This window comes from Micromonospora sp. NPDC049903 (genome assembly GCF_044460945.1).
Lineage (GTDB): Bacteria > Actinomycetota > Actinomycetes > Mycobacteriales > Micromonosporaceae > Micromonospora.
This window is the reverse complement of the sequence record NZ_JBITKL010000001.1, coordinates 107,099-163,161: the sequence shown is the minus strand read 5'-3', so window position 1 is coordinate 163,161 and position 56,063 is coordinate 107,099. Positions and strand designations below refer to the sequence as shown.

Genomic DNA, 56,063 nt, shown 5'->3' with positions numbered 1-56,063 from the left:
CCGGCCGGTCTGTGGGAGTTCCTGGACGAGTTCCGGCACGGCGAGCCGGCGGCAGCCTGCTCGGTGCTCGGCTTTCCGGTCGACGACCGGCAGGTCGGGCCGACGCCGACGCACTGGGACGCCGAGCGTCGGGGCAGCCACGTCACCGAGGTCGAGGTGTTCATGGCGCTGTGCGGCATGGCGCTGGGAGACCCGTTCACCTGGACCACGCTCCAGGGCGGACGGCTCGTCCAGAACATCGTGCCGATCGCCGGTGACGAGGCGCGGCAGAACGGTCACGGCAGCGAGGCGTTGCTGGAGTTCCACACCGAGGACGCCTTCCACCCGAGCCGCTGCGACTACCTGCTGCTGTTCGGCGTCCGCAACGAGGACAAGGTGGCCACCACGGTGGCGTCGGTGCGGGAACTGGACCTGGACCCGGCCGACGTCGAGGTGCTGCGGCAGCCGCGCTACCACATCCTTCCCGACGACGAGCACATCCGTCAGCTCACCCTGAGTCAGCCGGACCATCCGGCCCTCAAGCTGGTGGAGCGGATGCGGGACGACCCGGAGCCGGTCGCCGTGCTGTTCGGCGATCCGTCCCGGCCGTACCTGCGGATCGACCTGCCCTTCATGCGGTGTGTGGGCGGTGACGACGACGTGGCCGCCCGGCGGGCGCTGGACGCCCTGCACTCGCAGTTGCTCGCGCACCAGCACGACGTGGTGGTGGAGCGCGGCACGCTGCTGATCGTCGACAACTACCAGGCGGTGCACGGCCGCAAGTCGTTCCGGGCCCGTTACGACGGGACCGATCGGTGGCTCAAGAAGCTGACGGTCAGCCGCAACCTGCGGTCGGGCAGCGGGTCGCCGGCGGGCGGCCGGGTGCTGGTCTGACCGGAACACCGGTGGTGGGGGGGGGGGGCGCCCCCCCCCCCCCCCCCCCCCCCACCGGGGGGGGGGGGGGGGGGCGCGGCGCGGGCGCGGCGCGGGGGGGGGGGGGGGGGGGGGGGGGGGGGGGGGGGGGCGGGGGCCCCCCCCCCCCCGGGGGGCGCCCCCCCCCCCCCCCCCCCCCCCCACGACCCACACGAGAACTGGGAGAGTTCGATGCGGACGGTAATCATCTCCGGTGCCTCCAGCGGCATCGGCTGGGCCACGGCCCAACGGTTCGCCGCAGGCGGGGACCGGGTGTTCAACCTGGACGTGCAGGCCCCCGCCGATCCGCAGAACCCGGCGGTGCAGTGGATCGAGACCGACGTCGCGGACTGGTCGGCGGTCCGCGACGCGGTCACGCAGGTCGCCGAGACCGCCCCGATCGACGTGGTGATCGCCAACGCTGGCATCAGCGTGCGACACGGGGTGCTGGAGCTGACCGAGGCCGACGCGCGCCGCGTCGTCGACGTCAACCTGCTGGGCGTACTCGGGCTGTGGCAGGCGGCGGCCCGGGTGATGGTGCGGCAACGGGCCGGCGTGCTGCTGGCCACCGCCTCGGTCAACGGCGCGCGGGGTTACCCGCTCTACGCCGACTACAACGCGACCAAGGCCGGCATCGTGGCGCTGTGCCGCACGTTCGCCCTGGAGTTGAGCCCGTGGATCCGGGTGGCCTGTGTCAGCCCGGGTGCGGTGCTGACGCCGATGCAACTGGCCGAGTACACGCCGGCCATGCTCGACGAGGTGAACGCGAAGATCCCCGCCGGACGGCACGCGTCTCCGGACGAGATCGCGGCGGCCTTCCACTACCTCGCCTCCCCGGAGGCGAGCTTCCTCACCGGGCAGGAACTGGTCATCGACGGCGCGGAGACCGCCGGAGCGACCACCGCCGTGTTCGGTGCCGACACGAGCGAACGGAGTGAGCAGATCATCGAGGCAGACGCGCCCCAGGGCGGCCCGGAGCGGAGCGGGGTGCCGGCATGAGGAAGCAGGGGACGACGCGGAGCGGAGTGCCGGCATGAGGAAGCAGGAGTCGGAGCAGACCAGGAAGACGGTGTTGCTGGTGGTGATCGGTGCGGTCGTGTTGCTGGTGCTCGCCGGGGCGGGTTCGGCCGTCTTCCTGACGGCGCGCAGCGGTGGTGTCGCCAAGGACGTGGTGGACGACTACTACCGCGCGTTGGAGGAGCGGCGTTTCGACGACGCGTACGGGTCGCTCTGCGCCGAGGTACGCGCCGACCAGTCCCGGGAGGCGTTCACCTCGGCGGCCGAGGCGCGGCTGCCCAGTTCCCACGAGATGACCGGTGAGCTGAGGGTCAACGGCCTGCCGTGGAAGACCACCGGCACGGTCGGGGTCAGCGTCAGCTACGCCGACGGCACCACGCAGGCGCGGATGGTGTCGATGCTCCGCGAGGACGGCGACTGGCTCATCTGCGAGCCGTCGGTGTGACCTGCCGCGCCCTCGCCCCGGTGCACCGCGCCGCGGGACTTCCCGGGGCGAGGCGCGGACCGGGTCACAGCCAGCGTTGCCGTACGGCGTTGGCGCCGGCCTGGAAGCGGCTCTCCGCGCCCAGCCGGGTGGTCAGGTCGGACATCATCCGCTGCACGGTGCGGACCGACAGACCGAGTTTGCGGGCGGTGGCCTCGTCGGTGTAGCCGTCGCCGAGCAGTTGGAGCAACTGCCGCTCGGTCGGTTCCAGCCCGTTCTCGTCCGCGCTGGCCGCGGAGCCGAACGGTGTCGCGGTGGACCAGGCGTGGTCGAACAGCGAGCTGAGGGCGGCGGTGATCCCCGGGTTGTGGATCTCGACGGCGCCCTTGCGGGCGTCGGTGGGGTCGACCGGCAACAGCGCGATGCGGCGGTCCACGATGATCATCTGGAACAGCACCACCGGCAGGCAGCGGGTCTCGCCGCCGAGGCTGTTGAACCACCGGGCGTAGGCGAGCGTGTCCGGGTCGTTGCGGAAGCTCTCCTGATAGATCGACTTGATGGTCACGCCCCGCTCCAGGGCCTCCTGGTTGACCGGCTTGCTGGCGGCCATCGCGTCCGGCCGGTGTGCTCCGCCCGGGTTGAACGAGAGGCACTCCACCTGCGTCAGCCGGGCGAGTTCCTGGAGGCGTTGGCGTACCGAGTCGAGCTTCACTATCTGGATCAGTTGGTGCTGCTGGTCCGGCTGGTCGACGTGGTGCGCCTCGGAGAGCGCGTCGATCGCCGCCTGGGTCGCCTCGATCTCGTACTGCTGTTGGGCGATGTCCGCCTTGGCGCGGGCGAGCAGCGCCGCGAGGCCGACCTTGGGACTGGTCGGCGTGATCTTGCCGGGGCTGACCGGCGACTCGCGGACCAGGGCGAGTTCGATCAGCTCGTCGAGTGCGTCGTGCACCTGCCGCGCGTCGATCCGCAGGGACTCGGCGATTTCGGCGACCCCCCAGGTCGACTGGCGCAACATGGTCATGTAAACGGCCTCTGCGGTGGTCGATATGCCCAGGGTGCTGAACACTCTGCTCCCTCCCACTCGTACTCCGTGCCCGACCGGTGGCCTGCCGGGAAAGAGATTGTCAGATGGCAAAGACGGCTGGCAAGATCCTGCCACCCTGACGTGAACCCGCCTGGCGCGATCCCGTCACTTGGATCTTGTTGACCGTATCCGGGCGTCGCAAGAGACTGGCTTCGCCGACGCGGTAATCGGGGAAACCGTTAGGCAGGTTGCCTGATTCGGGAAGGAAAGTGGCTGTATGTCTCGTCGCCTGAAGTTCGCCCTTGCCGCCCTGGCTCTTGTGGTCAGCGCCTCCGCTCCGCTGCTCGGCGAGCGTGTTCCCCTCAACAAGACCGAAGGGCCGACCGCCGGGTACTCCTGGGGAATGCCGCTGCGCTAGGTCGCGGATGCCGTTCGCTGAACGTGGGGGCGTGTTGGCGGGGGGATGTCTACGACACATTGGATGGAAACGTGCAGCTGTCAGCCGTAACGCTCATTCCGGTGACGACGGCACGGACGCCGCTGACGCCCGAACGGCTAAGGGACCTGATTCTCGGCTGTCGTGTGGATGGCGACCGAGTCGAACACGTCAAGGTAATAGAACGAGCGGGGTTGATGTGGATAGGGGCCTATGTCGCTATCTGTGACATGAGATCCGCCGAACTGAGTCTGGCTGATCTCTGTGTGCGGGCCGCCGCGCGACTGGACGGCTGGGAAGTGATCCGACAGTGGGAGCTGTGATCATCGTCCGGCCGCGCGGCGACCGACACCCGCTCTGAATGGGCACGGAGAGTCTGTCGCTGACTCTCCGTGGTCCGGTGGAAATGCAGTAGGACCGTGCCGGCCTATGGCTGGTCGGTGACGCGCGCCGTTATCGATGGGCATATAAGGTGATATACGATAGCCCAAGCTCAATACCCGTCCGTTCCACCATCACTGACAGAAACCTCGTACAGCGGGCCGCCTATCAGGACCGGCGTGTACTCAGCGCCGACATCAGCGCCCTGCTGCTCAGCGCCGAACTGACCGATCTGACCCGGACCGAGCTTCTGGTCGTGGCGCCGATACCCGGTCAGATGCCGCTGCCGGCGGAGGTGTTCGCCGAGCTACGGGCCCGCAACCTGACGGTCCGCCTGCTCTTCACGCCCGGCCGGGAGCCGCTGGCCGAGCCGGTGGCCGCTCTCGCCCGGGACGGGATCGCGCTGCCGGCCCCGGTGGACCTGCCCTACTTCCTCGTGGTGCGGGACCGGGCCGTGGTCTATCTGCCCCACCAGGATCCGGTGCATCCGGGCAACGGTCGGCTGACCCGGATCCGCAGCGTCGTGATGGGTGACTCGCTGGCCACGGTGTTCGGCCTGATGTGGGACACCGCAGTGCAGCGCACCCGGGCCGCCCGGACGACGACCGCCCGGGTCGACGAGGGCGAGGAGCTGATCCGCGCGCTCGGCGAGGGGCTGACCGACGACCAGGCCGCGGCGACCCTGCACATGAGCCGGCGGACCTTCGCGCGGCGGGTGTCCGACATGATGCACCGGCTCGACGCCAACACCCGATTCCAGGCCGGTGTCCATGCCGCGCGACGCGGCCTGGTCTGATCAGACCGCCAGGTATGGCACCGGCCAGTGCCGCATCCGGAACGGGAGTACGAGCGTGCGGCCGTCGGCTTCGACGGCCAGACCTGCCTCGACCGCGTCAGCGACCAGCTCCGCGTCGTCGGCCTCCGGGCGGCCGTCCGCCGACTCGGCGAGATGTTCGAACCGGTCGGCACCGTCCTCGATGACCATTCGCGAGGCCGGCTGGCCGGGCCGGACGTCCTTGATCGTGACGATCCCCGGCCCCCGGCGGTAATAGAACGACCCGTAGCGGTAGTCCCGCGCCCAGGCAACGGTGTGGGTGACGTCGTCCAGCTCCACGCCCAGGCACGGCGGCAGCAGGTGCGAATAGGTGTGCAGCGGGAACGCCGGGCGACCGCGCAGCGTCCACCGCAGCCGTACCGCGTGGCTGGTGACCGCGCGGAGCATCCGCAGCAGGTCGAGGTCCTCCGCCGGGGACTGCCCGAACCGCAGCGGCTCGGGCAGCTCGACCGCGAGCAGGCTGTACGCCGCCGGGTCGGCCCGCAGCGCGTCGAAGTCGATCACCGCGCTCGTCGCCGTCGTCATGGGAATCAGCTCACCTTCAACGGTTCGGTGGGGGTGGCCAGCGTGATCCAGTGGCCCTGCTCGGTGAAGAGCAACCCGTCACCGGCCAGCTTGTCCAACCAGTCCTGCAACTCCTGGGCGGTCAGGCCGTACTCGGCGACCCGCGCGGCCAGGGCCTTCGCGGTCCGTCCGTTCTCCAACTCGCGGTACGCGGCCACGAACCCGGCTCCGGTGATGCGGTGGTCCTGCTCCGGCCAGCCGACCCGCCGGTCCTCGATCACGATCTCCTCGTCGTCGGCGCTCAGGATCCGCAGCGAGCTGGACGGGTAGGCGTCGATCCAGATCCCGATGAGCTTGTGCAGCCCCTCGGCGTCGGTCTCGGAGAGCCCGGCCGGATCGGTGTCGAACAGATAGACCATGTCGGTCAGCCGTTCCGGCGCGAGCGCGTAGACGTGGTCGTACATCTTGGCGGGCCGGCGGTTGGGGAAGCCCAACAGCGGGTTCTCGAAGTACGGGCTGAAGCGTTCCAGCAGGATCCGGGCCGCACCGGCCGGCGGTTGCAGGTGCACCAGGGCCGGCAGTTGCCGCAGGACCGCCTCGTAGTCGGCGGTGGACTCGGTCGGGAAGCCGTAGAGCCAGCTCCAGGAGACGGTCAGCGAGGCGGCCTCGCAGTCGCGCAGCGTCCGTACGTTGCGTACCCCGGTGACGCCCTTGTCCATCAGCTTGAGCACCGGGCTGACCAGCGACTCGATGCCCGGTTGTACGTGGGTCACACCGGCCTGCCGCAGCACCGTGATCTCGTCCGGGCGCAGGTTGGACTTGACCTCGTAGTGGATGCGCAGGTCCCAGTCGAGGGCGGCGACGCTGGGCAGCAGGTCCCGGTAGTAGCGGTTGTCGATGATGTTGTCGACCATGATGGCGTCCAGCGTCTGGTGCCGCCGGACCAGCGAGGTCAGCTCCTCGATGACCGTCTCCGGCGCCTTGGCACGGAACTGCATGCCGGTGCCGTTGAGGCCGCAGAAGGTGCAGTGGTGCTTCTCGCCCCACCAGCAGCCCCGCGCGCTCTCCAGCACCAGCTTCGGCTCCACGTACTCGCCGACCGGCGACTCCGCGATCAGCGCGAACCAGTCGTCGTAGTCCGGCACCGGCATCAGGGCCGGCGGGATCAGCTTGCCCTGCGGGTTGTCGTGCCGCCCGTCCTGGTCACGCCAGCACAGCCCGGGTACGGCGGCCAGCTCGATCCGGCCGTCCAGCGCGTCGAGCAGGGCGGGGAAGGCGATCTCGCCCTCGCCGCGTACCACGTAGTCGATGAACGGGAAGTTCTCGTGGATCGCGGCGCCCATCATCCCGTCGCAGTTGCCGCCACCGAGCACGATGGGCACATGCGGGGCCAGCTCCTTGATCCGTTTGGCGGTGGCGAGGCTCGGCGCGTTCTGCATGAACGTCGTGGTGAAACCGACGAGGCTGGGCTCGGTGGCGAGGATCTCGCGGGCCGCGGCGTCGACGAAACCGGCGGCGTACTCGCGCATCCGGGTGACCCGGTCGATGTCGAGACCATGCTTCTCGGCGTACCGGCGCAGCTCCGCGACGCCGAACGAGTCGTCGCCGCGCAGGACCCCGGCGAACACCCAGTCGCCGAGCCCGTGGAACAACCCCTCCTCCGCGACCTCGGTGTACTCCGGCGGCCCCAGCTCACCGTCGGTGGCATCGAGGAGGTACTCGGCCCAGCGGATGCCGCCGTGGTAGCTCAGTGGTTCCGGTCGGCCGGCGGCGACGGTGACGGCCTTGAGTAGTCCGATGGGCAGCGACGGGCAGTCCAGGGACTGCCACGGCATGGCCGCGAGGCAGATGGTCATCGTCTCGTCTTTCGCAGATCCGGCGCGGGTGGCACGAACTGGTGGGGCACCGCAGGCTGCCGGTGGTCCGGGTGGGTCACCCCCACCCGGACCACCGGGATCACTCACCTGCTGGTCACAGGATGACGGCGTACTTGCAGGAGCCGTGCGTGACCTTCTTGATCGCCACCTTCTTGATCTTCATTTCCGTTCACCTCCTCCGAGGTCGAGAGAGGACAGACCGGCGGCCCGCAGTCGGGCCCGGTGCCGCCGGACGAACCAGGACCGCACCTTCTCGGGGTCGCGGCCGGTCAATCTGGCACAGGACGTCGCGATGCTGTTCAGCGCCGTGACGTCGAAGCCGATGTCGTGCCATTCCTGGCCGTGTTCGCGCCAGAGTTCGGCGCCGGCCGGGGTGGCGGAGACCCGGGAGAGATAGTTCAGACCGATGGCGATGTGCTGGATCTCGTCGGTCCGCACCGCCTCGTACAGCCGGGCGAGCGGATCACCGGCGAAGATCTCGCCGAACAGGATGAACTCGTCCGAGGCGAGTCCTTCGAGAATGGTGTGCACGAGTGCCCGGCCCATGTGCGGCAGGCTCAGCAGCATCTCGTCGAGTGGCTCCATCGCCTCCTGCGCGTCCGGTTCGACGTCGCCGCCGATCGCGCGGGCGTACTGGTAGAAGGCGTCCGCGTGGCGGGCCTCGTCCGCGGTGGCCAGGGCCAGGCTGAAGCGGAACGGCGCGTCCTCGGTGTTCGCCGCCAGCGTGGCGGCGGCGACCAGGCCGGCCTGCTCGGCGTAGTACCCGCGCGAGGCGGCCCGCCAGGCGATCTCGGTGCGGTCCCAGTCCTTGCGGCGCAGTCCGTCGCCGATGATGTCGCTCGCCCGCCACGCCTTCTTGTCCCGGGTCACCCCGAAGACGCGGTACGCGACGGCGTCGTTGTCGAGTTCATCGTGACGAATGAGGACCATGGCCAGCTCCACTACCGACAGGGGAAGGGATCCCGGCGTCACGTCCGGCAGGGCGGTCCGGCGGCGAACCCGTGGGTTCGGTCGGGGACCGGCCAGGTGCCTCGTGTCCTACCTGCGGCCGGTGCTACCAGCCACTTCTCCGCCCGGAGCTTGGCGAAACGGTAACGGCGGTGTGCACCATGGTCAAGGTGTCCGTCGGGCGCTGGCACGGACGTGCCACCGCCGACGGCATACCCTGCGCTGATGTTTGCTGGACTGGGGCGGCTGCGGCGCCGGGTGGAGGGTCTGGGCCCGTTGGTCGCGGCGCACGGGACCGGTGTGATCGGCACCGAGATCACCGCGCTGGCGCTGCCCACGCTGGCGATCCTCCACCTGGGAGCGTCACCGTTCGTCGCCAGCGCGTTGTTCGCGATCGAGTTCGGTACGCACGCCCTCGCGTCGCCGATGCTCGGAGTGGTGGTCGACCGGACCCGATCGCCGCGCCGCCTGCTCGTCGGCGGGAGTCTCGGCTACGCGGCCGTGGTCGCCACGGTGCCGGTCGCCGGCCTGCTCGGCGTGCTCTCCATCCCGATGCTGGCCGTGGTCGCGGTCGTCGCCGGTGGACTCGGTGCCCTGGTCACGATCGGCCTCCAGGCCGCGATACCGCGCCTGGTGCCGGCCGAGCGGCTGGTGCAGGCGAACTCGGCGATGGCCGGGGCCCGGTCGGTCGGGCAGGTGGCCGGTCCCGCGCTCGCCGGCTGGCTGATCCAGGTGGCCGGTGCCGCCGCCGCGATGGGCGTCGACGCGCTGGCCCGGCTGCTCAGCGTGGTCGCGTACGCCCGGCTGCGGATCGGTGCCCGCACCGGTCCCGCCGCCACCTCCGACGGTACGGCGGGCAGCATGCTCGACCAGCTGCGTGAGGGAGTGGCGGCGATGCGCCAGCGCCCCGTGCTGGTCCGGGTGGCGGTGACGGCGGCGGCCCTCAACTTCGGTGGGTCGGCGCTCGGCGCCCTCTATCTCGTCTACGCCTACCAGCACCTGCACCTGTCACCCGGGCTGATCGGCATCACCTACGTGGTCAGCAGCGTGGTGTCCCTGCTGGCCGTCACGGTGGCGGGCCGGGTGATCCGCCGGCTCGGCATGACCCGGGTGGTGCCGGTCTTCGCCCCGCTGGCCGGTGCCGCGCTGTTCCTGATCCCGGCCGCCACCGTCGCACCGCCCTTCGTCACCCTCGTGGTCTACGAGGCGATCTTCGCGTTCTGCGCCACCGTCTGGTTCATCGCGACCACCACCCTCCAGCAGTCGCTCGTACCCGCCCACCAACTGGGCCGGGTGATCGCGCTCGGGCGAGCCGCGACGACCTTCGCGATCCCGGTCGGCGCGCTGCTCGGCGGAGCCCTGGCGCAGTGGTGGGGGCTGGTGCCCACACTGATCCTGTTCGCCTCCGCCGCGTTGCTCGGCGGCTGCGTGAGCAGCCTGCGCGGCGGCGGTACCGAACTGCCCGGCCCGGAAGATGGCACGATCTCGCCAATCGACGGATCCGACGGTGACGACCAGGTTGGCAGCATCGCGCCATCCTCGGGGCCAGCCGTTGACGCCGCACCTCGTCGACCCGAAAGTTGAACCGGCATCACGTTTGGCGCACCGCGTTCTGCGATCTCCGCCCGGGACCGCACTCGCTGAGAAGCCAACGACGGGAAGCACCATGGACCTGTTGTCCGCCTACCGTGACATGCTCACCATCCGACTCTTCGAGGAAAGTCTGCTGCGGTGCGCGGAGCAGGGCCTGGTGCCCGGCGCGATCCACCCGTACACCGGCCAGGAGGCGGTCGCCGTCGGTGTGCTGGGCGCCCGGGACCCCGCCGAGTGGGTGGTCAGCTTCTACCGCTGCCACGGTCACGCCCTCGCCGCCGGTTGCCCGCCCGAACGGGTGATGCGCGAGGTCCTCGGTCGTCGTGGTGGCCTCTGCGGCGGCAAGTCCGGCTCGATGCACCTCGCCGACCGCACCCACCGTCTGCTCGGCTCGACGTCGATCGTCGCCGCCCAGATCCCGATCGCCGCCGGTGCCGCGATGGCCGCCCGGCTCGACGGGGACGGGCGGGCCGTACTGGTCTTCTGCGGTGACGGCGCGCTCGGTGCCGGGGGCGCGTACGAGACGCTCACCATCGCCGCCGCCCAGCGGCTGCCGCTGCTGGTGGTCTGCGAGGACAACGGTTGGCAGGACCAGACGGCCAGCGCCCTGGTACGCCACCTGAGCCCCGTCGAACTCGTCGCCGGGCTGAAGCTGCCCTACGTCGAGGTCGACGGCAACGACGTCGAGGCGGTGCACGACGCGGCCGACACCGCGTTGGCGGCCTGCCGCGCCGGCACCGGACCCCAGGTGATCGTCGCGCACACCTACCTGCGTGACTTCCACACCCAGCTCGGGCAGCACCCGCCGGCGCAGTACCGGCCCGAGGAGGAGCGGCGACGGTGGGCGGAACGCGATCCGCTGACCATGGCCGCTGGACGACTCACGGCCGACCTGAACGCGCTGCACGCCGAGGTGGCCGCCGAGGTCGACGCGGTGTTGCGGGCGGCGCTCGCCGCCGAGGACCCGGATCCGGCCACCGCGACCACCGGCGTGACCGTCACCGCGGACCTGATCGGGGCGGGCCGATGAGCCGCCGCCACCCGATCGGCGAGGCGGTCCGCGAGGCGTTCACCGAGCAGCCGACCCTGAGTCACTTCAGCACCTTCCAGCAGGAGGACCTGGTCGCGCAGTTCGGCCCCGAGCGGATGGTCCGGATGCCGATTGCGGAGAACGCGATGCTCGGCATGGCCCTGGGCATGGCCCTGGTGGGCCGGCGGGTGCTGTTCAGCGTCAACCGGGTGGCGTTCCTGTTCAGCGCGTTCGACCAGCTGGTCAACCAGGTCACCACGTGGCGGTACATGAGCGACGGCCAGTTCTCGGTGCCGCTGGTGATCCGGGGCGTCACCCAGGGCGGCGAGCACCTCGGCGCGCAGCACGAACACGTGCCCTACGGCATGCTCAGCCAGATCCCCGGCCTGGTCGTCGCCGTACCCGGCTCGCCGAACGCGGTCGGCGGCCTGCTGCGGACCGCGTTGCGTCACCCAGACCCGGTCGTCCTGCTGGAGTCACCGCGCCTGTTCACCCCCACCTGGACCGACCTGCCCGAGCCCGAGCCGTCCGCGGACCCGCTGCCGTTCGGCGTCGCCGGTCTGGCCCGGCCCGGTGACGACCTGACCCTGGTCGGGATCGGCAACACGCTCATCGAGAGCATGGTCGCCGCGCGGCGGCTGGCGGAGCACGGCCTCCAGGCCCGGGTGGTCGACCTGCGGACGGCGGCGCCACTGGACCGGGACGGGGTCGCCGCGATGGTGGTAGAAGACCGGCCGGTGATCCTGGTCGACGAACAGCCCCGCGCCGGGTCCGTGCTGACCGACCTGGCCTATCACCTGGTACGCACCGGCGCCGCCCGCCCCGAGCACGTCGAGCTGCTCACCGGCGTCGCGGTTCCCGCGCCGGTGAGCCCGGCGCTGCTCGACGGCCTGCTACCCGACGCGGACCGCATCGTCCGCGCGGCACTCGACACCTCGGCCCCCCTCACCCCGCGGAGATGACCATGACGAACAGCGAGTACGCGGTCTGGCACGGCCTCACGCCGATGGGCCCCCACCTGCGGGAGAACGGCCCCGACCTGTTCCTGGTCAGCGGTGCCGGCAGTCACCTGGAGGACGCCGCCGGGCGGCGCTACCTGGACGCCCGCTCGTCGATGTGGAACGTCACGCTGGGCTACTCGTGCGAGTCGGTGAAGCAGGCGATGACCCGTCAGCTCGACGTGCTGCCCAGCGGCACCGTGATGCGCTACGAGCATCCGCCGCAGGTCACCGTCGACTACGCCGCCGCGCTCGTGGCGCTGCTGCCGCAGCCGCTGCGACACGTACGCTTCGGCAACACCGGCAGCCAGATGACCGAGGCGGCGGCGATGCTGTCCCGGTTCTACCGCCGGATGACCGGCGAGACGGACCGGCACACCGTGATCGCCCTGCACGACGCGTACCACGGGACCGGACCGCTGGCCACGGCGCTGACCGACGAGCCGATCCTGCACGACTACTCCGCCCCGATCGACGGGCACGTGGTGCACGTGACGACGCCGCCGCCGGTGACCTGCGACCCGGACGCGTGCACCGGCGAGTGCGTACGCCCGGTCCTCGACGCCATCGAGTCGGTCGGCGTCGAGCGGGTGACGGCGGTGATGTTCGAGCCGGTCTCCGGCACCTCGTTCCTGCCCGCGCCGGAGCACTACCTGGAGACGCTGATCGTCGAGTGTCGCCGCCGGGGCATCCACACCATCGCCGACGAGGTGACCACCGGCGCCGGCCGGGTCGCCGCGATGACCTACATCGAGCGGCTCGCCGAGGTCCCCGACATGCTGGTGCTCGGCAAGGGCCTGAGCGCCGGCTACTTCCCGCTCGCCGCGCTGGTCGTGGCGACCGACATCTACGACGCCCTCGCCGACCCGCCCGTGCGGCTCGGCTTCCCCAACGGCTCCACCACCGACGGCCACCCGATCGGCGCGGCGGCCGGCCTGGCGGTGCTCGACATCCTCACCGCCGACGGCTTCCTCCCCGCGGTACGCCGACGCGGCGCCGAACTGGTCGAGATGCTCGACGCCGCGTCGCAGGCGGATCCCCGCATCGGCGCGGTCCGCGGCATCGGCATGATGCTCGGCGTCGAGCTGCGCGACGCCGACGGCGAACTCTGGTCGTTGCGCGACGTCCACAACCTGCGCGGGGTGTGCCGCGAGTACGGGCTGCTGACCAGCTACGCGAGCGGCGTGATGCCGTTGCTGCCGCACCTGACCGTCTCCACCGACGACTGCCGCGAACTGGTGGAGAGGTTCGCCAAGGCGGTGGCCGCGTACCGCTCCTGACGCCGGCCGTCCGGCCGACCCGCCAGATCCGGGCCGCAGAGATCGAACTGTCGACGCCTGTGGCCCGTACTGGTGCGTGGGAGGTCCGAGAACATGGCCGTACGTCGAGTTTTCGTCGTCGCGTTGGTCGCCCTCGTCGGGACGACGGCCGGTGCGCTGCCCGCCGCCGCGCAGGGTGCCCCGACGTACCCGGTCAGCCGCTCGGCCGCGTGCGCGCCGGACGGTCCGCACGTGGGCACGGCGGCCTGCCTGGCGGCGGTGCAGGAGGGCGCCGCGCTGCGCGAGTGGGACAACGTCCGGGTGTACGGCGTCGACGGCCGGGACCGGGACGTGATCCCCGACGGGGAGCTGTGCAGCGGCGGCCTGTCCGCGTACCGGGGGCTGGACCTGCCGCGCACCGACTGGCCGGCGACGCCGCTGACCGCCGGCGCGGAGTTCGCCTTCCAGTACCGTGCCACCGCCGCGCAGAAGGGCACGTTCCGGCTCTACCTGACCCGCGAGGGCTACACCCCGTCGAGGAAGCTGACCTGGGCGGACCTGGACCGGCTGCCCTTCCTGCGGATCACCGACCCGCCGCTGCGGGACGGGACGTACCTGATGTCCGGCCGGTTGCCGGCGGACCGCAGCGGCCGGCACGTGATCTACACGATCTGGCAGCACTCGGATACCGCCGACACCTACTACTCCTGCTCGGACGTGGACGTCGTGGCGGTCGACGCGTTGCGGCCGGGCGGCATCACGCCGGCAGGCTCCGCCGGTGGCACCCCGGAGGCCGAGAACGGGCTGCCGGGCGTCGGTGCCGACGCGACCACCGAGGTCGCCGAGAACGTACCCGTCGCCGCGGTCACCTACCTGGACGGCCGCCGCTGGCCGCTGGTCGCGGGCGGCCTGCTGGTCATGTTGCTGCTCGTGTCGATCGCCCTGCGGCTGCGCGGCTCGCGTGGCGGGCCACCGAAGGGACCCGCCTGCACCGTCCGCAACCACCGGGCCAACCCGCGCCCCTGGTGACCGTCCGGCGCGGCCTCGCCCGCCGGACCGGCGGTCGGGGAACGACGCGGCGGGTACGGTCGACGTCATGCGCTACGTGCAGCTCGACACCCCGAAGCCCCTGTCCAAGATCGGTCTCGGCACCTGGCAGTTCGGCTCGCGGGAGTGGGGCTACGGCCCCGACTACGAGCGGTTGGCGGCGGACATCGTCCGGCGCGCCGTCGAGCTGGGGGTGACCGTCTTCGACACCGCCGAGATCTACGGGTTCGGTCGCAGCGAACGGATCCTCGGCGCCGCGCTGGCCGCCGACCGGGACAAGGTCACCGTGGCCACCAAGATCTTCCCGGTGCTGCCGGTGGCGGCGGTGGTGCAGCAGCGGGCGGTCGCCTCGGCGGCCCGGCTCGGCGTCAGCAGCATCGACCTCTACCAGGTGCACTCGCCCAACCCGCTCGTCGCCGACGGCACCACCATGCGGGGCATGCGCGCGTTGCAGGACGTCGGCCTGGTCGGCGAGGTCGGGGTGAGCAACTACAGCCTGCGCCGCTGGCAGGTCGCCGAGACCGTGCTGGGTCGGCGGGTGCTGATGCAACCAGGTCCGCTACAGCATGGTGGACCGCAAGCCGGAGCAGGACCTGCTGCCGTACGCGGAGCAGGCGGGTCGGGTCGTCATCGCGTACAGCCCGCTGGCCCAGGGATTCCTCTCCGGCCGGTACGACGTGCGGCACCCACCGGTCGGCGCCATCCGCCGGGCCAACCCGTACTTCCTGCCGGAGAACCTGGCCCGGGGCACCGCCCTGATCGAGACGCTGCGTCAGGTGGCCGCCGCCCACGACGCCACGCCGAGCCAGATCGCCCTGGCGTACGTGCTGCGGCACCCGAACGTGGTGGCCATCCCCGGGGCGTCCAGCGTGGAGCAGATGGAGCGCAACGCCGCCGCCGCCGAGATCGACCTCACCGAGGACGAGTACGCCGCCCTGGTCAACGCGGCCCGGGCGTTCCGTCCACTGACCGGCCTGGCCGCCGTACCACGCATGATCAAGGCCCGCGCCGGCCGCTGACCTCGGTGCCCGCCGCTGGCGCGGCGGCGGTTCCTCAGGGCAGGTCGCGGGCGTAGCAGACGGAGAGCGGCGCGCCCCGGTACGGGCCGAAGTTGTCGATGGGCCGGTAGCCCTCGCGTTCGTAGAAGCGCTGCGCGTCGGGCTGGGCGGTGCCGGTCTCCAGCAGCAGGGTGCGTACGCCGGCCTGGCGGGCCGCCTCCTCCAGGGCGCACAGGACGGCGACGGCCACGCCCGTGCCCCGGGCGGGCGGGACCACGTACATCCGCTTGATCTCGGCCGAGTCGGGCCCGAGCAGGCGCAGGCCGCCGCAGCCCACGGCGGCGCCGTTCGCGTCGCGGGCGATTAGGAAGACGCTGATCGTCTCGGCGCTCGGCGGCGTCCCCGGCTCGTGGTCGTCGCAGCCGTAGCGGGCGTCGAGTTCGGCGCGCTGCGCGGCGCGCAGGCGGGTGGCGTCGATCGAGTCCCACGGCTCGTGGTCGATGGAGACCATGGTCGTCCCCTCTCCGGTGATCCGTAACAAGCGTTACCGTAACGTACGCTACGGTATGGGGCCACGGCCAGGGGAGGGGACGGATGCCCAGACGGCGCGACCTCGCCGACCAGCAGCGTCGCCTCTCGGCGGCCACCTGGTCGGTGCTGGCCGAGCGGGGGCTGCCCGGCCTCACCCTGCGCGCGGTCGCGGAACGGGCCGGCTGCACCACCGGCATGGTGTTGCACACCTTCGCCGACAAACAGGCGCTGCTGGTGCACGCCCGGGAGCTGTTGCATCGGCGTACCGGCCAGCGTGCCGACGCCGCCCAGGCCGACGCCGACTCGCCCCGGGCGGCGCTGCGTGCCGTGCTGTGGCAGGCCGCCTCGCCCACCGAGGAGAAGCGCGAGGAGGCACGGGTGTGGGTCGGCTTCCTCGCCGCCGCGTTGGCCGACCCGGTCCTCGCCGACCTGCACCGCGCCTACAACCGGCGGTTCCTGGACCGCATCGGCGGCCTGGTCGCCGAGGTCCGCCCGGACTGGCCGCCGGCCGCCTGCGCGGACACCGCGATCAGCCTGGTCGCGGTGGTCGAAGGGCTCAACGCGCTGGCGGCGGTCGATCCGCAGACCTACTCGGAGGAGTCGCAGCGGGTCGCCGTCGACGCCGCGCTCACCTGGCTGAGCCGGGGATCCGACGGGGAGAGCTGAAAGCCGTCCGAGCGCGCTAGCGTTGGGCGGGTGACTGCACCGACCTCGATGACCCCGGTCCCGCCGGCCGACCTGCCCGGCACGCTCGGCGCGCTGCGCGCCGCCGGCCACCGGTACCGCAGCGTCAAGCAGGAACTGCGGGACAACCTGCTGGCCCAGATGCGCAGCGGCGCGCCACGCTTCCCCGGCATCGTCGGGTACGACGACACGGTGCTGCCGGAGGTGGAGCGGGCGCTGCTGGCCGGGCACGACATGGTGCTCCTCGGCGAACGGGGCCAGGGCAAGACCCGGCTCATCCGGTCACTGGTGAGCCTGCTGGACGAGTGGACCCCGGTGATCCCCGGGTCGGTGCTCAACGAGCACCCGCTGCACCCGGTCACCCCGGCGTCGCGGACGCTGGCCGCCGAGTCCGGCGACGACCTGCCGATCGGCTGGCTGCACCGCTCGATGCGGTACGGCGAGAAGCTCGCCACCCCGGACACCAGCGTCGGCGACCTGATCGGCGACGTCGACCCGATCCGGCTCGCCCAGGGCCGTACGCTCGGCGACCCCGAGACGATCCACTTCGGGCTGGTGCCGCGTACCAACCGGGGCATCTTCGCCGTCAACGAGCTGCCGGACCTGGCCGAACGCATCCAGGTGGCGATGCTCAACGTGCTGGAGGAGCGGGACATCCAGGTCCGTGGCTACCAGCTCCGGCTTCCCCTGGACCTGCTGCTGGTGGCCAGCGCCAACCCGGAGGACTACACCAACCGGGGTCGGATCATCACCCCGCTCAAGGACCGGTTCGGCGCCGAGGTCCGTACCCACTACCCGACCGACCTGGAGCGGGAACTGGAGCTGATCCGGCAGGAGGCCGACCTGGTCGCCGAGGTGCCGGAGCACGTGCTGGAGGTGCTCGCCCGGTTCGCCCGCGCGGTCCGCGAGTCGCCCTCGGTCGACCCGCGTTCCGGTGTCTCCGCCCGGTTCGCCGTCGCCGCCGCCGAGACGGTCGCCGCCGCCGCGCTGCGCCGAGCCGGCCTGCTGGCCGCCGCCCCGGACGCGTCTGCCGTGCCGGGCGCGTCTGCCGCGTCTGCCGTGCCGGGCGCGTCGGCGGCTGGGGGTGAGGTGTTAGCAGGGGACCCCTCCTCTACCGCAGACGTTAATAGGGAGCCCTTCCTTGCACTCGACGCGGTAGCACGGGTGGGCGACGCGGTGTCGGTGACCTCCACCCTGCGCGGCAAGGTGGAGTTCGAGAGCGGCGAGGAGGGGCGCGAGATCGAGATTCTCGGCCACCTGCTCCGGACCGCCACCGCCGACACGTTCCGGGCCCGGCTCGCCGGGCTGGACCTGTCCGGGTTCACCACACTTGTCGAGGAGGGCGAGACCGTCGAGACCGGGGAACTGGTGTCGGCGGCCGACCTGCTGCGCCAGGTGGGCACCGTGCCGGGTCTGGCCAAGGTGCTCGACCGGCTCGGCGTCGGTGACGCGCCCAGCCCCGGGCAGGCCGCCGCGGCGGTCGAGTTCGTGCTGGAGGGGCTGCACCTGAGCCGTCGACTGGGCAAGGACGTGACCGACTCGGGGCGGAGCCGCTACGGCGGCCGGGACTGACCATGGCCGGCAACCGGTTCCGGTACGGGCAGTGGCGGGGCGGCCCCGATCCGCTGGCGCCGCCGTACGACATGCAGGCCGCGGTGGACCAGGTCGGCCAGGAGGTGCTGGCCGGCGGCAGCCTGCGGGACGCGCTGCGGGAGTTGCTGCGCCGGGGGCCGCAGGAGCGGGGCGGGCTGGACGCGTTGACCGCCCGCGCCCGGCGGCTCCGGCGGGAGGCCCTGCGTCGGGGTGACCTGGACGGCGCGGTGACCCGGGCACAGGCCCTGCTGGACCAGGCGCTGGCCTCCGAGCGCGACGAGTTGTCCGGCCGCTCGGACGAGGCGGCCCGGTTCGCCGAGGCGACGCTGGACAATTTGCCCCGGTCCACCGCACGAGCGGTGCGGGAACTGTCCGACTACCGGTGGGCCAGCGAGGAGGCCCGGCAGACCTACCAGCGGATCCTCGACGGGTTGCGGGACGACGTACTCGGCCAGCGTTTCGCCGGGCTGCGGTCCTCGGCCCAGATGGCCGCCGACCCGGCCGTGCAGGAGCGGCTGGCCGAGATGATGCGGGACCTGAACGCCCTGCTGGCCAAGCACGCCCGCGCCGAGGACACCACCGACGCGTTCGCCGAGTTCATGCGCCGGCACGGCGACTTCTTCCCGGAACGGCCGACCGACGTCGACGAGCTGATCGACCTGCTGGCCCGGCGGGCGGCGGCCGGGCAACGGCTGATGAACTCGCTCTCCGACCGGCAGCGGGAGGAACTCGCCGGCCTGATGCGCCAGTCGCTCGGCGACCGGCTGGCCGGTGAACTGGCCGACCTGGAGGGCAACCTGCGGGCGCTCCGTCCCGACCTGCGCTGGGGCCGGGGCGAACGGATGCGGGGCGAGCAGCCACTCGGCTACGGCGAGGCGACCGGGGCGCTGGACGAGATCGCCGAGCTGGACGACCTGCTGGACCAGTTGGGGCAGGAGTACCCGGGGGCGAGCCTGGACGATATCGACGTCGAGTCGGTGGCCCGTACGCTCGGCCGGGACGCCGCCGACGACGTACGCCGACTGCGGGAGCTGGAGCGGGAGCTGCGCCGGCAGGGCTGGGTGACCCGGGACGCCGACGGCCTGACCCTGAGCCCGAAGGCGCTCCGCCGCCTCGGTGGCACCGCGCTGCGCCAGGTCTTCGCCGAGTTGACCGCCGGCCCGCGGGGACAGCATGACCTGCGGTCGGCCGGCGCGGCCGGCGAGGTGACCGGCGCGTCCCGCCCCTGGGCGTACGGCGACGAGCAGCCCATCGACGTGGTGCGGACGCTGACCCGGGCGGTACGCCGGGCCGGCCCCGGAGTGCCGGTGCAACTGGCGGTCGAGGACTTCGAGGTGGTGGAGACCGAGCGACGCGCCTCGGCGGCGGTGGCGCTCTGCGTGGACCTGTCGTACTCGATGATCTCGCAGGGCCGGTGGGGTCCGATGAAGCAGACCGGCCTGGCCCTGGCCCACCTGATGGCGACCCGGTTCCCGCAGGACGCGCTCCAGATCATCGGGTTCGGTCGGCGGGCGGCGACACTGACCCAGCAGGAGCTGGCGGCGGTCGAGCCGGACATGACCCAGGGCACCAACCTGCAACACGCCCTGCGGCTCGCCGGCCGGCACCTGCGCCGCCACCCGGACGCCGAACCGGTGGTGCTGGTGGTGACCGACGGCGAGCCGACCGCCCACCTGGACCCGGCCGACGGCGAGGCGGTGTTCCACTGGCCGTCGTTGCCGGAGACCGTCGAGGCGACCATCCGCGAGGTGGACCGGCTCGGCCGGTACGGCGCGACGCTGAACCTGTTCATGCTCGGTGACGACCCGGGGCTGCGCCGCTTCGTCGACGCGGTGGCCCGGCGCAGCGGCGGCCGGGTCTTCACCCCGGACACCGAGGACCTCGGCGAGTACGTGGTCAGCGACTACCTGCGGTCACGGCGCGGTCGCCGCTAGGCTCGGCCGGGTGGAGGTCGACGGGTTGCGGCAGGCGTACGACGCGCTGCTGACCGAGGTCGACGCGGGCGGGTTCGGGCCGCCGCCGACCGGAGGCTACCGCGCCGAACAGATCGTGGCGCACCTGGTCACCAGCGACGAGCTGATGAGCGAGGCGACCGAGGCGGTGCTCGCCGGCTCCCCGTACGCCTTCTACGAGCTGGACGAGATCCACCGCCCGGAACTGGACGCGTTGGTCGTCGAGGCCGGCGGCCTGGACGGTCTGGCCGTCCGGCTCCGACTCAGCAGCGACCGTCTGGTCGCACTGGTCGCCCGGCTCGGCGCGGGGGCCGACACGCCGGTGGAGACGCACCTGCGCGAGGGCTTCGACCTCGTCGTCGACGAGCCGCTGCCCTGGGGCCGCGTCATCGACCTGCACACCCGCGTCCACCTGCCCCGGCACCTGACCGAGCTGCAAGCCCTGCGCCCCTGACACCCCGCCCTCGCGCGCCGCCCGGCACTCGCTGTCCCGGGAACTGTTAGCAGGGGACCCCTGCTATACCGCAGGCGTTAACAGGGGGCCCTTCCTTTAAAAGTTCGGCGGTACGCGGACGGGGCGACGCCGATGCGGAGGTGCAGTTGCTGGCGCAGGGCGGCGGTGGTGCCGAAGCCGCTGCGGTGGGCGATCTGGTCGACGGTCAGGTCGGTGCTCTCCAGCAGCAGCCGCGCGTGGTCGGTGCGTTCGTGCAGCAGCCACTGGGTCGGGCTGAGCCCGGTCTCGGCGCGGAACCGGCGGGTGAAGGTGCGTACGCTCATCCGCGCCTGCTCGGCCAGCTCGCGCAGGCTCACCGGCTCGTGCAGGCGTTGCCGGGCCCACTCGCGCGCGGCGGCGGTGCTGGTGTCGGTGGCCGGCGGCACCGGACGTTCGATGTACTGGGCCTGCCCGCCGTCGCGCCACGGCGGCATCACGCAGCGCCGCGCGGACCGGTTGGCCACCGCGCTGCCGTGGTCGGTGCGGACCACGTGCAGGCACAGGTCGATCCCGGCGGCGACCCCGGCCGAGGTGAGCAGCCGGTCGTCGGCGACGAAGAGCACCTCGGGGTCGAGGTCGACCCGGGGGTGCAGCCGACGGAAGCGGTCGGCGTACGCCCAGTGGGTGGTGGCCCGGCGACCGTCGAGCAGCCCGGCGGCGGCCAGCACGAACGCTCCGGTGCAGATCGACATGATCCGGGCACCTCGCTGGTACGCGGCGCGCAACGCGTCGAGCACCTCGGGCTCGATCACGCCGAGACGCAGCGTCGCCTCGCCGTGCACGCCCGGCACGATCACCGTGTCGGCCCGGTCCAGTAGTTCCAGCCCGTGGTCGGGCAGCACCCGGAACCCGGCGGTGCTGCGGACCGGACGGCCACCGGCGGTGCAGGTGTCGACGGTGTAGTAGTGCCGGTCGTCGGCGTCGCGTGCGGTGCTGAACACCTGGGCGGGAGTGCCGAGGTCGAGGGCGACGACGTCGTCGACGGCGAGTACGGCGATGCGGTGCGCAGACATGGCCCGATTGTTGCGCATCATGACCTCCGGGCCACTCGTCCCTACGGTCGTCGCGCCGCAGACTCGCCTGGTGAGTCGACCCACCCGCCTGCACCCGGCCTGGATCGTCGCCGCCGTCGCCTTCGTGGCGCTGGTCGGCGCCGCCGGTTTCCGGGCCACACCGTCGGTGCTCCTACACCCGCTGCACGCCGAGTTCGGCTGGTCGCTGGCCACCATCTCGGCTGCCGTCTCGGTGAACCTGCTGCTCTACGGCCTGACCGCGCCGTTCGCGGCGGCGCTGATGGACCGCTTCGGCATCCGCCGGGTGGTGGCCGCCGCGCTGGCCCTGGTCGCCGCCGGCAGCGGACTGACCGTCTTCATGACCGCGAGCTGGCAGCTCGTCCTCTGCTGGGGCGTGCTGGTCGGGCTGGGCACCGGGTCGATGGCGCTGGCGTTCGTGGCGACCGTCACCGGCCGCTGGTTCGTCCGTCGCCGGGGTCTGGTCACCGGTGTGCTCACCGCCGGCGGGGCCGCCGGTCAACTGGTCTTCCTGCCGCTGCTGGCGATACTCGTCGGGGCGTACGGCTGGCGTGCAGCGGCACTCGTCGTGACCGGCGCGGCCCTGCTCGTCGTACCGCTGGTGCTCTGGCTGCTCCGCGAGCACCCGGCGGACCTCGGGCTGCCCCCGTACGGAGGCAGTGAGGTCGTCGCCCCGGTCACCCCGCCCGGTGGGGCCGCCGCCCACGCGGTCGGCGCGTTGCTCCAGGCCGCCCGGACCAGGCCGTTCTGGTTGCTCGCCGCCGGCTTCGCGATCTGCGGCGCGACCACCAGTGGCCTGGTCGGTACGCACTTCGTGCCGGCCGCGCACGACCACGGGATGCCGCAGACCACCGCCGCCGGGCTGCTGGCGCTGGTCGGTCTCTTCGACATCGTCGGTACGGTCGCGTCCGGCTGGCTCACCGACCGGTACGACCCCCGGCTGCTGCTCGGCGCGTACTACGCGCTGCGGGGCGGATCGCTGCTGGTGCTGCCCGGCCTGTTCGCGGCCACCACCGAGCCGAGCATGCTGGTCTTCGTGATCTTCTACGGGCTGGACTGGGTCGCCACCGTGCCGCCGACGGTGGCGCTGTGCCGGGAGTACTTCGGTGCCTCGGGCGCGGTCGTCTTCGGCTGGGTCTTCGCCTCGCACCAGCTCGGCGCGGCGATCGCGGCCACCGGCGCGGGCCTGGTCCGTGACCAGCTCGGCACGTACACGCTGGCCTGGTACGTGGCCGGGATGCTGTCGGTGGGCGCGGCGGTGCTGTCGCTGATGCTGGTCCGCCGCCGAGGTCCGGCGGTCACCGAGCCCGTGCCGGTCGCCGCCGCGCCCCGCGCCTGGACCTACCGGGACTGAGCGCCGGTCACTGCAGCGCCCAGCGCTGCGCCGGGTTGCCGTCGCACGGTGCCTGGACGACGTCGGTGCCGGCCTCGCCACCGCCGTCGCGGACCTGGGCGCACTTGCCGCTGTGCACGGCCACCACCAGCACGGTGCCGTCTCCGGCCGCCTGGAGACGCCACTGCTGGTTGTCCTCGCCGTGGCAGCCGAACTGCTGCAACCGGGCACCGTCGTCGCCGCTGCGTCCCTCCACGTCGAGACACTGGTTGTGGGCACCGTTGGTCAGTGTCACGGTGTCCGGGCCGAACGGGTTGACCACCCACTGCTGCTCCGGCCCGCCGGTGCAGCCGGCCAGCTTCGCCACCGCCCGCTCGCCGTCACCGTCGAGCCCGAGGCAGAGGCCGGAGCCGACGCCCCGGAGCACCTTCGGCCCGGTGTTCGGGTCGGGCTCGGTGGGCGTGGGCGACGGAGTGGGCGTCGGTTCGGGGCTCTCTACGGTCGGTGGCGCGACGCTCTCGCTCGGGCTCGGTGCGGCCGACGTCGGGCTGCCGGCGACCGGTGCCGGCTGCGGGTCGTCGCCGCCACCGAGCAGGCCGGTGGCGAACAGCACCCCGGCCAGTACGCCGACCAGCCCGACCGCACCGGCCACCAGCAGCACCGGGTCCCGGGGCGGTCCGGAACGGCGGGTGCCGTAGACGGTGCCCGATCCATCGGTTTCCGACATGCCGGCATCCTGGCCCACCCCCGGGCCGGTACGCCATCGCAGGTGCGGTAACTCTCGCGTGGACGGCCCGCCCGCGGCACCTCCGACGCGTAAAGTGACCCCATGCACGCTTTGCGTGATCATGACGTGGCGGTGGCTCAGCTGCGACGGTCGTACGCGGCGGTGCCACCGGGTCGGCCGGTGCGGCTGGCCAAACGGACCTCCAACCTGTTCCGCCCGCGCGACGCCCCGCGCACGGCGGGTCTGGACGTCAGCGGGCTCGGTGGCGTGCTCGCCGTCGACCCGGCTGCCCGCACCGCCGACGTGCAGGGCATGTGCACCTATGAGCGGCTGGTCGAGGCGACCCTGCCGCACGGCCTGATGCCGCTGGTGGTGCCGCAGCTCCGCACCATCACCCTGGGTGGGGCGGTCACCGGGCTGGGCATCGAGTCGACCTCGTTCCGCAACGGCCTGCCGCACGAGTCGGTGACCGAGATGGACGTGTTCACCGGGTCCGGTGAACTGGTCACCGCCCGGCCGGAGGGCGAACACGCGGATCTCTTCGCCGCCTTCCCCAACTCGTTGGGCAGCCTCGGCTACGCCACCCGGCTGCGCATCGAGTTGCAACCGGTCCGGCGACACGTGGCGCTGCGCAACGTGCGGTTCACCGACCTGACCGCGTTGACCGAGGCGATCGCCGAGATCACCGCCGGCCGCGTCTGGGCGGGGGAGACCGTCGACGCGATGGACGGGGTGATGTTCAGCCCCGGCGAGGCGTACCTGGTGCTGGCCCGTTTCAGCGACGAACCGGGCCGGGTCTCCGACTACACCGGTCAGGGCATCTACTACCGGTCGCTGCGCCGGCTGCCGCACGACACGCTGACCGTCCACGACTACCTGTGGCGCTGGGACACCGACTGGTTCTGGTGCTCGGCGGCGTTCGGCGCGCAGCATCCGCTGGTCCGGCGGCTGTGGCCGGCCCGGTGGCGGCGCAGCGACGTCTACCACCGCATCGTGCGGCTGGAGCACCGGCACCAGGTGGCCGCCCGGATCGACCGCTGGCGCGGCCAGCCGGCCCGGGAACGGGTGGTGCAGGACGTGGAGATCCCGCTGGACCGCACCGCCGAGTTCCTGCACTGGTTCGCCCGCCGAGTGGGGATGGCCCCGGTGTGGCTGTGTCCGCTGCGGCTCCGCGAGCCGACGGGCAGTGGCTCTGCCCGGTCCTGGCCGCTGTACCCGCTCCGGCCGGGGCAGGACTACGTCAACATCGGTTTCTGGGGGAGCGTGCCGATCGCGGAGGGCGCCGCCGACGGCGACGTCAACCGCGAGATCGAGCGCGCGGTGTCGGGGGCGGGCGGGCACAAGTCGCTCTACTCCGACGCGTACTACGACCGGGATTCGTTCGACCGGCTCTACGGCGGCGAGACGTGGCGCGCCGTGCGGGACCGGTACGACCCGGAACATCGGCTCACCGGACTGTACGAGAAGGCGGTAGCGCGCGCATGAGCGAGCGTAGCGAGCGAATCATCAAGCTCAGTGCGATTGAGCCTCATGTCGGCACGGAGCGAAGCGGAGTGCCGGCATGAGCGAGCGTAGCGAGCGAATCATCAAGCTCAGTGCGAATGTGCCTCATGCTGGCACGGAGCGAAGCGGAGTGCCGGCATGAGCCTTGTTGATCGAGAGCGGGGAGCGGCCGGCGTTCCCGCCACACCGCCGGCCGGGAGCGGCCGACGTGGTCCGAGCGTCGCGGACGTGGTCCGGGCCCTCACCGCAGGCCCGCTGCCGGTCCGGGTCACCGGGTACGACGGCAGTCGACTCGGTCCGGCCGACGCCGGGATCACCCTGTCGATCCGATCCGAGCGGGGCCTGTCGTACCTGCTCACCGCGCCGGGCGACCTGGGCATGGCACGGGCGTACGTGAGCGGGGACCTGGCGCTGGAGGGGGTGCACCCGGGCGACCCGTACGAGGCGTTGCGGGTGCTCAAGGACGAGCTTCGGGTACGCACGCCGACGGTGGCCGAGGGGCTGGCCCTGGTACGCGGACTGGGTTGGGAGCGGCTGTTGCCGCCACCGGCGCCGCCGCAGGAGGCGCTGCCCCGCTGGAAGCGGATCGTGGGCGGGCTGCGGCACTCCCGGCTCCGGGACAGCAGTGCGATCAGCCACCACTACGACGTTTCCAACGCCTTCTACGAGAAGGTGCTCGGGCCGTCGATGACGTACACCTGTGCGGTCTTCCGTAGCCCCGACGACACGTTGGAGGAGGCCCAGGCGAGCAAGTACGACCTGGTCGCCGGCAAGCTCGCGCTGCGTCCCGGGATGCGGCTGCTGGACGTGGGCTGCGGCTGGGGCGGCATGGTCCGGCACGCGGCCCGCGAGTACGGCGTCAAGGCCCTCGGGGTGACCCTGTCCCGCGCCCAGGCCCAGTGGGCGCAGGCGGCGATCGCACGCGAGGGGCTGACCGGGCTGGCCGAGGTGCGGCACATGGACTATCGCGACGCGCCCGGAAAGGAGTTCGACGCGGTCTCCTCGATCGGGCTGACCGAGCACATCGGAGTGCGCAACTACCCGGCCTACTTTGGTTTCCTGCGGGACCGGCTGCGTCCGGAGGGGCGGCTGCTCAACCACTGCATCACCCGGGCCGACAACCGGGCGCCGCACCGCTCGGGCGCCTTCATCGACCGGTACGTCTTCCCGGACGGTGAGCTGGCCGGTCCCGGGCGGGTGATCAGTGAGCTGCACGACGTGGGGCTGGAGGTGCACCACGAGGAGAACCTGCGCCAGCACTACGCGCTGACGCTTGCGGCGTGGTGCCGCAACCTGGTGGAGCACTGGGACTTCTGCGTCGCCGAGGTGGGTACCGGCACGGCCCGGGTGTGGGGGCTCTACATGGCTGGTTCGCGGTTGGCGTTCGAGCGCAACGGCATCCAGTTGCACCAGGTGCTGGCCACGCGCAACGGCCCGGACGCGGTCAACGGCTATCCGCTACGGCCGGACTGGCTGCCCTGACCCGCTGACCTCGTCGGCTCGAAGGCCGCGCCGGATCGATAGGCGCGACCTTCCCCGATTCCTGTCGCGGACAGTGTCGCAAACACCACGTAGCGCGATGCTTCCGGTAGGTCGTGGCGGGTCGGCCGGGCCGGTGGGTCGGCGCGGCTATCGTGGCCTGTCGTGACGAGCAGCGAGCAGCGACTGGCCGCGATCCGCGGCGGCATCCCCCCGCGTCGGCACAACGCCCGGACGATCGCCGCGCTGACCGGCAACCCGGGCTGCACCCGGCGGGCCGTGCTGGACGGGGCCGGGGTGGACAAGCCGCTGCTGGCCGAGCGGATCGGCTTCCCCGCCCGGTTCGGGCAGTCCCGGTTCGCCATCACCCGGGGAAACGCGTTCGAGGCGCAGGTGAAGGCCGACGACGGCGCCGAGTTGCTGCGGCTGGTCGCCGAGCGGTTGGGCGTACCGGTGCCGACCTCGGCGCGGTGGACGGCGCTCGGCGACGGCGACGACATGGCGGCCCGCCAGCGACGCTCGGCCGCGCTCCTGACCGCCGCGCCGGACGGTCCCGACGACTCGGCCGCGTTGTTCGACCACCCGATGCTCGCCCTGGACGTCGCCGGGCAGCGGGTCCACCTGGAGCCGGACCTGGTGACCGCCCGGCTCGGCGGCCGGTTCCATGTGGTCGAGGTCAAGTCCTTCCCGGTGATCGACGGCCAGGCCGACCCGGCCAAGCTGGCCGCCGCCGCGATCCAGTCCGCGGTGTACGTGTTGGCTCTGCGGGACCTGCTCGTCGCCGCCGGCCGACCGCCGGAGTCGGTGTCGCACGAGGTGGTGCTGGTGTGCCCGCGCGACTTCACCAACCAGCCGGTGGCGCATTTGATCGACGTGCGCAAGCAACTGCTGGTGGTACGCCGCCAACTGGACCGGATGGATCGGCTGGACACACTGCTCGACGACGTACCGGCCGACTTCACCGCCGATCCGGGTGCCGACCCGTCGGCGCTGCTCGCCTCGCTGGGCGGGGTGCCGGCCCGCTACGCCCCCGACTGCCTGGCGACCTGCGAACTGGCCTACTTCTGCCGGCACGAGGCGGGCGGGCACACCGGTGCGCTCGGCCGCCCGGTGCGGGAGGCGCTCGGCGGCATCGAGGACGTCGACCGGGTCCTGGCGCTCGCCGGTGGCGAACCCGCCACCGACCCGGAGCAGGAGGAGGCCGCCGCGCTGCTGCGGACCGCCGCCCGCCTGCGCGCCGACGCCCTGGCCGGGTCGGCGTGAGACCCCCGACGCGCGGCCGGAGCGTGCCCGGTGGAGCATCGGCATGAGTACGCTGCGCGCGCTCGCGGCGGCGCAGGCGGTCGCCGCCGGGGTGGCCCAGCCGGTGGCCACCGTCCGGCACGTGCACCTGTCGGCCCGGCCGTTGGTGCTGGTGCCGCTGTCCATGGCGGGGGAGGCGAACGCCCCGCTGGCGGCGATGGTCGGCACCGCACCGGGCCGGGGACACCTGCTCGTCGTGCCGCAGCCCCGCAACCGGGAGCAGCGGTTCGGATTCGCCGCCGCGCTGGCCGACATCCTGCTGCCCTACGTCGACACGCACCGCCTCGGCTCCGAGACGGTCGCGGTCGACCGGGGCAAGGACGTCCGGCAGCGATACCTCGACGCCCCGCAACTGGTGGTGCCGAACCCGGCGGGCGTCACGTTCCTGCGGCTGCTCGGTCGCGCCACCCGGTTCCGCCGCGTCGACGGCGACTACCCGGTCCCCGCGTCGGTGCCGCTGCTCGGCCGCTGGCTGACCTTCCTCGCCGAACGCGCGGAGCATCCCGGCTCGTCGACGCTGCTGGCGTTGACCCAGGCCCTGAGCATGCACTGGGCGACCGGGCAGAGCGCGGTAGAGGACCTGCACCTGCCGGCGCTGCTCGGCTGGATCGCCCCGCCGTCCGGGTTGACCGGTGCCGAGGCGGCGGCCCGGGCCGAGGACCCGACGGTGTGTCCGCCCGCCGGACCGGCCACCGATCCCGACTTCGACAACCGGCTGCTCGCCCCGGCCATCGAGGCGTACGCCGAGGCCGACGCGGACTCCTCGGCTCGCGCCGAGGCGTACGCGGAGCTGGAGCGGCTGCTGCGCGACCAGCTCACGCCCACCTGGGACCTGATGTGGCGCGGCCTGGGGCTGCTGCGCGCGTTGCCGCCCGGCGCCCGGGTGGCGGGCCGGTGGACCGGAGACCGGGACGCCTTCACCGCGCACGCCGACCACGTCGACGAGGACGGCGCGCCGCAGCCCAGCCGCGACGGTGCGGTGGCGGCCGCGACCCGGCTGCACCGCCTGGAGCGGGCCGGCGCGAGCTACGCCGTGCAGCGCGCCTACGACGACCCGCTGGTGATGGCGGAGTACCGGCTGACCGGCGAGGCGTTCGTCGGCGAGGTGGTGCTGGCCGACCCGACACGGGTGGACGACACCGGACGCCGACCGGTGCTGCGTCCGCGTATCCAACTGGTGACCACCGAACCGGTGCTGGTGCCGGTCGGCGCGAGTCTGTGCAACCCGGCCCGACCGGGGCAGAAGGCCCGGGTGGTCTTCGTGACCCCGACCGCCGAGGGCAAGACCGAGGTGGTGCTGGAGCTCTCCGGCGGGATGGGTCGGGGCCTGACCGCCAGCCCCGGCAGCGTGCCCGAGGTGGGGCAGCGGCTCTGTTACACCACGCTCAGCGAGGCGTTCGTGCCCAGCGGCACGTTCCCGACTGTGGCGGAGACCCCGTGGACCCACGGCGGTCCGCCCACCCTCGACCCGCCCGAGGTGTAAGGAGGGGACCCTTCCTATACACCAGGCGTTAGAAAGGGTCCCTTCCTTTCACGCCGCCCGGCGGGTCGTGGGTGCCGGGTGGTCACCGTACGTGAAGATGTTTGTGGATGAACGCGTGCACGTACGAGAGAGAGCCGGAGCGAGCGCTGTGTCGCGAGAGGACGTCGGGCGGGCTGCCGCGCGGTGGCCCGGGCGGGACCGGGTCGGCTGGGCGGGGCTGTTCGCCGCCGGTCTGGTCGTGGGCGTCGAGACGGTCTGGCTGCTGCTGAAGCTGCCCGCCGGTGCGCTGGTCAGCGACCTCGGCGCGCTCGTCGTCGCGGGTCTGGCCGGGGCGGCCTGCCTGGGTGCCGCCCGCCAGCAGCCGATGGTACGTCGGTTCTGGCTGCTGTTGGCGGCGACCATGGCTCTGGCGATGGCCGGCCGGGCACTGTGGACGGTATTGCGGCTGGTCGGCGAGGACCTGCCGCACACGTTGCCGGTCGGGCTGCTCTTCGTCGCCGGTCTGGTCACCGGCACCGCGGCCCTGCTCTGCTCGGTCACCGCCCCGCGGACCACCGTGGGTCGGGTCCGGACACTGCTCGACGGGGTGATCGTCGGGCTGGCGCTGATCCCGGTCGGCTGGATGCTGATCTTCCGCAACGTCGCGATGGCGGATCTCGACGAGCCGCTGCGCACCGCCGGTCTGCTCTATCCGATGTTCGACCTGATGCAGTTGACCATCCTGGTCGCGGTGATCGGCCCGAGCCGACCGGTGTGGCCGGTGCTGACTCTGCTCGGCGCCAGCCTGACCGTCCGTGCGGTGGGCGACGCCGCGTACGTGTCGCTGGTGGCCGCCGGCACCTACCAGCCGGGTCGGCTGGTCGACGTGCTCTGGCCACTGAGCTACCTGCTGATCGCGGCAGCCACCCGGCTCGGGCCACCCCGCTACCGGGCCGATCCCGACGAGGCGGCCGAGTCACCGTTGCCGCCCTGGTGGCGGGTGGCGCTGCCGTACCTGCCGGTGGGCGGGGCGATCGTGGCGGTGGTGTGGGCCAGCCGGCCGCACGGCTACATCCCGCAACCGATCTTCATCGCGTTGCTGGCGCTGCTGGCGACGCTGGCGCTGCGGCAAGGGCTGGCCGCCAACGAGAACCTGCGGCTGGTCGGCCGGCTGCGGCAGCTCGCCTACATGGATCAGCTCACCGGGCTGCCCAACCGGTTGGCGTTCACCCGTCGGCTGCGCGCGGCGCTGCTCGGCACGAACCGGGTCGCCGTACTCCTGCTGGACCTGGACGGGTTCAAGCAGGTCAACGACAGGTTCGGGCACACCACCGGTGACACGTTGCTGACCGGGCTGTCCCGGCGGATGCGGCGCGCCGTCGGCGACGACGGGATGATCGCCCGGATCGGCGGCGACGAGTTCGCCGTACTGGTCACCGGCAGCCCGCCCGCCGAGCCGGAGCGCCTGGCGGAACGGCTGCTGGCCGCGCTGCAACCCTCGCCCGGCGAGGAACTGGTCGGGGTGCACCCGTCGGCCAGCATCGGCATCGCGGAGTACGGGCCGCAGCACATCGCCTACACCGACCTGCTGCGCGACGCCGACATCGCGATGTACGCGGCGAAGGCGGCGGGCAAGTCGGCGTACCGGCGGAGCACACCGGCGTTACGGGAGTCGGCGGTCAGCCGGGCCGAGTTGATCGCCGACCTGCGGCGGGCCGTCGACGAGGAGCAACTGCACCTGGAGTTCCAGCCGATCGTCGACCTGGCCACCGGGGCGGTCCGCAGCGCCGAGGCGCTGGTGCGCTGGCGGCACCCCCGGCTGGGCATGCTCAGCCCGGCCCGGTTCCTGCCGTTGGCCGAGGAGACCGGGCTGATCCTGCCGATCGACAGGTGGGTCATCAAGGAGGCGTGCCGGGCGGCGGCCACCTGGCAGGACCGGGTACCCAGCGCGACGGTGGCGGTGAACATCGCCGCCGCGCACCTGCGCCGCCCGGACCTGATCGCCACGGTCACCGAGGCCACCGCCGGGGCGGGCCTGGCACCCCGGGCGCTGACCCTGGAGCTGACCGAGTCGGCTCTGATCGAGGGCAGCGACGCCGTGCTCGACCGGCTGGGGCAACTGCGCGAACTCGGCATCCGGATCGCCATCGACGACTTCGGCACCGGGTACTCGTCGCTGAGCTACCTGCACCGCATCCCGGCCACCGAGTTGAAGATCGACCGCTCGTTCGTGTCCCGGATCTCCGACGACGCGCGGGCGTACGCCACCGTGGAGATGGTCACCCGGCTGGCCCACGCCTTCGACCTGGGCGTGGTGGCCGAGGGGGTGGAGACCGAGCGGCAGCACGACGCGGTGGCCGCCATCGGCTGCCTGCAGGGGCAGGGCTACCGCTACGGTCGCCCGGCGGCGCTGGCCGAGTTGCGGACCGTCCTGGCCGGTCCGGCCCGCCCCGTCTGACCGGTGTCGCAGAATCGGACTTGACCCTCACGTAGCGGCAGGCGGGAGCGTGGTTCCCAGGAAGGGAGGGAACCATGGCGTACCGCGTGGGCGAGGTCGCCCGGCTGGCCGGGGTGACGGTCCGGACGCTGCACCACTACGACGAGATCGGGTTGCTGTCGCCGAGCGGGCGCAGCGGCGCGGGCTACCGGAGCTACTCCGAGGCCGACCTGGAGCGGTTGCAGGTGATCCGCTACTACCGCGAGCTGGGGTTCCCGTTGGAAGAGATCGCCGCGATCCTCGACGACCCGGCGAGCGACCCGGAGGCGCACCTGCGCCGTCAGCACGAGCTGCTGACCGTACGGATCAAGCGCCTGCAGGAGATGGTCGCGGCGATCGAGTTCGCGATGGAGGCGAGCAAGTTGGACATCCGATTGACCCCGCAGGAGCGGTTCGAGGTGTTCGGGGACTTCGACCCGGAGGCGCACGCCGAGGAGGCGGAACAGCGCTGGGGTGGCACCGAGGCGTACCGGGAGTCGAACCGGCGCGTGTCGCGCTACACCAAGGAAGACTGGGCGCGGATCAAGGCTGAGAGCGAGGACTGGGGGCGGCGGATCGTCGCGTCGATGGAGTCCGGCGCACCGGCGGACGGACCGGCCGCGCGGGAGTTGGCCGAGGAGCACCGCCGGCAGATCAGCCAGTCGTTCTACGAGTGCTCGTACGAGATGCACACCTGCTTGGCCGACATGTACCTGGCCGACGAGAGGTTCACCGCCCACTACGAGGCGATCGCACCGGGGCTGACCGCGTACCTGGCCGAGGCCATCCACGCGAACGCGATCAGCCGGGCCTGATCCGGGGCGGCGATCGGCGGGCGGGAACCGTCGGACCGGGGGAGTATGACTGACATCGTCGACTCCACGATCTTTCGGAGGTCCCCTTGTTGATCGTCGCCGGCACGCTCTACGTCGATCCGGCCGAGCGGGACGACTACCTGGCCACCTGCGTGGAGATCGTGCGGGCGGCCCGCTCGGCGCCCGGCTGCGTCGACTTCTCGATCAGCCCGGACGTGGTCGAGCCCGGGCGGATCAACGTCTACGAGCGGTGGGAGTCCGACGACCAGTTGTTGGACTTCCGCGGTGCCGGTCCGGAACCGGACCAGCAGGTCGCCATCGTCGGTGCCGAGGTGCACAAGTTCCGGATCAGCTCGGTCGAGTCCCCCTGAGCGGGGGAGCGGGCGGGCGGCGGGCAGCGGCGCGGAAGGCCGCCACCGCCGCCTGCTCGCCCGCCAGTTCGTCCCGCCGGGCCGGGGCGCGGGCCGCGCGTAGCGGCGCGGCGAGCCGGCCGGCCCGGCGCAGGGCGACCGGGTCGCCGTCGAGCAGCCGGTCGACGATGTGCCGATCCCTGCGGCGCGGTGGTGCGTGGCTCATCTCGCATTCCCTGGCGTAGTACCGGACCTCGGCGTCGCCGGGTCCGTGGCGGGCGGGCGTCCTGCGCACCCGCTCGATTGATTGGCGTCACCGTCGCCGGTGGCGTCACAGTCACCCGCACGTCGCCATCCGGCCACGCAGCGAAACCACCATCTTGTCCTTATTAGTCCACCGATCGGGTAATTCACCCGCTCTTGGCCGTGTCCATGGTGGTTCCCGGGGTCGTTAACACTGTGACACCCCACTTAGGTGGCCTGCGGTTGGTGGCCTGCGCGGCGAAGGAGTCGGCGTGGCAAGGACTGATTCGACGGGTTCGACATGGCGGTACCGGTGGGCGCGCCGGCAGAACGAGCGCAGGCTGCGGATGTTCCGCAGCGCCGAGGGGGACTGGCGACGACGCGACGACGAGCTACGTCGCCTACGGACGCTCGCGGAGCAGTGTCACGGCTCGGCCACGGCGGGCCACGGTCTCCCGCTCGAACTGGACGCCGACGAGGTGGTGCTGCGGGTGGTACCCGCCGCCCAACTGGTGGAGGTGCGGCACAACGCCGTCCTGCCCGCTCCCGATCTGACCGTGGCCCCGCAGATCGGCCGGCTGCGCCAACGCCTTCCCGAGGGAGTACGGGCCACCGACGCCGGGATGGCCGTGGTCACCAGCCGTCGGCTGGTGCTGCTCGGCGGGCGGGGACGCCGCGACTGGGCGTACGCGCGGATGACCGGGCTGGCGCACGACCCGCACGCGCCGGTCACCCTGATGCAGGTGTTGGACCGCCGACGCGGCTCCGGGGTGTTGCTGCCCCCCGACGCGGCACCCGACTTCCGCTTCGTGCTCACCCTGGCGTTCGCCGACGCGATCGAGCAACGGGCCACGGTGATCGCGCAGCTCGACGAGCTGATCGCCGAGCACGCCCGGCTGCGCCCGTCCCGACCGGGCATCGCCACCCCCGGGCAGGCCCGGTTGTCGGCGCTGATCCCGGGTGGTCGGCGGACGGCCGTGGTCGCCGCCGCACTGGCCGTGATGGTGCCGGTGGCGTTGGCGAACTCCGGCTCGGACCCGGCCGGCACGGACACGGCGGTCGCCGCCACTCCGGCGCCGGTCGCCGCGACCGGCGCGTCCAAGGCGCCGCGCGCCAGCGGCTCGACTGCGCCAGGTCGGGATGCGCCGACACCGGAGCGGCGGTGCGGCGCCCCGGTCAACCCGATGGGGTACGACTTCTGCGGCGGCGAGCGGATCCGCGAGCCGGCCCGTGACGTGTGCGAGCACTTCGACTGCGTACCCGGGTTCTGGAACGGTCGGGGTTACCTGGTGCAGTGCGAGGACGGCAAGGTCAGCCTGGCCGGCGGCAGCCCGCGCGCGTGCGGCGCGCACGGCGGTGTCCGCCGCACCGTCTGGGGCTGACACCTCCGGTCGGACGTGGGCGCGGGTCCGCCCACGATCCGCCGGTCTCCTCGGCCGGTCAGCGCTGCTCGGTGGTTCAGCGCGGCGAGGAGGCTCAGCGCTGCTCGGCGGCGAGGTCGGCCAGGCGGGACAGGGCCGGTGCGGCGGCGAGCAGTCGTTCCCGGTCGGCGGCGTCGAGCCCGGCCAGCGCGGCGGCGAGCAGGTCCCGCCGGTGTTGCTCGTGGGCGGCGATGCGCTCCCGCGCCGTGTCGGTCAACGTCAGCCGGACGGTCCGCCGGTCGACCGGATCCCGGTCGCGGCTCAGCAGACCGGCGGTGGTCAACTCGCCGACCAGGGTGCTCACCGTGTTCGGGGCGGTACCGAGCCGCTGGGCGGCCTCCCGGACGCTGACCCCCGACTGCCGCTGCACCAGTCGCAGCACCTCCACCTGCGCGTCCGGCAGCGCGACCCGGCCGGTCCGTTGGGCGGCCGTCCGGCGCAGCACCCGCTGCAGGTCGCCCAGGGCCCCGCTGAGCTGCCCGAGCGTCTCTTCCGTCACAGAACGGCCCTCTCCACGGCAATAACTCTGTAAGCAGAGCTATCGTAGCCCGGCGCAACCGACCGCCGAGGGGGCCACGATGTCGCAGACCACCGCGCCGACAGTCGGGCAGCCGGAACGGGTCGCCGCACCCACCGGCCGGGCCGCGATCGGTCTGCTGGTGCTGCTCGGCTCGCTCACCGCGATCGGGCCCCTGTCGCTGGACACCTACCTGCCGGCGTTCCCCGAGATGGCCCGCGACCTGTCCGCCAGCCAGGCGCAGATCCAGCTCTCGCTGACCACCTGTCTGGTCGGCATGGCCGTCGGGCAACTCGTCACCGGTCCGCTCAGTGACCGCTGGGGACGCCGTCTGCCGGTGCTGATCGGCATCGGCGCGTACGTCCTGATGTCGTTGGCCTGCGCGTTCGCGCCGTCGGCGGAGACGCTCGCCGCGCTCCGCTTCGCCCAGGGCTTCGCCGGGGGCATGGGCACCGTCGTCGCCCGCGCCGTCGTCCGCGACCTCTACAGCGGACGCGCCGCCGCGAAGTACTTCTCCCGACTCGTCCTGATCTTCGGCATCGCCCCGATGGCCGCTCCCGCGCTCGGCAGCCTGGTGCTGGGCTTCGGCGGCTGGCAAACCATCTTCCTCGCCCTGGCCCTGGTCGGCGTGCTGCTCGTCGCCGCCGTCGCGTGGCGGCTGCCGGAGACGCTGCCCGCCGAACGCCGCAACACCGGCGGCCTGTCTGCGACCGCCGCCGCCGGGCGCGCCGTGCTCGCCGACCGCGTCTTCCTCGGGTACGCGTTGACCCAGGGCCTCGCCTTCGCCGGTCTGTTCGCCTACCTCTCCGGCTCCTCGTTCGTCCTCCAGGACGTCTTCGGCCTCTCCGCCGGTGCGTTCAGCATGCTCTTCGGCCTCAACGCGCTGGCCTTCGTCGCCGTCGGCCAACTCAACGCCCGGCTGCTGGACCGCTACGACCCCCGACCGCTGCTGATCTGCGGGCTGGGCCTCGGCCTGTTCTCCGCGCTCGGCCTGCTCGTCGGGGCCCTGCTCGGAGCCCTGCCGCTGGTCGTCGCCGCCCTCTTCCTCTTCCTCGGGTCGCTCGGCACGGTGATGCCCAACGGCACCGCCCTCGCCCTCGAACGGCACTCCGCGCACGCCGGTACGGCCGCCGCCCTGCTCGGCAGCCTCCAGGCGGTGATCGCCGCCGGTGCCGCGCCGCTGGTCGGGCTCGGCGGCGAGGGCAGCGCGGTGCCGATGGCCGTGGTGGTCACCGGCGCGGCGGCCGGCTCGCTGCTGGTCGTCCTCACCCTGGCCCGCCCCCGCCCCCGCCCCCGTCGCCGCTGACCCTCCCCGCCCGCCGCCCCCGCCGTCCCACCGCCCCGGCCTCCCACCCTCCCGCCGATCATGGAGTTGTGGTATCTCCAAACGCTCTGACAAGGGGTGATCCGCCGACCACAAGTCCATGATCGAAGGGCGGATTCGAAAGGCGAAGTAAAGGCAGGATTTGCCGCTATATTCATTTGCTTGACCGGTTGAGGCGCCCCGGTTACAGTGACGTTGCTGAACGTTGTTTCCCCTTCCTCTTTCGTCGGTCGGAGTCGCACTTCGGCTTCCGCCGGAAAGGGGATGACGCGTCCTCGCCGCGCCGACGGCGATCCGGGCGCGAGGTGCCACTCACCCGTTGTTGCCGCAGGTGAGGATGCGTGTCCAGCCACCGGCTCCGGCTCGGGGGCGGAGCGAACGGTGCGGTGATCCCGCCACTCGCGACGTCAATCAGGAATCGGACAGTGGTGAATTCCGGTACGTCTGCAACGGTTCGGATTCTGCATTTCCCATGAGCCGGTGATCGTGAATTCGCCGGGCAATTCCGCCCCCGTCTGTCCGACCCGGCACTCCTCGACGAGCAGGAAGCGGTGACAGCGGTGCACACTGACCTCGAAGGGCCGACACCGAAATCCGTCGGAGCCTTCTACGACCAGGTGAACTCGATCGTCGCCCGGGTCCAGGGCGGCTCCATGCACCACGGCTACTGGACCGGGCCCGACGACGACAGCGACTTCGCCACGGCCAGCGTCCGGTTGACCGACATGATGATCGAACGGGTCGCCGCGCGGCCGGGCGCACGGGTGCTGGACGCCGGCTGCGGGCTGGGGCGCCCCGGCGTACGGCTGGCAAAGATCTCCGGTGCCGAGATCGTCGGGGTCTCGGTCAGCGAACAGGACGTACGCCTGGCCAACGAACTGGCCCGCGCCGAGTCGGTGGCCGACCGGGTGCGCTTCGACCAGGCCGACATGGCCGCCTTGCCCTTCCCCGACGACTCCTTCGACCATGCGATGGCGTTCGAGTCGATCATGCACGTGCCCGACCGGGTGCGGGCGCTGCGGGAGATCGCCCGAGTGGTCCGCCCCGGCGGGCGCATCGTGTTGACCGACTTCACGGTCCGGGAGGGCCCGCACGGGCGCGGCGACGACACCCTGGCCAGGGTGTACGACTCCTGGCGGGTCGCCGCGTCCCCGATCGGCGCGGAGGACTACCCGGAGATCGCCGCCCAGGCCGGCGTCGTGCTCGACGAGGTCACCGACATCACCGACCACGTGAAGTACAGCAGCATGTGGACCTACCTCGAACTGCGGCGGTACGCCCGGGACAATCCGGTGCCGGCGGAGGTGGATCAGATCCTCGACGTCTTCGCGCCGACGCTCAAGGGCACCGCGGACCGGCCGCCGCTCACCGACACCGAACTCGAACACGGCTGGCGTCAGATGCTGACCGAGGAGCAGACGCAGGGCATGGTCATCGTGGTGGCCCGAAGTCCGGCACCGTGATCGTCCCGTCCTCGGCGATCGGGAAACCGGGGTTCCAGGCGATCTCCCAGAGGTGGCCGTCCGGGTCGGCGAAGTAACCGGCGTACCCGCCGTAGGACGTCTCGCGGGCCGGCCGGGTGATGACCGCGCCCGCCTCGGCGGCGTCGGCCAGTGCCCGGTCCACCTCGTCGCGCTCGCGTACGTTGTGCGCCAGCCCGATCCCGCCGAATCCACCGGCGGCCCGCGCGTCGACTCCGGCGTCCTCGGCCAGCGACTCGCGGGCCCAGAGCACCACGGCGATCCCGCCGGCCTGGATGAACACCGTCCGCTCCACCTCCTGACCCCGCCAGCCGAGCCGTTCGTAGAAGGCCCGGGACCGGGCCAGGTCCGTGACGCCGAGGGTGATCAGGCTGAGGCGCTGTTCCATCCGGGCAATCTAACCCGTCCCGGTCGCCTCGCCGCCTGCCGAAGGTCCCACGGAACGCAGAACTCCCGGTGCCGCAACCACGGCACCGGGAGTCCTCAGCAGGATCGGTCAGCTCAGCGGCGCGCCGCCGGGCTGCACGACCTTGTTCACCGTCAACTGGTACGGCGCGTACTGCGTGACCTGCTCGGTCGGCTCGTCGTAGGCGACGATGGCGACCACCGTGGGGAAGGCGGTGAGCAGCGCCGTCTGCACCACCCCCAGGGTGAAGTTGGTCTTGCCGTCGACCTCGAACTGCACGGCCGTCCGGAGCTTCTCGTCGAAGCCGACGAACCGGACGTTCCAGTTCGCCACCGGCGTCGGGTAGACCTGCGACGGCGAGTCGAACGCGTCCAGGTTCGACCCGTCGCTGACCAGCGTGCCGCCGACCGTGATGTCGTCGACCAGCAGACCGCCCTCGTTGACCCCACCGTCGCTGACGTAGCGGAAGCTGAGCAGGATGTCCTGCCCCGCGTACGCCGACAGGTCGAACGTGTGCGGCTCGAAGCCGGCCGTGGTGCCGTTCAGCGACGGTCCGAGCGGCCCGGCGACGGTCTTGTCACCCTCGATCGCGGTGTAGCTCTTGCCACCGTCGGTCGAGACGCTGACGTAGCCGTAGTCGTAGCCGGCCTCGGCGCCGTACTTGGCCAGGAAGGTCAGCGTCGGGTTGCCGGCCGGCACGCTCACCGGCGTCACGGCGGCGGCGTCGGTGCTGTTGCCGTTGCCGGACCAGAGCACCGCGTTGCCCGGACGGTCCGGGTCGTTGGTCACCGTCGTCCAGGCCAGCGGCACCGACGGGAGCGTCTTGGCGCCCTTGAAGCTGATCGAGCGCAGATCGCCCCGGCCCAGCGGCTTGCCGTTCGCCTTGCGCAACTGGACGTAGTCGGCGCCGTTCGGTGCCGCGCCCGGCGTGGCGTGCGTGGCCGGGTTGGCCAGGTTCACCGTGGCGTTCAGGCTGGCCGTGGTGACCTTGCGCTTGTCACGGCCGAGCATCACACCCAGCTTCGAGTTGCCGACGATCCGGTCCACCAGGTTCATCGTCTGGTAGTCGTGGATCACGCCGTAGAGGTCGTTCACCCCCTCGGCGGCGAGCGCCGCCTTGATGCTGGCCAGACCCTGCGACTCGCCGTCGCGGTGCAGCCGGGAGATGAAGTCCAGGCCGTACCGGTCGTAGAGGAACAACATCAACGAGTACGCGTTGCCGTAGTCGGCGAGTACCGCGTTCGGGTTGCCGCCCTCGTCCCACAGGTTCAGTGAGTTCTCCGGCCCACCGCAGTCCCGTGGATTCGTGTTGTAGTCCGTCTGCACCGTGCCGAAGCCCTGGAAGCAGTAGATGTGGCTGTCCGCGCCCGGCTGGTCGACCCGGGCCGAGGCGTCGGCATAGCCGCCGAGCGTCTGGGCGAAGTCGGAGAGCCCCTCGTTGATCAGGATGCTCTCGAACGGGTCGGTGTAGTAGTGCGCCAGGTGCTGCCACTCGTGGATGAACGTCGACTCGTACAGGTTGGGCCGCGCCGGCCGGCTGGTGCACAGGTCGTCGGTCGGCTCGTTCGGCGGGCTGACGCCCGTCCGGTGCGCCCAGTCGAACGCGTCGATCGTCATGATGTTGCGGTCGAGCAGCTCGTTGAAGAGCGAGAAGAAGAACCCGGCGATGTACGTCGGCGCGGCCGGGAAGTCGTAGAAGTTGTCGTCCCGGACGTTGTCGACGAGCGTCACCGTGCGGTTGCCGGCACCGGTGTAGTCGCCGTCGATCTGGGCGTTGCTGCCGTCACGGTCCGGCGGCGTGCTGAACGCGTCCGTCGACTTCGGATACATGTTGTTGTCGAACTCGTCGACCAGGCGCGTCACCTGCGCGTCGGTGACCACCGTCGAGTTCGCGATCTGCCGGCGGCAGTCACCCTCCGGGAACTCGGTGTCGTTGGCGACCCACACCTCGATGTTGTCGCCCACACCGCGCAGCGTGTAGTCCTTGAGGTAGATCACGCCCTGGTAGTCGTCGAGCGCGAGCCACTGCCGCACCGTACCCACCGCCGGCGTCTCGGCGGCCTGCGCCGACCTGCGCTGCGCCTGCGGCTGGTACTGCCGAGGCACCTCGACGGGCTTGCCGTTGAAGGTGAAGTCTTTTCTGGTGAGGTCGCGGACGTCGCTCGCGATCCCGGTTGCCGGCACCGGAGCGGGCTGGGCCGCCGCAGTGCTCGGACTGGCCGCCGCCGGTTGGGCGACGACGAAGAACGGTAGGACGATGGCGCAGGCTGCTATCCCCGCAAAGCGGCGTCGAGCCACAGAACCTCCTCATAGCCGACAGATCCACTCAACCCCGGGTGACCAGGGGCTATGGATCTACGCGCGCTGATCGAGCGTCTTCGTATCCTTTGCACAAGTGCATCGATCAATCAAGCCCTGACACGACATACGTCTGTGGATCGCTGCCCGTACCTCTGGAATCCCGGACTCGGCCGAGTGGCGCGGCGGGATCATGATGTCGCCATGACGAAGATCGCCGGGCGCCGGCAGAAGAAGGGAAACACCTGCAGCGACCCGGGGTGCGGTGCCCTGTCCTCCTGCGACTGTTCCCTGTTCTCGATGCTGTTGACGGTCGGCGCGGCAGCCGCGCGAGTGATCCCGGCACCGGTGGCCGACGGCTCCGGACGGGCGGCCATCCTCGGCTATCGCCGTTGGCTGTCCCACCGCTGGCCGGGGCAGTGTCGCTTCACCCCCACCTGCAGCGCGTACGGCCTGACAGCCGTCGAACGGTACGGCCTGGCGGTCGGTGGCCGGATGGCCGCGGGCCGGCTGCGACGCTGCACCGCACACACGCCACCCGGCACCCACGACCCGGTGCCCGCCGCCCCGGGCGCTTCCCGGGGCACCCGAACCGGCCCGGTCAGTTCCGACGGTTGATCACCACGAAGGCGACCCCACCGACGACGATCTCGGCGAAGAGCAGCAGCGCGAACACCATGCTCGGCTCGGCACCGAGTGCGACGGAGACGGCCGCCACCGACGTGAGCGGGAACGCGGCCAGGCCCAGCACGGCCAGGGCCCGGGTCAGAATGGCGTCGTCGCGCTCGTCCCCGGTCTGCGACCAGGCCCGCTCGAACGTGGTGGCGCGGTCCGGTCGCTTGCTCAGCCGCCACACCATCAGCAGGAGGGCGAGCAGCCCGACCGCCGCTCCCTGGAGGAACCCGACGCCCATGTTGCCGGGCGCGTGCTCCCGCAGCAGCAACCCCACGGCGACGATCAGCGCAGCGACCGCCAGCAGGATGGCGGCGACCGAGAGTTTCCGCAGGGTGCTGTGACCTCCGGTCGTGCGGTGGCCCTCAGGTGTGTGGGGACCCTGGGCCGTGGGGTGGCCTTCGGTGGTGCGGTGGTCCTTCGGCGTGTGGTGGTCCTTTGGGGTGCCGCGGCCCTCAGTCGACATGGAAGATCTCCTCTACGGGGCGGTGGAAGTGGCGGGCTATGGCGATGGCCAGGGGTAGCGACGGGTCGTAGCGGCCGGTCTCGATCGAGTTGATCGTCTGCCGGGAGACGTTCAGGGCCTCGGCCAGTTCCCGCTGGGACAGCCCGGCAGCCTGCCGCAGCTCACGGAGATCGTTCCGCAACCAGCACCTCCGATGTCAAGCAACCTTGTCACGTCAAGGATGCTTGACATCGAGGCTCGGTGTCAAGCGTGCTTGTCTGCGGGGTGGCGGACGGCGAGCTGGGGCGGTCGGTGGGTGGGGGCGGCTTTGATCGTGGCAGTGCAGCTGTTGCGGGCTCGGCGTGTCGAACAGCTGCACTGCCACGCTCTTCGCGGCAGGTGCTCGTGTTGATCAGGCGGTGGCCGGTTGGTGGTCGCCCGCACCTTCGACTTCGACCCGGTGTGCCGCACTGGAGCCCACGACTCGCTGCCGTGCGCGGCGGCGTCGTGCTCGATGTGGCTGAGGGTGCGGCGACAAGGGGGTATAAGTTTTATCTAAGGGGGTTGGGTAATGCTTATATCGGAGTCTGTCTGGCGCGCCCTGACTGAAGCGGGTGTTTCGCTCGTGCCGACCGGTGCCGACCGCGCCGAGCTGCGCTACGGAAAAGCCCGTGCCACGCTGACCATCATCGCGTCCCCGACCCCGCTGACCCCGAGCACCGTTGCCGCCTCAATCAGCCGCCATCCGAACCCGTGCCTGGTTATCGTTCCAGCGGCGACGGTAGCGGTGCGGCAAGCAATCGCGGCGGCGGGCTGGTCATGGCTGGTCGATACCGGACAGCAGGTGACGGGTGTGCTGTGCCTCGATGGGGAACGAGTCGCGCTGCGGCCCCCGGTCGAGACGACCAAGCGGTCCACCACGCGCGGTCGAGTGCCATGGGGCACCTTCACCCTGGTCCGCCGGCTGATCCAACATCCATACGTCACTCAGCGGGAGTTGGCCGCCATCGTCGGAATCTCCCAACCCCGGGTCTCCCAGGCGCTGGCTGCGCTGGCCGACCAAGACCTTGTACACCGCTCGTCGCGTGGCTGGATCGTGCGGGACGTTGACGAGGCGATCCGGTGGTGGCTGTCGACCTATCCCGGGCCGGGTGGCATCAGCACCTATTGGCTTGGCTTGGGGCCCGTGGTCGAGCAGGCCCGGACCGTCATCGAGGAGTTTGCCGCGACTGCCGATGCGACTCACGTTGTGGTCTCGGGTGATGTCGCGGCCGACATCATCGCCCCTTGGCATGCCCCGACCCGTGCCATTCTGTATGCGCATACCGGGTTGGAACTGGCGGCCGCAGGCTTCGTTCCTGCCGGCGAGGAAGAGGCGACGCTCGAACTCATCGTGCCGAGAGACCTGGGTCTGTGGCCGCCGTCCGGCAAGACGCCGCCAGGCATTCCGCTCGTTGATCCGCTTCAGATCCTCTGGGACGTAGGAAGATCGCCTGGTCCGGACAGCGACGAGGCCGCTCAACGCGTCTGGGATGTGCTCCGTCGCGGGTACCATGAGCGGAGGTGCGCGGCATGAACGGGCCGGCCCCAGCGGAGCCACGTTCCGTCTCGCTTGTCTCCACCAGCCGAGCAGCAGACGCCGGATTCCTCACCCTTGCGGATCTGGCGGACATCACCACGGCCCTGGACCTGGATCACCGCATCGTTGGCGGTCACATGGTCACCCTCCTCGTCGCACTGCATGGCGTCGCTGAGCAGGTGCCCCTGCGTGAGACGGCGGACGCCGACTTCGCCGCCCTGCCGACCGTCATCGCAGACCCCCGCCTACCGGCCGCGCTCGTCGCGCGGGGTTACGCATCGCGGGAGGCGGCTAACCGGTTCGCCCGCGAGGTCGAAGATCCGCAGGGGCTTCTTACGCTGGTGGTCGACATTCTTGCGCCGTCCTATCAGAACTCGTTGGTGCCCAACCAGCGGCACGGCGATCTGGTGGTCGACGAGGTGCCGGGCCTCGTGCTCGCTCTGCATCGACCTGCCGAGTCACTCACGGCCCACGTCCAGCTCACCAGCGGTAGGGGTCTGAGCCTGCGTGTCGTGCTCCCGGATGTGACGTCTGCGCTCTGCCTGAAGGCGCTCGCCTACCGTGGACGATTTGCGGCGAAGGACGCCGTTGACTTGTGGCGTCTCATCAACGCTGCTTACGCCGCCGGGCTGCGGGTCGCAGACTGGCCGGGCAGCGTTACCGGGCGCCAAGCCGCCGCTGTCCTTCACCGCTTCTTCGGTGCACCTGAAGCGGCTGGTCTCAAGCAGGCATCTCCCAGGGTGGGGGACCGAACTCGGCTGCGGGCATTGCTGCGAGAGGTGGTGCCCGTCTGGTAGCTACTCGGTCGGCGATAGTGCGGGCGGCGGCGTGGAGCGTGGCAGTGCAGGCGGCGTGGGCGCGGCGGGTCGAACAGGTGCACCGCCATGCTCTTCATGATCGGTCAGGCGGCGATGGTGCGGGCGGTGGCGTACACGTCGGCGGGGAGCGGATGGTCCAGGTGCCAGATGATGCGCATCGGGCGGTCACCGGTGTGTTGTTGGTAGGTCATCGGCCCGGCGTACAGGTAGGCAGGTGCACCCAGGTCGCGGTCCGGCACCCGGGTCTCCCGCACGAACAGGTGCACCGTGGAGCCGCGTGTGGCGTGGTGGAGGTAGCGCTGCCCGGTCGGCGACGCCGACGACGTGGCGCTCTGCGACTCCCATTGGAACAGCGACTCGGTGACGGCCCGGTCGGCGTACATGGTGGTGGGGGAGTAGTGCTGCGCCGATTTGATCAGTGTGACGAAGAAGAGGTCGGCCTGGGCGTCCGGAAGCCACTTCACGCCTTCCCGCAGCGAGCCCGGATTCGGCATGCCGAAGGCGGCGCACGCCTCGTTGCGGCTGTACCGCGCGTGCACCCGTAGCGGTAGCCCGTCGACCGGCTCGGTGACCCGGTGGATGCGTTCGCGCAGCACCTCGGCCACTTGGCGTAGCTCGGCACAACGCGTCGGCTCGGCCCAGAGGCGAGCCAGCCGTGCCTCGCGCTCGGTCAGGGGCGCGTTCGGCCCCCAGAGGTCGAAGTGCAGCATGTCCCAGAGCCGTCCGGCCTCCGGTCGTTCGCCGTCGGCCACCCGGTCCAGCAGGTCGAGTCGGTCGAGGTCGTCCAGGTGCAGCATCCGCCCGATCGCCCGGCCGAGCTCGCGGTCGTCCCGCCCTCCCGACGAGGTCTCCATCTTGGCGAGCCGCCGCAGCCCGGTCCACCCGCCGATGCTCGCCGACCGGTAGACGTCCTCGATCTCCACACCCGCCTCGTGCAGGAACTCGGCCAGGCGCACGTTCCCGAGCTGGCGCAGCTCGGCCAGCAGGCCGGGCTTCGACGTGGGCAGCGCCGAGCGCAGGTTGCGCAGCACGATGTCCTTGGCCACCCGGTCGAGCTGGATGTGGCAGCCGCTCGGCAGCGACGGGAAGTCGTCGCGTACCGCTTCGGTGATGGCGCGGCGACTGACCCCGGTCAGGGCCCGCCAGCGCAGGTCGAAGCGGAAGTTGGCGTGCTGCCCGCCGATGAAGTCGAGCACGGTCAGGCAGGGCTTGTCGTCGTCCAGGCGCAGCCCACGGCCGAGCTGCTGGAGGAAGATCGTGGCGCTCTCGGTGGGCCGCAGCATCAGGATCGTGTCGACCATCGGCAGGTCGACGCCCTCGTTGAACAGGTCGACCGTGAACAGAACCCTGACCGCGCCATCCCGCAAGCCCTTGATCAGGGCCTGCCGCTCGGCGGGACTGGTCCGCGAGGTCACCGCCGCCGATGGCACACCGTGCCGAGTGCACCAGTCCGCCATGAACTCGGCGTGCCCGATGCTGACGCAGAACCCCAGCGCCCGCATCCGCGCGACGTCCACGGTGTCGCGTACCGCCCGCAGCACCATCCGCGCCCGCGCATCGTTGCCGGTGTAGACGCCGTCCAGCTCCGCCGGGTCGTACCCCTGCCCGCGCTTCCACCCCAACTGCGACAGGTCCACATCGTCGTGCAGGCCGAAATACTGGAACGGCGCCAACAACTGCCGCTCCAACGCCTCCCACAGATGCAGCTCCACGGCAGCGCGGCCATCGAACCACCGCCGCACGTCGCCGCCGTCACTGCGGTCGGGCGTCGCCGTCAATCCGAGGAGTACGCGCGGACGCAGCCGCTCCAACAACCGGGCGTACGTCGGCGCCTCCGCGTGATGGAACTCGTCGACGATCACCATGTCGTACGCCTCGGGGTCGATCTCCCGCCGGTGCAGCGACTGGATGGAGGCGAAGACGTACCGCCAGTTCTGCGGCTCCCGGCCCCCGACGAGCGTCTCGCCGAAGCTGCCGTCCCCCATGACCTGCCGGAACGTCGCCACACTCTGCCGCAGGATCTGCTCCTGATGCGCGACGAAGAGCAGCGAGTCGACGGCCTTCTCCCGGTGCAGCCGGCGGTAGTCGAGCGCCGCGACCACCGTCTTGCCCGTGCCGGTGGCCATCACCACCAGGTTCCGCCACCGACCGTGGACCTTGCGCTCGGCGTCGAGGGCGGCCAGGACCTCCGACTGGTACGGGTACGGCCGCACGTCCAGATTGGCGATCTCGGTCGGTGCCTCGTCGCGACGCTCCCCGCGCAGCGCCGTGCGCAGCCGCTCGGCATCCTGGCCCGGGTCGTAATCTTCGAACGCGGGATCGTGCCAGTAGTCCTCGAACGTCGCGGTGAACGTGTCGATGACGTACGGCTGCTCGACGTTCGAGATCCGGACGTTCCACTCCACGCCGTCCATCAGCGCGGTCTTCGACAGGTTCGAGGAGCCGACGTACGCGGTGGTCATGCCGTTACGGCGGCGGAACAGCCACGCTTTCGCGTGCAGGCGGGTCGTCCGGGTCTCGTAGGACACCTTGATCTCGGCACCCAGCTCGGCGAGCCGGTCCAGGGCGCGCTGGTCGGTCGCGCCGAGATAGGTCGTGGTGATGACCCGCAGCCGCCCGCCACGGCCGATCAGCTCACGGATCGCACCCTGCACCTGGAGCAGACCGTGCCACTTGATGAACGCGCAGAGCAGGTCCACCTGCACCGCCGAGGCCATCTCGTGGGCGACCTCGTGGCCGATACGCGGCTGGTGCCGGCCGTTGACCAGCAACGCTCCGGTGGAGAGCGGAGTGGTGGGCCGCTGCGGGAAGGCGGGCGCGGCCGGCGGGGTGGGCGGTGCGGCGATGGCGTGCAGCAGATGCTTGGCGTCGGTGACCTGGTCATCGACGGTGGCTGCCTGCGGGCTGAGGGTGGCGATGGCGTCCGCGATGCGGTTCGCCAACTCGACCTGACGGTGAAGCTTGTCGTCACCACCGCCGACGGCGTGCAGGGCGCGGTGCGCCAGGGTGGCGATGTGGCGGGCCAGGGCATCCGGGGCGTCAGCCGGATCGAGCTTCCCGTGCTGGATCAGCGCAGGGTCGACACGCTGGAGCCGATCGGCGAGTTAACGGGTGACGACGTGCTCGTACATGCCAATTTCAAGGTCAGTCACCCGGTGATCCTGCCAATTCTCGGGGCGGTTGTCTCGCGCTCTCCATTCGGGACGAAAAGCACCACTCGCACGTCGGGAAGCTCGGCAAAGGCTCGCTCGATGGCCGGGTGGACCTCAGCCCAGGCAAGCCCGCCGTGGCCGCAGCCCAGCGCGGGCACTGCGATCGAGGTGATCCGCCGTTCGCGCACCACGCGACCGAGGTCAGCGAGGCCCGCATGGATGTCGGACAGCTTCGAGCCGGCGCGCCAATGACCCTTGGTGGGGAAGTTGATCACATATCTGCGAGGGCCGGGACGGGCCGCGTCGTGAACGAACATCCGACCCAGGTGGACCTCGTTCTTCGCGCATGCCGCCCGGTAAGCGGCGTAGTTGCCTGGGTAGGCGCGCTTGAACTGGAGAGCGATGCCCTTGCCCATCACTCCGACCGTGTTCACGGCGTTGACCAGCGCGTCGACGTCGGCGGTCAGCAGGTCCCCATGACCCAAGGTGATCATCAAACTACGTCCTCCCGCTCGAACCCGTTGTATCAGTAGGGCCCGACATACCGGGCGGAGGGCAGCCGTGAGGGGTAGACACTGCTACAACTCACCGTTCATCAGGCGGGGCGCGGCGGCAGTCATTGCGACGGGGCAGGGTCACGACTGCCTGCCAGACAAGGTCGGCCCGAAGCGGGGTTGCCGCGCCTCCGTGTCGTTGATCCCCTGCGCCCAGTGGAACCGGCTTGCTCAGGCCCATGCTCTCGCCTCCACGGCAAGATCACGCTCGATCCAGGATCGAGTGCCTTCCAGCCCCCTTGGGAAACCACTCGATCCTGGATCGAGCGTGATCTTCGTTCGGAAGTGGCGTGCACGCTCATCGGCTACATCCGCGCGCCGAGGAGGTGGATGGGATGAGTGCCGCCGTCACGAACATCACCGACTCAGATCGCCGCTGGATCAGGCGGCGAACCGCCGGACGTAGACAACCCGCTCAGCTGCGCGGTGCGGGGTCACCTCTGCCCATGCGTGTTCGCGCTGGGCAGCGCCTTGGTGAGCACGATGAACTCCGGCGCGTTCTCCCAACCGGGTCGCAACCGGGCCTGCTGCGTCCAGCCCCACGAGTCGTAGGCGCGCAGGGCGATCGCGTTGTCGGGACGGACGAGCAGGGTGGCGCGCTTCTCGGTACGGCCACTGAGCAGCCGGTCGTGAAGTGTTCGCGCCACACCTTGGCGTCGCGAGTCGGCGCGCACCAGTAACTCGCTGATCGCGAAGGTCCGTCGCCCGTCCTCCTCGGTGAAGCCCGGAGGAACGTCGCCTCGGATTCCCTCCCACCAGCGAGTCCTTGGTGACAGCGGGAATCCGTAGATGTAGCCCACGAGGCTTCCGCCGACTTGAGCGGTGACCACCGTCCAGCCGGAAACCTTTATGTGTCCGGCAAGCTGCTGTCGGTAGCGTTCCTCGTTGTAGAACGCTCCATCGTCGGCATGGGCGTCGAGGTATACCTCGACCAGTTCGTCGGTCAGGGCTTGTGCCTCGGCGGCGTTGTGGTGCCGAAGCCCCAGTTCGTTGCTCATCTCTGGAAAGCCGTTCTGTATGCATCGACAAACTCGCGTGCCGGGGCTGACCGCTCACGACCGAGGTGCGATTTGACCTGAGCGAGATGTCGCATGGTCCGTCCTGAGTTGAGCGCCTTGACCTCCGGCAGCGTTCGCAGCCCTGTATGTGCAGCCGAATGGGTGTCACCACACCGGAGCTCGGCTTCGGCAAGGCGAACGGTGTAGTAGATGTGGTTACGGCGGTGACCGGCGGACGGCCTGCTGCTGATGGCCCGAAATGACTCCGCAGCGCGGGCCGGCTTGCCGAGAGCCAGATGCGACAGCCCCTGGATGCCGGTGAGCTCTTGGGTGGTGACGAACTGAAGAAACGGCAGATCGTCCTCGTGCGGACCATGGTCGAACTCGTGACGCGCTTTCGTCATCTCTCGGTTGAAGCCGCCTATGTCGTTCAGATGTGCGTAGGCGTGGGCTGTGCGCAGCCGCAACAAGGTTCTCAGACGGGCTGTAGCCCAGCCTCGGGAGGCACGTAGCCCAGCCTCAGCGCAGTGCAGCGATTCGGCAGGGTGGTCTTCGCGAGTCAACAAGGACAGACACGCCAGCGCACGAACCTCTTCGTGAGGGTCGTCGGCGATCCTGGCCCGAGTTATGGCGTCATTCAGGTACGGACGTGCGTGCTGGCGGCGGTTTGCGTCGACTGCAAGCCAGGCAACTTGGTTGGCAAGGTCGGCCAGCCCGGATTGGAGAGCGTCCCCGAAGCCGCGACCGTAGTGGGAGCTGGCCGCCCAAGCCGAGAGGCGGGTGTGGATTCTCATCGCCACATCGCACAACTCATCTGCGCCCAGCGCGGCGTCTGCCTGTCTGAACCGCTCGACCAAGGAGCCGGCGAGACGGATGTGCTCCATGCCGATGGAGTCGATCTCCCGGTCAGCCTTCGTCAATGTGTCGAGCAGACCGTTCCCCGCGAGGCCAGCAAGGGCGGCCAGGGTGGTAAACCGGCGGCGATCCGTGGTGCCACCTCCTTCGTCGGGGGTCGCCTCCAGAGTAGTTGGCATAACGGCGGGGTCCGTGGTCCCCGGACGCTCGTCGGACGTGAACTCGGCTGCGAACTGCCGTGTCTGCATCCCCGGCCTGCTCAGGGGAAGGCTGAACCAGAGTTGAGCCTCAGGAATCCTCAGCAGGGTCGCCCAATGTGAGAGTCGGTCGAGGTGCACCAACTGCGGGCCGTTCTCTACGCGGCTGAGTTGTGCTTGCGTGATGCCCAACCAGCCCGCCACCACGGCCTGAGGCAATGCCGCTCGCCCGTGGTACGGGTGGTGTCGGTACGCCCGGATCACCCGCCCGAGGTGTCGATCGGCGAGAGCCCCTCGCAGCGGTGGGTGCGACCAGAACGAAGTGGGCACCTCCGGCGGCGCGCTGAGTCGATCGCGTTCAGCGGCGTGGCAGGGCGCGCATCGGCCGCTGTCGTTGTCGCGGGCCAAGCGTCCCCCGCAGCGGGGACAGTTCGCAGGTGTCACCGGCAACCTCGCCGTTCGCGGGTGGCTGTGTCCGTTGCGCTCCATCGAGCCTAACCATTCAAACCGTTTCGTGGGCGCGCGGTATGCGCGCCACGTATATCGACCATTCTCACGGTGTCATGTCGTCGGAGCATGGTCGGACTCAGCCTGCGTGGAGACCATCCGACGGAAGGAGCAGGATGCTCACCATCGACCGAGTCAGCACTGGCCGGACGCTCGTCTCCGAGAAGCTGTTCGCCCGGCTGACCGCCCGCATCGTCCGCGACCATCCCGAACTGGCCGCCGACCTGCCGGCCCGGATCCTGGATCAGGCCCTTGCCTTTCTCGTTGCCTGCGCCGTCAACGACGAATCGCTCGGTCCGAGTGGCCTGGTGGACATCGGCTGGCACACGTTCATCCTGCACACACGGGAGTACGCCGAGTTCTGTCAGGTCGTCGCCGGTCGGTTCATCCATCACCAGCCTGAACCTGACCCGGAGGGCTCACGCCGTTCTGGACCCGAGCCGATCGGCGCTCCGATCTCCCGGACGGTCGCTGCCATCGTCGCCGCCGGCTTCGCAGTCGACCATGAGCTATGGGGTGGCACATCTGCGGAGTGCAGTCAGTGCCACGCCGGCTGCCACGACAGCCCGACCCGCTGATCCGTCCGGGGCGGCGGTCTCGGGCTTACGCTGGCCAGGACCGCCGCCCGGAAGGCCACCGATGCCGCACCACCGCCACCACTGGCACGACCTCCCCGGCTCGCTGCGTCGGGAGGTCGAGCGGCATACCGGCGGTACCGTTCAGGCCGAGATCGTGTCGGACGGGGCCTCCTGTGAACTCGCCGTCACGCTCGAGACTCCCTCAGGGCGGGTGTTCTGCAAGGGTGGGCAGGCCGACGGCCGGACTGCGTGGCTCTATCGCAAGGAAGCCCGGATCAACCGATGGCTTCCCGACGTCGTACCCCGCCTCCGCTGGACAGTCGAGCGCGACGGCTGGCTTCTGCTCGGCTTCGAGCACGTGCCCGGCCGCTACCCGAGGCTGGCTCCCGGCTCCCCGGATCTGGATGCCGTCGCCGACCTGTTGGCCACCCTCTCCCGCGAGCTGACGCCCTGCCCGCCGGTCGAGGTGCAGCCGTTCACCGCACGGTGGCGTGGGCTCATCGCTCCGGAGTTGGTCGACGGGGACACTCTGCTGCACACCGACATGACACCTCGGAACTTCCTGTTCGGCGACCGGCTCCGGTTGGTCGACTGGTCCGCCCCCTGTCGAGGCGCGGCCTGGATCGACACCGCGTTCATGCTGGTCCGCCTCATCCGTGCCGGGCACAGCCCCGCCGATGCCGAACGCTGGGCCGCCCGAATCCCCGCCTTTGTCGAAGCCGACGCGAAGGCGGTTACTGCGTTCGCCGCAGCCCTGGCCGACCTCTGGGAACGGGCGCAACGTACCGCTCCGGCCCCTCATCGCGGACCGCTTCTCGATGCCGCCCGCCAGTGGCACACGCATCGCATGAGCCGGCAACCAGCCAGCACCTGATCTGCATCACCGTACGTATGCGGATCGTGCATGCGCGTCACGATCATCGCTGCATACCAGCACACCTGAGCTGAGTCGACAGTGGGCGCAGGGCCCGGGGCGGGTGCTGGGCGCCGGTGGCGTCGACCCGAACGACGCGTACCGACCCCGCCCGCCTCGGTGCCGCACCACATGAGCGAACGAGCGTGCCGAGGCCGCCGTACGTGAACGCCGAGCAGGAGGTAGCGCAGCGATGATCTACGTGACCGGGGAACGCCTCCAGTCGCACCACGTCCGGGCCGTCGACTTCGGCCGGCGTTGGCGGGGACTGGATCCGGCCCAGGTGTACGACTACCTCGACCGGGTGGCCGACGAGCTGGATCGCCTGCAACGGCAGCTCGTCACGGCGAACACCGAGGCCGAGCGGGTCCGGCAGGCGTTGCGACAGTGGCAGTCCCGGCAGACCGAGAACCGGCAAGGCGTGAGCCGGCAAAGCGAGAACCGGCAAGGCGAGGGCCGGCAGACCGAGAGCTGGCAAGGCGTGAGCCGGCAAAGCGGCAGTCGGCGCACCGAGAACCGGCAGGCATGGCGCGCACACCCGGTGGGGGAGCGCCGGTGACCGAGGCGGCGGCACGGGCGGCGGTCACCCGGTGGCTGCGGCTCGTGCAGGCGGATGCGGAGCTGTCCGCGTACCTCATCGGGGTCGATCTGGACCGGCTCGCCGCGCACCTGATCCGGCAGCTCGTGGGCGGCGGGCCGGTGTTGGAGGGGTGGCCTGGGCTGCCGGAGGCGTCGCGGCGGCGGGCCGGCGACTACCTGGCGGGAGCGCTCGCGACCGGCGGCCCTGCGGTGATCGACGAGGTGGCGACCGAGTTCCGGGCCAGTCTGGCGGGGCGGTGCCCGCTACCGGCATCGGAGCTGGCGCTCGTCGTCGCCGCCCTGGCCCGGCTGGTCGGCGGCGGCGGTGACCGGGCCGAGCGGTGGGCGCTGCTGGCGGTACTCGGCCGGGTCCACCATCGGCATCGGCTGCGCCCCGAGCACGGTCCGTTGATCGGCGCCGCCCTGGCGACGGTGGCACCGCGCCTCTGTCCACCGCCGGTCGACGTCGGCTGGGAGCGCCGGTGGCGGCGGGCCTGGGCGCTCGTCGTGCGCGCCGCCGGGCGGATGGGCGACGGGCCGGCGTTCTGGTCGGCCGAGGTGACCGGCCGTGACCTGTCCGCCGAGGGCATCGCCATGCTGACGGTACGCCCGTGGCACCCGCTGCCGTTCCGGCCCGGCCAGGCGGTGCCGCTCTGCCTACCGCAGCATCCGGGCCGATGGCGCTGGTACTGCCCGGCCAACGCCCCACGTCCCGACGGCACCGTCGAGCTGCACGTCCGCGCGGTGGCCGCCGGCACCGTCTCCCGCAGCCTCGTCCACGAGGTACGCCCCGGCGACCCGCTCCACCTCGGCCCACCCGTCGATGTCGGCCTCAGCCTGCCGACTGTCTCGCCGTCGGTCCCTCGCCGGGACCTGCTGCTGGTGGCCGGTGGCACCGGGCTGGCCCCGCTGCGCGCCCTGGTCGAGCAGGTCGCCGCCGCACCGGGCGGCCGGCGGGTGACCCTGATCGTCGGCGTACGCACCGTCGCCGACCTCTATGACGCGATCACCCTGGACAAGCTCGACCAGGCGCATCCCTGGCTGACCGTCGTGCCGGTCTTCTCCCACGACCCGTCGGTCACCCCTGCGGAGCAGGGCGATGCGCTCACCCTCGGGCTTTTTCACTACCGGCCCGGCCAGGATGTCTACGTCTGCGGTCCGCCCGCGATGCTCGACGTTGCCCGGCGACGACTTCCCCGCGCCGGGATACCCGTCGATCGGCTTCATCTTCCGGACCGGCTCCCGTGGAGATGACCCTGGATCGGCAGAGGGATCGGCAGAACCGGGCGGCATTCATCAAGTTGCGCTGATCGATAACGTGGGTAGCGGCAGGGCAGGCTGCGACACGATGTCTGCCGACGGTAACCGGGGGAGAGGTCCGATGGCCGACCTGTTCGATGAGCTGCGCGACACGGTGGCCGACGAGTTGCGGCCGTACGGGCAGTACCTGGCGATGCGGGGTGCCCTCCCTGGCGAGCAACGCTTCGCCGCACCGGAGATCGCCCTCGCCGCGGTGTCGCTGATCGGCTGGGTGGTGAGTGCGTACGCCACGGGTTTTCTCGAGGAGAAGGCCAGGATGCGCGCCAATCCTCCGGAGTCTGCGCCGGAGTCCGAGGAGGACGCGGTCCGGGCCGCCCTCGACGAGATCCACAAGTGGGGTCGACCACGGGTGCGGGTCACCGTGGACGAGGAAGGTCTGGTGGAGGAGCTGCGCAGACTCGGCCTCACCCGCCGGGCGGCGAAGCAGGCCGCCCCGAACCTGGCCGCGACGCTGGCCGAGCGCCTCAACGATGCCCTCAATGACTAGTCGCCTGGAACACCTGGTCCGCGGCGAGCTGGCACCCGGTGTCCCGGTCAGCGGCCCGAGCGGCGATGACATGATCGTCGCCGCCGTGGAGTTGCTGGCCGCCACCCAGCTCTCCGGCGAGGAACGTGAGTGCTCGGCCGAGTGGGTCCTGCACATCCGGCGGCTGTTGGGGGAGGGCCTGGACCTACGGCGTACGCCCGGGCGGGACTGGCTGGCGGCGATGCTCACCTATCCTGGGCCGATCACCGACTGGATCGAGGCGCTGCACAACGGGTTCCGTCACCTGCTGCGCGCCCGTCAGGCGATCGGCCCGGTGCTCGATCCGCTCCTCGACGAGGTCTGGCTGACCGCGTGCGATGCCGGACGCGGCGGGGAGAGCCACGCGAACTTCGGCGGTGTGACGGCGCTCGCGCGGGAGGATCCCGCCCGCTACATCGGGCGCTACCTGGACTTCGGCGTCTTCTCCACGTTCGCTCTGGCTTACGCGTCGGCGGCCGCTCTGGCTCGTACGGCCGATGCCGAAGCGCTTGCGGACCGCGCGTTCGACCTGTGGAAGCTCGCCGACGAGAAGGTGAAGGTGGCACGCCGCTCGCCCTTCTACGCCGACGTGCTGGCCGCCGCGTACGAATGCTGCTTCCGCTATACGGAAGCGAAAGTCCTGCTCAGGTGGTCGATCGCCCGCCAGGAAGAGTCGGGCACCCCGGTCGAGGACGAGCTGCGGAGGGAGGTCCAGATCGTCGAGGAACTTCGAGCCGCGATGGCGGACGCCTCGCGCGCGAACTACTTCGCCCGTATGCCGAGCATCTTGAGCTCGCTACGCCTGTACATGGATGCCACCGCCGACCCGCGCCAGGTGGTTACCGCCGCGATCGAGCAGGCGTCCGTGGCGAACCCGCTCTTTCCCCAGCGCGTCGTCGAGCTGTGGCACCGCGAGGCCGCCGCCGTACCGCCTTCGAGGGAGATGCCCAAGCTCGTGGCCCGGCGCGTCGAGGCGGCACTCCCGGCCGCCTTCGACGATCCGTTGACGGTACGGACCGGCCTGGCCATCCAGCACCGTCAGCAGTAGCCGCCCGTTGGCGGCCGACTCTCGCCGGGCCGTGAGCAGGTTCCGCGAGCACGCGCCGCGACCGCACTCGACCGTTGGCCAGGTGGCGGCGATCCGTTGATGCATTCAGCTCGACAGTGCCCGCAGCCGGCATCTGACCGCTTCGGCCCGTCACTTCTCCTGTGCACTTCCGGTGGCTGGGCACGACGAGTGAACTGATCAACCAGGACGGTCCGTACTGATGGTCATGCGGACGACGGAGTTGGTGGCCTGCTCGCGCAATGCGATCGACTGGCTCGGGCCGGCCGGGGTGCGTGGGGTGGTGCACCGCTGGATGCGTCTCGTGGCGGCCGACGCGGAGCTGGCGCCGTACCTGCTGGGGATCGACCGGCCGCGACTCGCCACCCGCCTCGCGGCCGAGCTGACCCCGGCCCTGGGCGGTCCGGTGAGGTCGATCGGGTCGGTCGGCGGGGTGTGGCGGCGGCTGGGGTTGACCACGGAGCAGCACTGGCGGGTGCTCGACTACCTGGCGGCGGTGCTGTGGCGGCTGGACCTGCCGGTGGACACGATCACCGCCGTGCAGCGCGTCGTGGGCGCGGAGCGCGGGTAGGCCGACGTCCGCGCGCCGCGCGGCGAGCGGACCGCGGCCGGCCCGGGCCGTGGGGCGTGAGCACGCGCAGG

At 71.3% G+C, this 56,063-nt stretch carries 51 protein-coding genes and 3 pseudogenes (1 of these 54 cut by a window edge); 37 read left to right on the top strand and 17 right to left on the bottom strand.

Annotated elements, in window-relative coordinates; translation table 11 throughout:
* The 3 genes from gntD to ACIBO1_RS00785 form a co-directional block, all read left to right on the top strand.
* A protein-coding gene (gntD, locus tag ACIBO1_RS00795; protein ID WP_396740359.1) for a guanitoxin biosynthesis L-enduracididine beta-hydroxylase GntD crosses the window boundary here: on the top strand, positions 1-873 show its 3' portion. 147 nt of this gene lie to the left of the window's left edge; the window shows 873 of its 1,020 coding nt (coding positions 148-1,020); its start codon lies beyond the left edge, outside the window; its stop codon occupies positions 871-873.
* 210 nt (positions 874-1,083) lie between these two features.
* Entirely contained in the window at positions 1,084-1,890 is an 807-nt protein-coding gene (locus tag ACIBO1_RS00790) for an SDR family NAD(P)-dependent oxidoreductase (RefSeq protein WP_396740357.1), read from the top strand.
* A 34-nt stretch (positions 1,891-1,924) separates the two neighbouring features.
* Positions 1,925-2,353: a hypothetical protein gene (locus ACIBO1_RS00785; protein WP_396740356.1), complete on the top strand. Its 429-nt coding sequence runs from the start codon at positions 1,925-1,927 to the stop codon at positions 2,351-2,353.
* Between the two features lie 64 nt (positions 2,354-2,417).
* Here ACIBO1_RS00785 and ACIBO1_RS00780 read toward each other — a convergent pair whose 3' ends face one another.
* Entirely contained in the window at positions 2,418-3,353 is a 936-nt protein-coding gene (locus ACIBO1_RS00780; protein ID WP_396740355.1) for a LuxR C-terminal-related transcriptional regulator, read from the bottom strand.
* Positions 3,354-3,633: 280 nt separating this feature from the next.
* Between ACIBO1_RS00780 and ACIBO1_RS00775 the strand changes: the two genes are divergently transcribed.
* Both ACIBO1_RS00775 and ACIBO1_RS00770 read left to right on the top strand, forming a co-directional pair.
* Positions 3,634-3,774 (top strand): hypothetical protein, encoded by a 141-nt coding sequence (locus tag ACIBO1_RS00775; RefSeq protein ID WP_350693204.1) that lies wholly within the window; start codon positions 3,634-3,636, stop codon positions 3,772-3,774.
* Positions 3,775-4,264: 490 nt separating this feature from the next.
* A complete protein-coding gene (locus ACIBO1_RS00770) occupies positions 4,265-4,969 on the top strand; it encodes a helix-turn-helix transcriptional regulator (RefSeq protein WP_396740353.1) in 705 nt (234 codons plus the stop codon).
* On the opposite strand, the gene ACIBO1_RS00765 is transcribed toward ACIBO1_RS00770, so the two are convergent.
* From ACIBO1_RS00765 to ACIBO1_RS00755, 3 genes are all read right to left on the bottom strand, one after another.
* Entirely contained in the window at positions 4,970-5,533 is a 564-nt protein-coding gene (locus ACIBO1_RS00765) for a DUF5825 family protein (RefSeq protein ID WP_350693210.1), read from the bottom strand.
* Between the two features lie 5 nt (positions 5,534-5,538).
* Entirely contained in the window at positions 5,539-7,368 is a 1,830-nt protein-coding gene (locus ACIBO1_RS00760) for a RiPP maturation radical SAM C-methyltransferase (protein ID WP_396740350.1), read from the bottom strand.
* A gap of 180 nt (positions 7,369-7,548) precedes the next feature.
* The gene (locus ACIBO1_RS00755) at positions 7,549-8,319 is read right to left on the bottom strand and encodes a ferritin-like domain-containing protein (RefSeq protein ID WP_396740348.1); all 771 of its coding nucleotides are present in this window, start codon (positions 8,317-8,319) and stop codon (positions 7,549-7,551) included.
* Between the two features lie 243 nt (positions 8,320-8,562).
* On the opposite strand from ACIBO1_RS00755, the gene ACIBO1_RS00750 reads away from it, so the two are divergent.
* The 7 genes and pseudogenes from ACIBO1_RS00750 to ACIBO1_RS00720 all read left to right on the top strand — a co-directional run bounded on the left by ACIBO1_RS00750 (position 8,563) and on the right by ACIBO1_RS00720 (position 15,283).
* A complete protein-coding gene (locus tag ACIBO1_RS00750) occupies positions 8,563-9,921 on the top strand; it encodes an MFS transporter (RefSeq protein WP_396740347.1) in 1,359 nt (452 codons plus the stop codon).
* 91 nt (positions 9,922-10,012) lie between these two features.
* Positions 10,013-10,960 (top strand): thiamine pyrophosphate-dependent dehydrogenase E1 component subunit alpha, encoded by a 948-nt coding sequence (locus ACIBO1_RS00745; protein ID WP_396740345.1) that lies wholly within the window; start codon positions 10,013-10,015, stop codon positions 10,958-10,960.
* The gene (locus ACIBO1_RS00740; RefSeq protein ID WP_396740344.1) at positions 10,957-11,922 is read left to right on the top strand and encodes an alpha-ketoacid dehydrogenase subunit beta; all 966 of its coding nucleotides are present in this window, start codon (positions 10,957-10,959) and stop codon (positions 11,920-11,922) included. The genes ACIBO1_RS00745 and ACIBO1_RS00740 overlap by 4 nt, the downstream gene beginning before the upstream one ends.
* Before the next feature lie 2 nt (positions 11,923-11,924).
* Entirely contained in the window at positions 11,925-13,238 is a 1,314-nt protein-coding gene (locus tag ACIBO1_RS00735; protein ID WP_396740342.1) for an aspartate aminotransferase family protein, read from the top strand.
* A 93-nt stretch (positions 13,239-13,331) separates the two neighbouring features.
* On the top strand, positions 13,332-14,246 hold the full coding sequence (locus ACIBO1_RS00730; RefSeq protein WP_396740340.1) for a lytic polysaccharide monooxygenase: 915 nt from the start codon (positions 13,332-13,334) through the stop codon (positions 14,244-14,246).
* Between the two features lie 67 nt (positions 14,247-14,313).
* Positions 14,314-14,721 (top strand): annotated as a pseudogene (locus tag ACIBO1_RS00725) (aldo/keto reductase); the annotation flags it as partial.
* A 109-nt stretch (positions 14,722-14,830) separates the two neighbouring features.
* Entirely contained in the window at positions 14,831-15,283 is a 453-nt protein-coding gene (locus tag ACIBO1_RS00720) for an aldo/keto reductase (protein WP_396740338.1), read from the top strand.
* Positions 15,284-15,317: 34 nt separating this feature from the next.
* Here ACIBO1_RS00720 and ACIBO1_RS00715 read toward each other — a convergent pair whose 3' ends face one another.
* Positions 15,318-15,773 (bottom strand): GNAT family N-acetyltransferase, encoded by a 456-nt coding sequence (locus ACIBO1_RS00715; RefSeq protein WP_396740336.1) that lies wholly within the window; start codon positions 15,771-15,773, stop codon positions 15,318-15,320.
* An 83-nt stretch (positions 15,774-15,856) separates the two neighbouring features.
* On the opposite strand from ACIBO1_RS00715, the gene ACIBO1_RS00710 reads away from it, so the two are divergent.
* The 4 genes from ACIBO1_RS00710 to ACIBO1_RS00695 are packed head-to-tail and all read left to right on the top strand — an operon-like array spanning position 15,857 to position 20,476.
* Entirely contained in the window at positions 15,857-16,459 is a 603-nt protein-coding gene (locus ACIBO1_RS00710) for a TetR/AcrR family transcriptional regulator (protein WP_396740335.1), read from the top strand.
* 48 nt (positions 16,460-16,507) lie between these two features.
* Complete coding sequence (locus ACIBO1_RS00705) at positions 16,508-18,049, top strand: magnesium chelatase (RefSeq protein ID WP_396741448.1); 1,542 nt, start codon at positions 16,508-16,510, stop codon at positions 18,047-18,049.
* Between the two features lie 2 nt (positions 18,050-18,051).
* Positions 18,052-20,004 carry a VWA domain-containing protein gene (locus ACIBO1_RS00700; protein ID WP_396740333.1) on the top strand — a complete coding sequence of 651 codons (1,953 nt, stop codon included), beginning with the start codon at positions 18,052-18,054 and terminating at the stop codon, positions 20,002-20,004.
* Positions 20,005-20,014: 10 nt separating this feature from the next.
* Positions 20,015-20,476 (top strand): hypothetical protein, encoded by a 462-nt coding sequence (locus ACIBO1_RS00695; RefSeq protein ID WP_396740331.1) that lies wholly within the window; start codon positions 20,015-20,017, stop codon positions 20,474-20,476.
* A 77-nt stretch (positions 20,477-20,553) separates the two neighbouring features.
* Here ACIBO1_RS00695 and ACIBO1_RS00690 read toward each other — a convergent pair whose 3' ends face one another.
* Positions 20,554-21,546, bottom strand: coding sequence for a GlxA family transcriptional regulator (locus tag ACIBO1_RS00690; RefSeq protein ID WP_396741446.1), 993 nt, complete (start codon positions 21,544-21,546; stop codon positions 20,554-20,556).
* Position 21,547: 1 nt separating this feature from the next.
* Between ACIBO1_RS00690 and ACIBO1_RS00685 the strand changes: the two genes are divergently transcribed.
* The gene (locus tag ACIBO1_RS00685; RefSeq protein ID WP_396741444.1) at positions 21,548-22,900 is read left to right on the top strand and encodes an MFS transporter; all 1,353 of its coding nucleotides are present in this window, start codon (positions 21,548-21,550) and stop codon (positions 22,898-22,900) included.
* Positions 22,901-22,907: 7 nt separating this feature from the next.
* Here the strand turns inward: ACIBO1_RS00685 and ACIBO1_RS00680 are convergent, their stop codons facing one another.
* On the bottom strand, positions 22,908-23,606 hold the full coding sequence (locus tag ACIBO1_RS00680; RefSeq protein ID WP_396740330.1) for an RICIN domain-containing protein: 699 nt from the start codon (positions 23,604-23,606) through the stop codon (positions 22,908-22,910).
* 102 nt (positions 23,607-23,708) lie between these two features.
* Here ACIBO1_RS00680 and ACIBO1_RS00675 point away from each other — a divergent pair, with 102 nt between their 5' ends.
* From ACIBO1_RS00675 to ACIBO1_RS00645, 7 genes are all read left to right on the top strand, one after another.
* Positions 23,709-25,091, top strand: a complete 1,383-nt coding sequence (locus ACIBO1_RS00675; protein ID WP_396740328.1) for an FAD-binding oxidoreductase — start codon at positions 23,709-23,711, stop codon at positions 25,089-25,091.
* A 156-nt stretch (positions 25,092-25,247) separates the two neighbouring features.
* The gene (locus ACIBO1_RS00670) at positions 25,248-26,591 is read left to right on the top strand and encodes a class I SAM-dependent methyltransferase (RefSeq protein ID WP_396740326.1); all 1,344 of its coding nucleotides are present in this window, start codon (positions 25,248-25,250) and stop codon (positions 26,589-26,591) included.
* 162 nt (positions 26,592-26,753) lie between these two features.
* A complete protein-coding gene (locus ACIBO1_RS00665) occupies positions 26,754-27,851 on the top strand; it encodes a hypothetical protein (protein ID WP_396740324.1) in 1,098 nt (365 codons plus the stop codon).
* A 43-nt stretch (positions 27,852-27,894) separates the two neighbouring features.
* Complete coding sequence (locus ACIBO1_RS00660) at positions 27,895-29,373, top strand: hypothetical protein (protein ID WP_396740323.1); 1,479 nt, start codon at positions 27,895-27,897, stop codon at positions 29,371-29,373.
* Between the two features lie 148 nt (positions 29,374-29,521).
* Positions 29,522-31,810, top strand: a complete 2,289-nt coding sequence (locus tag ACIBO1_RS00655) for a putative bifunctional diguanylate cyclase/phosphodiesterase (RefSeq protein ID WP_396740321.1) — start codon at positions 29,522-29,524, stop codon at positions 31,808-31,810.
* A gap of 74 nt (positions 31,811-31,884) precedes the next feature.
* A complete protein-coding gene (locus tag ACIBO1_RS00650; RefSeq protein WP_396740319.1) occupies positions 31,885-32,643 on the top strand; it encodes a MerR family transcriptional regulator in 759 nt (252 codons plus the stop codon).
* An 86-nt stretch (positions 32,644-32,729) separates the two neighbouring features.
* Positions 32,730-33,014 carry a putative quinol monooxygenase gene (locus ACIBO1_RS00645; protein WP_396740317.1) on the top strand — a complete coding sequence of 95 codons (285 nt, stop codon included), beginning with the start codon at positions 32,730-32,732 and terminating at the stop codon, positions 33,012-33,014.
* Here ACIBO1_RS00645 and ACIBO1_RS00640 read toward each other — a convergent pair.
* Positions 32,992-33,219 carry a hypothetical protein gene (locus ACIBO1_RS00640; RefSeq protein ID WP_396740315.1) on the bottom strand — a complete coding sequence of 76 codons (228 nt, stop codon included), beginning with the start codon at positions 33,217-33,219 and terminating at the stop codon, positions 32,992-32,994. The genes ACIBO1_RS00645 and ACIBO1_RS00640 overlap by 23 nt on opposite strands.
* Positions 33,220-33,508: 289 nt before the next feature.
* Here ACIBO1_RS00640 and ACIBO1_RS00635 point away from each other — a divergent pair, with 289 nt between their 5' ends.
* Complete coding sequence (locus ACIBO1_RS00635; protein ID WP_396740313.1) at positions 33,509-34,618, top strand: hypothetical protein; 1,110 nt, start codon at positions 33,509-33,511, stop codon at positions 34,616-34,618.
* A gap of 94 nt (positions 34,619-34,712) precedes the next feature.
* Here ACIBO1_RS00635 and ACIBO1_RS00630 read toward each other — a convergent pair whose 3' ends face one another.
* Entirely contained in the window at positions 34,713-35,156 is a 444-nt protein-coding gene (locus ACIBO1_RS00630) for a MarR family transcriptional regulator (RefSeq protein ID WP_350693247.1), read from the bottom strand.
* A 79-nt stretch (positions 35,157-35,235) separates the two neighbouring features.
* Between ACIBO1_RS00630 and ACIBO1_RS00625 the strand changes: the two genes are divergently transcribed.
* Complete coding sequence (locus ACIBO1_RS00625; RefSeq protein ID WP_396740311.1) at positions 35,236-36,480, top strand: multidrug effflux MFS transporter; 1,245 nt, start codon at positions 35,236-35,238, stop codon at positions 36,478-36,480.
* A gap of 578 nt (positions 36,481-37,058) precedes the next feature.
* The gene (locus ACIBO1_RS00620) at positions 37,059-37,961 is read left to right on the top strand and encodes an SAM-dependent methyltransferase (protein WP_396740309.1); all 903 of its coding nucleotides are present in this window, start codon (positions 37,059-37,061) and stop codon (positions 37,959-37,961) included.
* Here ACIBO1_RS00620 and ACIBO1_RS00615 read toward each other — a convergent pair.
* Both ACIBO1_RS00615 and ACIBO1_RS00610 read right to left on the bottom strand, forming a co-directional pair.
* Positions 37,930-38,367: a VOC family protein gene (locus ACIBO1_RS00615; RefSeq protein ID WP_396740307.1), complete on the bottom strand. Its 438-nt coding sequence runs from the start codon at positions 38,365-38,367 to the stop codon at positions 37,930-37,932. The genes ACIBO1_RS00620 and ACIBO1_RS00615 overlap by 32 nt on opposite strands.
* Positions 38,368-38,475: 108 nt before the next feature.
* Complete coding sequence (locus ACIBO1_RS00610) at positions 38,476-40,683, bottom strand: choice-of-anchor J domain-containing protein (protein WP_396740305.1); 2,208 nt, start codon at positions 40,681-40,683, stop codon at positions 38,476-38,478.
* Positions 40,684-40,887: 204 nt separating this feature from the next.
* Between ACIBO1_RS00610 and yidD the strand changes: the two genes are divergently transcribed.
* Positions 40,888-41,301: a membrane protein insertion efficiency factor YidD gene (gene yidD, locus ACIBO1_RS00605; protein ID WP_396740303.1), complete on the top strand. Its 414-nt coding sequence runs from the start codon at positions 40,888-40,890 to the stop codon at positions 41,299-41,301.
* Here the strand turns inward: yidD and ACIBO1_RS00600 are convergent.
* Together ACIBO1_RS00600 and ACIBO1_RS00595 are read right to left on the bottom strand one after the other, a co-directional pair.
* Entirely contained in the window at positions 41,285-41,821 is a 537-nt protein-coding gene (locus ACIBO1_RS00600; RefSeq protein ID WP_396740301.1) for a hypothetical protein, read from the bottom strand. The two genes, yidD and ACIBO1_RS00600, sit on opposite strands and share 17 nt — an antisense overlap.
* Positions 41,811-42,002 (bottom strand): helix-turn-helix transcriptional regulator, encoded by a 192-nt coding sequence (locus tag ACIBO1_RS00595; protein ID WP_350693259.1) that lies wholly within the window; start codon positions 42,000-42,002, stop codon positions 41,811-41,813. Before ACIBO1_RS00595 ends, ACIBO1_RS00600 begins: the two co-directional genes overlap by 11 nt.
* Before the next feature lie 369 nt (positions 42,003-42,371).
* On the opposite strand from ACIBO1_RS00595, the gene ACIBO1_RS00590 reads away from it, so the two are divergent.
* Positions 42,372-43,376 carry a MarR family transcriptional regulator gene (locus ACIBO1_RS00590; protein ID WP_396740299.1) on the top strand — a complete coding sequence of 335 codons (1,005 nt, stop codon included), beginning with the start codon at positions 42,372-42,374 and terminating at the stop codon, positions 43,374-43,376.
* Complete coding sequence (locus ACIBO1_RS00585) at positions 43,364-44,176, top strand: hypothetical protein (RefSeq protein ID WP_396740297.1); 813 nt, start codon at positions 43,364-43,366, stop codon at positions 44,174-44,176. Before ACIBO1_RS00590 ends, ACIBO1_RS00585 begins: the two co-directional genes overlap by 13 nt.
* Before the next feature lie 104 nt (positions 44,177-44,280).
* On the opposite strand, the pseudogene ACIBO1_RS00580 reads toward ACIBO1_RS00585, so the two are convergent.
* From ACIBO1_RS00580 to ACIBO1_RS00565, 4 genes and pseudogenes are all read right to left on the bottom strand, one after another.
* A pseudogene (locus ACIBO1_RS00580) lies at positions 44,281-47,328 on the bottom strand (DUF3427 domain-containing protein).
* A gap of 17 nt (positions 47,329-47,345) precedes the next feature.
* Positions 47,346-47,843: a macro domain-containing protein gene (locus ACIBO1_RS00575; protein ID WP_396740295.1), complete on the bottom strand. Its 498-nt coding sequence runs from the start codon at positions 47,841-47,843 to the stop codon at positions 47,346-47,348.
* A 494-nt stretch (positions 47,844-48,337) separates the two neighbouring features.
* Positions 48,338-48,901 carry a GNAT family N-acetyltransferase gene (locus ACIBO1_RS00570; RefSeq protein ID WP_396740293.1) on the bottom strand — a complete coding sequence of 188 codons (564 nt, stop codon included), beginning with the start codon at positions 48,899-48,901 and terminating at the stop codon, positions 48,338-48,340.
* Positions 48,898-50,160 carry a hypothetical protein gene (locus ACIBO1_RS00565; protein WP_396740291.1) on the bottom strand — a complete coding sequence of 421 codons (1,263 nt, stop codon included), beginning with the start codon at positions 50,158-50,160 and terminating at the stop codon, positions 48,898-48,900. The genes ACIBO1_RS00570 and ACIBO1_RS00565 overlap by 4 nt, the downstream gene beginning before the upstream one ends.
* 416 nt (positions 50,161-50,576) lie before the next feature.
* Between ACIBO1_RS00565 and ACIBO1_RS00560 the strand changes: the two genes are divergently transcribed.
* The 7 genes and pseudogenes from ACIBO1_RS00560 (at position 50,577) to ACIBO1_RS00530 (ending at position 55,992) form a co-directional block, all read left to right on the top strand.
* Entirely contained in the window at positions 50,577-51,038 is a 462-nt protein-coding gene (locus ACIBO1_RS00560) for a glycine-rich domain-containing protein (RefSeq protein WP_396740289.1), read from the top strand.
* A gap of 61 nt (positions 51,039-51,099) precedes the next feature.
* Positions 51,100-51,912 carry a hypothetical protein gene (locus tag ACIBO1_RS00555; RefSeq protein ID WP_396740287.1) on the top strand — a complete coding sequence of 271 codons (813 nt, stop codon included), beginning with the start codon at positions 51,100-51,102 and terminating at the stop codon, positions 51,910-51,912.
* Positions 51,913-52,144: 232 nt separating this feature from the next.
* A pseudogene (locus ACIBO1_RS00550) lies at positions 52,145-52,360 on the top strand (DivIVA domain-containing protein); the annotation flags it as partial.
* 146 nt (positions 52,361-52,506) lie between these two features.
* The gene (locus tag ACIBO1_RS00545) at positions 52,507-53,784 is read left to right on the top strand and encodes an FAD-binding oxidoreductase (RefSeq protein WP_396740285.1); all 1,278 of its coding nucleotides are present in this window, start codon (positions 52,507-52,509) and stop codon (positions 53,782-53,784) included.
* Positions 53,785-53,911: 127 nt separating this feature from the next.
* Positions 53,912-54,337 (top strand): hypothetical protein, encoded by a 426-nt coding sequence (locus ACIBO1_RS00540; protein ID WP_396740283.1) that lies wholly within the window; start codon positions 53,912-53,914, stop codon positions 54,335-54,337.
* A gap of 70 nt (positions 54,338-54,407) precedes the next feature.
* A complete protein-coding gene (locus tag ACIBO1_RS00535) occupies positions 54,408-55,403 on the top strand; it encodes a hypothetical protein (RefSeq protein WP_396740282.1) in 996 nt (331 codons plus the stop codon).
* Positions 55,404-55,623: 220 nt separating this feature from the next.
* Entirely contained in the window at positions 55,624-55,992 is a 369-nt protein-coding gene (locus tag ACIBO1_RS00530; RefSeq protein WP_396740280.1) for a globin, read from the top strand.
* Positions 55,993-56,063: the final 71 nt, after the last annotated feature.

Bases quoted from the DNA above. Each gene is read 5' to 3' on its own strand.
- ACIBO1_RS00790 (WP_396740357.1), top strand. From the start codon at position 1,084: ATGCGGACGGTAATCATCTCCGGTGCCTCCAGCGGCATCGGCTGGGCC.
- ACIBO1_RS00785 (WP_396740356.1), top strand. From the start codon at position 1,925: ATGAGGAAGCAGGAGTCGGAGCAGACCAGGAAGACGGTGTTGCTGGTG.
- ACIBO1_RS00780 (WP_396740355.1), bottom strand. From the start codon at position 3,353: ATGACCATGTTGCGCCAGTCGACCTGGGGGGTCGCCGAAATCGCCGAG.
- ACIBO1_RS00775 (WP_350693204.1), top strand. From the start codon at position 3,634: ATGTCTCGTCGCCTGAAGTTCGCCCTTGCCGCCCTGGCTCTTGTGGTC.
- ACIBO1_RS00765 (WP_350693210.1), bottom strand. From the start codon at position 5,533: ATGACGACGGCGACGAGCGCGGTGATCGACTTCGACGCGCTGCGGGCC.
- ACIBO1_RS00760 (WP_396740350.1), bottom strand. From the start codon at position 7,368: ATGACCATCTGCCTCGCGGCCATGCCGTGGCAGTCCCTGGACTGCCCG.
- ACIBO1_RS00755 (WP_396740348.1), bottom strand. From the start codon at position 8,319: ATGGTCCTCATTCGTCACGATGAACTCGACAACGACGCCGTCGCGTAC.
- ACIBO1_RS00750 (WP_396740347.1), top strand. From the start codon at position 8,563: ATGTTTGCTGGACTGGGGCGGCTGCGGCGCCGGGTGGAGGGTCTGGGC.
- ACIBO1_RS00740 (WP_396740344.1), top strand. From the start codon at position 10,957: ATGAGCCGCCGCCACCCGATCGGCGAGGCGGTCCGCGAGGCGTTCACC.
- ACIBO1_RS00735 (WP_396740342.1), top strand. From the start codon at position 11,925: ATGACGAACAGCGAGTACGCGGTCTGGCACGGCCTCACGCCGATGGGC.
- ACIBO1_RS00730 (WP_396740340.1), top strand. From the start codon at position 13,332: ATGGCCGTACGTCGAGTTTTCGTCGTCGCGTTGGTCGCCCTCGTCGGG.
- ACIBO1_RS00720 (WP_396740338.1), top strand. From the start codon at position 14,831: ATGGTGGACCGCAAGCCGGAGCAGGACCTGCTGCCGTACGCGGAGCAG.
- ACIBO1_RS00715 (WP_396740336.1), bottom strand. From the start codon at position 15,773: ATGGTCTCCATCGACCACGAGCCGTGGGACTCGATCGACGCCACCCGC.
- ACIBO1_RS00710 (WP_396740335.1), top strand. From the start codon at position 15,857: ATGCCCAGACGGCGCGACCTCGCCGACCAGCAGCGTCGCCTCTCGGCG.
- ACIBO1_RS00705 (WP_396741448.1), top strand. From the start codon at position 16,508: ATGACCCCGGTCCCGCCGGCCGACCTGCCCGGCACGCTCGGCGCGCTG.
- ACIBO1_RS00700 (WP_396740333.1), top strand. From the start codon at position 18,052: ATGGCCGGCAACCGGTTCCGGTACGGGCAGTGGCGGGGCGGCCCCGAT.
- ACIBO1_RS00690 (WP_396741446.1), bottom strand. From the start codon at position 21,546: ATGCGCAACAATCGGGCCATGTCTGCGCACCGCATCGCCGTACTCGCC.
- ACIBO1_RS00685 (WP_396741444.1), top strand. From the start codon at position 21,548: ATGACCTCCGGGCCACTCGTCCCTACGGTCGTCGCGCCGCAGACTCGC.
- ACIBO1_RS00680 (WP_396740330.1), bottom strand. From the start codon at position 23,606: ATGTCGGAAACCGATGGATCGGGCACCGTCTACGGCACCCGCCGTTCC.
- ACIBO1_RS00675 (WP_396740328.1), top strand. From the start codon at position 23,709: ATGCACGCTTTGCGTGATCATGACGTGGCGGTGGCTCAGCTGCGACGG.
- ACIBO1_RS00670 (WP_396740326.1), top strand. From the start codon at position 25,248: ATGAGCCTTGTTGATCGAGAGCGGGGAGCGGCCGGCGTTCCCGCCACA.
- ACIBO1_RS00660 (WP_396740323.1), top strand. From the start codon at position 27,895: ATGAGTACGCTGCGCGCGCTCGCGGCGGCGCAGGCGGTCGCCGCCGGG.
- ACIBO1_RS00650 (WP_396740319.1), top strand. From the start codon at position 31,885: ATGGCGTACCGCGTGGGCGAGGTCGCCCGGCTGGCCGGGGTGACGGTC.
- ACIBO1_RS00640 (WP_396740315.1), bottom strand. From the start codon at position 33,219: ATGAGCCACGCACCACCGCGCCGCAGGGATCGGCACATCGTCGACCGG.
- ACIBO1_RS00625 (WP_396740311.1), top strand. From the start codon at position 35,236: ATGTCGCAGACCACCGCGCCGACAGTCGGGCAGCCGGAACGGGTCGCC.
- ACIBO1_RS00615 (WP_396740307.1), bottom strand. From the start codon at position 38,367: ATGGAACAGCGCCTCAGCCTGATCACCCTCGGCGTCACGGACCTGGCC.
- yidD (WP_396740303.1), top strand. From the start codon at position 40,888: ATGACGAAGATCGCCGGGCGCCGGCAGAAGAAGGGAAACACCTGCAGC.
- ACIBO1_RS00600 (WP_396740301.1), bottom strand. From the start codon at position 41,821: ATGTCGACTGAGGGCCGCGGCACCCCAAAGGACCACCACACGCCGAAG.
- ACIBO1_RS00590 (WP_396740299.1), top strand. From the start codon at position 42,372: ATGCTTATATCGGAGTCTGTCTGGCGCGCCCTGACTGAAGCGGGTGTT.
- ACIBO1_RS00575 (WP_396740295.1), bottom strand. From the start codon at position 47,843: ATGATCACCTTGGGTCATGGGGACCTGCTGACCGCCGACGTCGACGCG.
- ACIBO1_RS00570 (WP_396740293.1), bottom strand. From the start codon at position 48,901: ATGAGCAACGAACTGGGGCTTCGGCACCACAACGCCGCCGAGGCACAA.
- ACIBO1_RS00560 (WP_396740289.1), top strand. From the start codon at position 50,577: ATGCTCACCATCGACCGAGTCAGCACTGGCCGGACGCTCGTCTCCGAG.
- ACIBO1_RS00555 (WP_396740287.1), top strand. From the start codon at position 51,100: ATGCCGCACCACCGCCACCACTGGCACGACCTCCCCGGCTCGCTGCGT.
- ACIBO1_RS00540 (WP_396740283.1), top strand. From the start codon at position 53,912: ATGGCCGACCTGTTCGATGAGCTGCGCGACACGGTGGCCGACGAGTTG.
- ACIBO1_RS00535 (WP_396740282.1), top strand. From the start codon at position 54,408: ATGATCGTCGCCGCCGTGGAGTTGCTGGCCGCCACCCAGCTCTCCGGC.
- ACIBO1_RS00530 (WP_396740280.1), top strand. From the start codon at position 55,624: ATGGTCATGCGGACGACGGAGTTGGTGGCCTGCTCGCGCAATGCGATC.